The following is a 56041-nucleotide window of genomic DNA, read 5'->3' as shown; positions in this document are numbered from 1 at the left end:
TCGAACCGATTTCGGGAGCAGAACCATGAACCATTCCTATCGTTGGGTCATCGTCGCGGCCGGCGCGCTGATGACCTGCGTGGCGCTCGGCGCCATGTTTTCGCTGGCGATCTTTCTGGAGCCGATGTCGCTCGACACGAACTGGTCGCGCACCGGAATTTCCAGCGCCATGACTTTGAATTTCCTGGTGATGGGTCTGGGCGGTTTCGCCTGGGGCGCGATCTATGACCGGGTCGGCGCCAGGCCCGTGGTGCTTGCGGGCGCCGTGCTGCTTGGCCTGTCTCTGGTGGTGGCGAGCCGGGCCACGTCGCTCATCGTGTTCCAGCTGAGCTACGGCGTCATCGTCGGGCTGGCGGCCAGCGCCTTCTTCGCGCCGATGATCGCGCTCACCACCGCCTGGTTCGACACCAATCGCAGCCTCGCCGTCTCGCTGGTCTCGGCCGGGATGGGCGTCGCGCCGATGACGATCTCGCCCTTCGCCCGCTGGCTGATAACGGCCTATGACTGGCGCACCGCGATGTTCGATATCGGCGTCATGGCCTGGTTGCTGCTGTTGCCCACCGTCTTCCTGGTGCGCCAGCCGCCAGCGGCGGTCGCGGCCAGCGACGGCGCGCCGGCACCCGCCGCTGACGATCCCGGCATGAGCGTCGGCCAGGCGCTGCGCTCGCCGCAATTCATCGTGCTCGGCCTCACCTTCTTCGCCTGCTGCGCGGCGCATTCGGGCCCGATCTTCCACATGGTGAGCTATGCCATGTCCTGCGGCGTGGCGCCGATGGCAGCCGTGTCGATCTACAGCGTCGAGGGGCTGGCCGGCCTCGGTGGGCGCGTGCTCTACGGCGTGCTCGGCGACCGGCTGGGCGTCAAGCCTGTGCTGGTCACCGGGCTTGCTATCCAAGGCCTGGTGATCGCCGCTTATCTCACCGTCGGCCAGCTCGAGCAGTTCTACCTTCTGGCCGTCATTTTCGGCGCCACCTATGGCGGCGTGATGCCGCTTTACGCTGTGCTGGCGCGCGAATATTTCGGCCTGCGCATCATCGGCACCATCCTCGGCGCGGCCACGATGCTCTCCAGCCTCGGCATGTCGCTCGGGCCGCTCGCCGGCGGCATGATCTATGACGCCACCGCCAGCTACCATTGGCTGTTCATCGGCTCGGCGCTGATCGGGTTGGGCGCGGCCGGGATCGCGATCGCCTTCCCGCCGCAACCCAGCCGGCAGAAGCTGCAGATGGCTTGAGAACTGCCGATCTGATCTCCCCCCTTGCGGGGGGAGATTGGCCAATCGCCTCAGCCGGTTCCCGTGCCCGTGCGCACTGCCTCGCGGTCGCTCTCGTCGCGTTTCACCCGCTCGTCGGAGATCAGCACCACCGGGCATGGGCCGCGGCGCAGGACGGCCGTCGTCGTCTCGCCGAAAATCAGTTCCTCGCCCTGGCGCCGCGCCACGCCCATGACGATCAACGCCACGCTGCGGCCGGCCTGGCGGGCGATGGCATCGGCGGCGGCGGCCCTCGAGCGGATGGCCGTCTCGATCTCGACGCCATAGCGGTCGGCAAGGGCCACGATGTCCTTCAGCACCGCCTCTCGGCGGCGATGCGAGACCGTGTCGCGCGGCTCGTCGCGGCCGACCCTGGCGACATAGAGCATCTTGACCGGCGCGCCGGTGACGGCGGCGATGGCCAAAGCCAGCTCGGCGCCTCGGCGCGCAACCGCCGTGCCGTTGACCGGCACCAGGATCTTGCCGGATTCCGGGCCGAGCCGAGGCATCTGGCGGCCAGCGGTCGCCGGCTTCAACACCAGGCAGAGCGGCCCGTCAAAAGCGCCGGCGACTTCATTCAACCGTTGCGAGAAGCCGCCCTTGGGGGTGACCGCACGGCCGAGGCCGACGAGCAGCATGCCGTAGCCCTTGCGCGCCTCCTTGGCGACCGCCTCGGCCGAAAGCACCTCGTGCTGGCGTCGAGTGACCGGCGCTTCGCGTGCCGGCGTCTCGTCGCCCTTTTTCGCCGCCTCGCGGCTGTCCTCCGCACCCTTCTCAATCTCCTCCAGATGCAGCCCCTCGGTCGGCTCGGCGTCGATCTCGCCGCTGGAATGCAGCGCCGTCGTCGGCTTGCCGGCGCCGATGACGCCGGCGAGATAGGCGGCGAAGCGGCCGACGACGCCCTCGTCGACCACCACCAGAAGCCGCTCCAGACTGGCGACGAATCCGCGCTGGTCGACCTCCTCGCGCTCCAGCCGCTTCTTTTCCTTCTCGCCGATCGGCAGGCGGCGCAACGCCCAGCGCAAGGTCGGCGGCATGATCAAGGTGGTGATGACGGCCATGGTGACGATCATGGTGAAGAGGTTGTGCGAAAGCACGCCCATCGACAGGCCGATCGAGGCGACGATGACCTCCGTGGAACCTCGCGCATTCATGCCGCAGCCGACAGCGATGCCTTCGGCGCGGCTCATGCCGGCGACCTCCGCGCCAATGAAGGCGCCGCCGAATTTACCGATCGAGGCGATCACCACCAGCGCCACGGTGAGTAGCGCGAGCTGCGGATCGACAAGCACGGTGAGATCGGCCGACAGGCCGGCGACGCCGAAGAAGACCGGCATGAACAGCGCGGTGATGATGCCGCGCAACTGTCCTTCGATGTGGCGCGACAAGATGGGCGACTCGCCCACCAAAATGCCGGCGACGAAGGCGCCAAGCACGGTGTGCACGCCGATCAGGTCGGTGATCAAAGCCATGGCGCCCATGATGGCGAGGATGACGGTGACGACCGCGTATTCCGAGCGGAAAGTGTCGTTGGTCCAGCGGATGGCGTCGAAGACGATGCGGCGTCCTAGCGTGAAGGAAAACGCCATGAAGGCGGCGACGCCGGCGATGGTAAAGGCCAGGTTGCCGATCTCGATACGCCCCTTAGTGGCGATGCCGATGGTGATGGCAATGATCACCCAGCCGATCGTGTCCTCGATGATGGCCGAGGAGACGATGATCTGGCCGAGGTCGCGGCGCATGAAGTTCATGTCGCGCACCACCATGGCGACGATCTTGACCGAGGAGATGGAGAGCGCGGTGCCGAGGAACAGCCCGGCGACGATGCGCTCGCTGCCGGCGGCAAGCAGCGTGGCCGGCATGAACTGGGCGGCGATGAAGCCGAGCGCGAAGGGCATGGCGACGCCCGCGGCCGAGATGGAAAAGCAGGCGCGGCCGACGCGGCGCACCAGCCTGAGATCCGTTTCCATGCCGGTGAGCAGGAGCAGCATCAACACACCGAGTTGGGCGATGGCGTTGATCATCGACTTTTGCGATGGGTCGTCGGCGAAGATCAGCCGCTCGGCCGCCGGCCAGACCCAGCCGAGCAGCGAGGGCCCGAGCAGGATGCCGCCGATCAGCTGTCCCATCACCGCCGGCTGGCCCAGTATTTCCAGCACCTCGCCGATGCCGCGGCCGACGACAAGCAGCAGGATCACCTCGGCGACGAAAATGCCTTCCGAGGACATGCCTGTCTTCTCGGCGGCGAAGGCGACGGCGGGCATCAGGGCGAGCGCCGCAGCACCAAGCGCGATCGACCAACGCCGATTGAGTATTTTGGACAAGGTGTCTCCCCTCGATTTCGCGTCATAACGGTTTGGCCGGTGCTTCGGTTGCACGACGTCGAAGCTGCCAATCTCCCCCTCGTGCGGCAGATGTCCGGCAGGACAGACGGGGGCGCGAAGGAATGCGGCTTCGCAGCCAGAAGCGTTAACATCTGCCGATCAGGCATGGGACATGCAGCAAGAGAGACAGGGGCAGAAGTTGGTGCTCTACGGCGCCCCCTCTGCCCTGCCGGGCATCTCCCCCCAAGGGGGGAGATCGGCAGTTCCGGCGCCGTATCCTACAATTCTAATCAAATGCCACCGCCGATCTTTGCTTCCCGGTAAATCGACTCGGCGATGGTCGCGCCGTGGCGGGCAACAAGGAGAAGCTAATGAAAAGCGACTTTGCCGCCGCCCACCTGCACCTCGATCGGGCCTGCCATTACCTGCGCGGCGACGATGAAACGAGCCGCGCGGCGCTTGCGGCGCTCGACCTTGTGATCGATGCGGTGGCGGCAGCCCAGCATGCCAGGCCGATAGCCGATGTGCTGCCCTTTCCGCGGCGCGCGAATGGTGGTCTTCCCCCGCTTGCATCCTGACTTATCCGCCTGAAAAGGCGGGAACATTCTGGCCGGCCGCACGTTATGAGGATTGGGTGTGGCCGGCCGATCTCAAGTCGGGGCGGTCGGCCATGGCGGTGGGAGGCGCATGGCAGAGGGATGTCCCAGACAAGGGCCACAAAACCAACCGACGCGGCTTGGCCGACAGAGGCGGCTGCGCCGGTAAGATCAACAGAGAAGGCCGCGCCGCCGCGCGCTTCCGACACGCTGGCGCTGAAGCTCAGCTCCCCCGAATTCACCACGACGCTGTCGCATTTCCATCGCGCCGAGATCGCGCGCATGGCCGGCTGGCGCGACCGGCTCGACCGCACCAGCAACTGGGCGATCACCGTGGTGGCGGCGATGCTGTCGGTGTCGCTGTCGACCCCCTCCGCGCATCACGGCGTGCTGTTGTTCGCCATGCTCCTGATCACGCTGTTGTTGTGGATCGAGGCGCGGCGCTATCGCTTTTTCGACGTCTACCGCGCCCGCGTGCGGCAGTTCGAGCGCTATTATTTCGCGCAGATCTTTTCGCCGCAGCCGGATTACGCTTCCAACTGGCTCGCCATCCTCGGCGAAGGCCTGCGCTCGCCGCGTTTCCTGATCACGCAGCGCGCGGCGCTGATCAGGCGGCTGCGCCGCAACTACATCTTCATGTACACGATCCTGCTGCTTGCCTGGATCCTGAAGATCACCACGCCGAGCCTGTCGCGCGACGGTTCACCCATCGGCTTCGGTGCCTCGCTCGTCGACACGTTCCGGGTGGCGACACTGGGCCCCATCCCCGGCGTCGTCGTCGTGTGCGGGGTGGCCGGCTGCTACCTCGCGCTGCTGGCCGCGGCGTTCCTGGTCCGCGCCGATGACGGCGAGCTGTCCTTCGGCGACGTGCATGTGTGAAACAGCGGCGTGGCAAGCACTTTAGCCATGCTTGCTGGAGCGTGCCGCGCGATCACAATCCCGGCGGCCTGACAAAGCCGTCGGTCAGGCGCGACAGCGCCTTGGCGGCCGCCAGCAGCTTCATGTCCGAATGGCGGCGGCCGACGAGCTGAGCGCCGATCGGCAGGCCTTCTCGGTCGAGGCCGATCGGAATGACGACGGCCGGATGACCTGTCAGGTTGAAGCGACAGGCGTGGCTGAGCGCGCTCCAATAGGGCGTCTCGACACCATCGACCGGAATCGGCATTCCCATCTCCCGGTGGCGGAAGGCGGTGCACATCATCGCCGGACAGACGAGCACGTCCCAATCGCCAAAGAAGCGCTCCCATGCGTAGATGAATTCGTCCCTCTGATTGAGCGCCTCGAGATAGGCCGACAGCGTGGGGGAGTTTTCCGGCGGCGGCTGAAAGGCCTGCGAATACCAGGTGATGAAGTCCGAAAACAGCGCCCGCTCTGCGGCGAAATCATGTGACGGCAGGGCCTGTCCGACCCGTGCGCCGCCAGCGTCGATCGCGCTGGCAAGACCGGCAATCGCATCGGCGATGTCGCGAGCGGTCGGCACGCCGGGGAATTCCGGCGCGAAGGCGATGCGCAGCCGGTCGAGCGGCGGCTCCGGCTCCTCGTCCGTCGCCACCGGCGGCACTTCGGTGTCGAGGCCGTCGGCGCCGGCGATGACGCGGTGGGCAAGGATGAGGTCGTCGACGTCACGTGCAAGAGGCCCTATGTCGAACAGCAATCGGAAGCTGCGCGGTATGTCGGGCGGATCGGCATAGCTGCCGGTGATCGGCACGGTTGCCTGCGTCGGCTTGAAGCCATAGACGCCGCACAGATGCGCCGGCACGCGGATCGAGCCGCCGGCGTCGCTGCCGATCTCCAGCGGAGCAAGCCCCGCGGCTACCGCCGCCGCCGCGCCGCCACTGGAGCCACCCGGCGTGCGCGTGACATCCCAGGGATTGCCGGTGCGGCCGAAGATCGGGTTGACGGTCTGCAGGTCGCGCAGCCTCGGCGGCACATTGGTCTTGCCGATGATGATGGCGCCGGCCTTGCGAAGGCGCGCGGCAATGGTGCTGTCAACCGTCGGTACATGGTCGGCCCAGGCCCTCAGGCCGATCGTGGTGCGCATGCCGGCAGTGGCGTGGCCGTCCTTCAGCGTAACCGGAACGCCGTGCAGCGGGCCCACGGTCTTGCCGCGCGCAATGGCTTCGTCGGCTACCCTGGCGCCGTCGCGCGCGGCCTTCTCGTCGAGGGTGACGATGGCATTGAGGAGCGGATTGATGGCGGCGATCCGCTCCAGCTGCGCCTCCATCGCCTCGCTTGCGCTCACACGCCGCTCGCGGATCGCCGCCGCCAGTTGGGTGGCGGTCAGGAAGGTGGTGCCGGTGGCAAGAGCGGCGGTCATGTGCGTGGTCTCCCTGTGTTGGGGGGAGTTAAGGCAGTAGGGAGCAATAGCCTGTGGTTTCCCCTACTGCCCTAGCCCTTGATCCCTCACTATCTCACTGCCCGCCCATCTCCTTCTTGAACTGCTCGAAGTCGACCTGCATGCCGTTGAAGATGGTGCTCCAGTGGCGGGTCAGAGCCGCCATGGCGACCGCTTCCTGGATCTCTTCGTCGGTGGCGCCGGCGCGCTTGGCGTCCTGCGTGTCCGACCAGATACAGTAGCTGCAGGGGATCTGCGCGGCGACCGCCAGCGAGATCAGCGACTTGACCTTCGGCGGCAGCGCCGTCTTGTCGCTGAGCTCGATGGCCTTGACCTCGGCCCAGGCGCCGGGCAGACCGGCCTTCGGGAACTGTTTCACGAAGCTCGGCACGCCGCCCATCGTCGACTGGATGTCCTTCAGCGTCGCATCGTAATCGTCGGCCTGGGCAAGCAACGGCGTCGCGAGCATGGCAAGCGAGCCTAGAACGACGGCGCGGCTCAATCTGACTGCGAGAAAGGCAAACATCGGAATTCCTCCTTGCTGTGGTTGACGCGCCGGCAACCGGCCGCGTGACCTAGACAGGATGATGGGGCGCATCGAAAAGTTCGCCGGGCCGGCGAACTTCACGAAGATGTCATTCCTCGAGGCGCGGCGGCCGTTCGCAGGTGTGGACGCGCATCACGCGCACCTGGCGCTCGCCGTGGACCAAAACGACGGCGAAGCTTGGCGGGCAATGGAACGGGTTCTCCGGCGGGTTGACGAAATCGCCCTCGAGCACGGTGACGTTGGCGCTGACCAGCGCCCGCACCGGCTCATGGCGAACCCCGGCGCCGACATCCTCGTCGATGGCCTCGCCGAACAGGTGACGCCCAATGCCGCGCGGCCCTCCGGCGAAGGCGATGTCGAGCTCCTCGGCATAATGGGAAAGCACACGCTCCTTGCCGCCGTGCTGCAGCGAGCGGTATTCCTCGGTGTAGAAAGCCAGCCGCTCCGCCACCAGCTTCTGATGCTCCCTGTCGGGCAGGCCGGCCGATGCAAGCAGCAACTCCGAAAGCCTGATCTTGGCGTCAGCCAGCCGGCTGCGCACGGTGCCCACCGGCACGCCCAGAATGGCCGATATCTCCTCGTAGCCCGGCGAGCTGCCGAAATAGCGCAGCATCACGGTAGCACGTTGCATTTCCGGCAGATGCGCCAGCGCAGCCCACACCCAGTCGCGCAGGTCGCGGCTTTCGATGCGGCTCTCGATGCGTTCCTCGTCGGCGAGCTCGCGGAATGCGCGCTCGGTTTCGGCAGGTCCGGCACAGGGCCGGCGCCGGCGCAGCGCCATCAGGCAATGGTTCCTGAGGATCGAATGCAGCCAGCCGCCGACGGCGGCGGGATCGCGAAGGCCGTCCAGCCGGACGAGCGCGGTGAGGAACGTGTCGTGGACCGCGTCCTCGGCATCGCCGGTGTAGCCCAGCATCGACAGGGCCATGGCATGGAGTTGCGGACGGTAGCGCTCGAACAATAGACCGAAACCGTGCGCCTCACCGAAGCGCGCAGCCATCACCAGCGCCGCATCGGGCTGGCCTCGACCGCGATCAAAACCGGCTTGCCCCATGGCCTGATCCCCTGCCCTGATCATATCACAAGAGACAGGATGCGATGAGGGGCCGGAAAGTTCGGATGCATGCGTCCATCGACTCGAACTCGTCTAACTCAGCGAAAGCGCCGACCGGAACTCCTGCGTGCTGTTGCGGCTGGGATAGGGCTCGTCCGGCACGGGAATGCCTAGATGGGCGCAAAGCGGCGCCCAGCCGTCGCCGAGCTTGTGGACCAGCAGACGTTCGGTAGGCACGGCGTTCAGCACCGCCTCGACATTGTCCCGGTAGATCGCGATCGCATGGGCGCGATCCTGCGGGCGGCCATCAAAAACCTGTTTCGACACGAGCGAGATGCCGAGCGAGTCCCGGTCCATGCTGCCGGCGATGGCGGGCAGGAGCGTCTTTTCGAAACTCTCCCACCAGCTTTCGGGCGAGCGCCAGGTGAGGATGACGCGCGCCTGGGGATAGATTTCGATCAGATCGCGCCAGTAATGCGCCGAGGGCCAGTCGACGCAGGATTTATAACCGGCAAAGAGCCTGTCCCAGTCGGGCGCGGCGCCCTTGGCCAGCGCCCGCCAGAGCAGCTTCTGCTCCTCATGCGCCATCACCTCCGACATATGATGGCAAGGGCCGAAGCCGAGCATGGTCAGCGCCTCGCGCATCGAATCAGTCCCGGTCCGGCCGAAGCCGGCTCCAATCACCTTGAGCGACATTTCCCCTCCTCCGCTTCTCCCCGTCTTCAAGCGGTTGCGATCAATCTCCCTGGACCACGAGCCGCAGGCGGTTGCCTTCCGGATCGGCGGTCGAGATAACGGGACCGTCCCTTTTCGCCGGTATGTCGGCCGCTTCGAGCCTGCGCTCCACGGCGGCGAGCTCCTGCGCCGAGCCAAGCTCGATGGTGAAATGGTCGAGGCCGGCGGCACCCGGCGGCGGCTCGCGCAGCTCGTCGCGCGCCCAGATGTTGAAGGCCACCATATGGGCGCGGCGCTCCGTGCCGCAGTCGAACATGCCGAAGGTCCGGGACTGGATATGCGGCCGGAAGCCGAGCACGCCGAGATAGAATTTCATCAGCATCTCGGGCGCGCGGGCGCGCAAATGGATGTGGCCGATAAAGGCATCCTGCGCCATCTTCGGCTCGATATGGCCGGAGTTGCCGAGGTCGCGCAGCAGGCCCGACACGTCCAGCGGCTCGAGCCCCGAATGCGCGCTGCCGTCGGTGGCAATCAGCGTCACGCGGCCGTTGGGCGACACTTCGCGGCGCAGCAAGCGCTCCGGCGTGTCGAAGCAGATCTCGATACCGTTGCCGGAGGGGTCGGAGACATAGAGCGATTGCGAAACCAGGTGATCCTGGGCGCTGGACCGTAAGCCAGATGCCTTGAGGCGGGCCGCTGTATGCGCGAGATCGCGGCGGCTGGTGATATGGATGGCGACATGGAAGAGATCGCGCGACTTCTGCGGCAGCGGTGTCTCCGCGCCGGCATGCAGCACGATCAGCGTCCGGCCGCCGGCGCCAAGCTCCGCCATGGTGGCGTCCTCGCCAAGCAGCGCCAACCCAAGCGCGTCGCGCCAGACGTTCAAGGCCGCCGGCATGTCGGTCACCCTGAGATGGACCGGCCCGAGACGGGTCACCGGAGACAGCAATCCTTCGTCCATCGTCGTCTGTCCGATTGCGGCCAATGACATATTAGCTGTGAATGAATTGCCTGTCGCGCTCCAAGTTCGGGTTGACCCGTTCCCGGCGGGCGGCGACTATTGCGACGGCCGGTTCTTCTGGAATTGGTTCAGCAGGAGGAGATCGCATGGACGAGACCGAACAGTGGCGCAACATGGCGAGTGCGCCGCGGGACGGCAGCCGCATCCTGGTGACGGTGCGCTCCTCCGAGCAGGGACCAGCCGAGGTCGACATGGCCTATTGGTCACGCGCCGACCAGTTCGGCGAGGAAGGCTGGCGGGCGTCGGACTCCTCGCCCGGCCGCATCGTCGAATATGCAGAACCGGAACTCAGATGCTGGATGCCGCTGCCTACCGCAGGGCGCGGGTCGATGCCGAGCCCCTGGGAGGGAGATGACGTGCCGCTGGTGGACGGCGACGGGATTTAGGGCGCCCCTTGCCTTCTCCCCTTGTGGGAGAAGGTGGAGCCTAATCCTCAGAACAAAAACGCCGCCGTGGCCGGATCAGGCCCCGTCCGGCCATCACGCGAATCCAGGCCATGGATGGTCTGCATGTCGTCCGCGTCCAATTCGAAACCGAAGACGTCGAAATTGCCGGCGATGCGCTCCTGGTGGATCGACTTCGGGATGACGATCAGCCCTTCCTGCAAATGCCAGCGGATGATCACCTGCGCCACCGACTTGCCATGCTTCTTCGCCAGCTTCTCCAGCGTCGGGTCGGAAAGCAGTCGGCCGCTGCCCAGCGGGCTCCAGCTCTCGATACGGATGTTGTGCCTGGCGTGAAAATCGCGCTTGTCGCGCTGCTGGAAGCGCGGATGCAATTCGATCTGGTTGACGACCGGCGTCACGCCGGTCTCGCCGATGATGCGCTCCAGATGATCCCGGTTGAAGTTCGACACGCCGACCGACTTGATGCGCCCGGCCTTCTGCAACTCGACCAGCGTCTTCCAGGCCTCGACATATTTGTCCTGGCTGGGCACCGGCCAGTGGATGAGGAAAAGGTCGATCCTGTCGATGCCGAGCTTCTGCATCGTGTCGTCGAAGGCGCGCAACGCTGCGTCACGCTGGTGCGCGCCGTTGCGCAGCTTGGAGGTGACGAACAGCTCGCCGCGCGGCACGCCGGCGGCGCGGATCGCCTCGCCGACGCCTTCCTCGTTGCGATAACCCTCGGCGGTATCGATCAGCCTGTAGCCGGCCTCGACGCCCCAGCGAACGACCTTGGCCGTGATGTCGGGATCGACCTGCCACACGCCGAGCCCAATCTGCGGGATGGCGGCGCCGTCGTTCAATGTGAGCTGTTCGGACATGGGGGATCCTTTTAGGAGGGAGGGTGGTGCCGACTATGTAGGCCGTGGATTGGGGAATGCCAGTCAGTGATAGAGAAGACGGCGCGGCGCCGAAGCTGCCAATCTCCCCCCTCGTGGGGGAGATGTCCGGCAGGACAGAGGGGGGCGCCGTAGAGTAGAAACGCAGGTGAACCTGCCTCGGTCTAATGCACCCATGCCGCATACACCACTCCCACCTCGACATCGAGCCAACGCGAAATCGATGCGCAAAGTCATGACCGACGCTGAACTGAAGCTTTGGAACGAGCTTCGTGCTCACCGGCTGATGGGTTTGGGCTTTCGCAGGCAGTTGCCGGTCGCGGGCTATATCGTCGACTTCGCTTGCCCGAAGAAGAAGCTGATCGTGGAAGTGATGGATCACAGCATGGAGATGCCGACATCACCTTCGCCGACGAGACCAGAACCAAGCGCTTGGAGCTGGATGGCTGGACCGTCCTGCGCTTCTGGAATGACGACGTTATGCGCGACATCGACGATGTGTGTCAGCACATCGTAATAGCAGCCGGCCTTGCCTGAGAGGTCGGCGGGACAGCGCCCCCCTCTGTCCTGCCGGACATCTCCCCCACGAGGGGGGAGATTGGTTATTTCGCCGCCGGCTCCGCCCACAGCAGAGAAGGGGAAGGTTAGCCCCTCGCCCCGAACCGCAAGCCATCCATCAGAAGCTTCACCAGCCGCCCCGACCGTTCGCGCCAGTCTGGCGTGTTCGGCGCGGAGTAGATGCCGCCCAGCGCGTGCATCACATCGGAGGCGTCGACATCGGCGCGGATTTTCCCCGAGGCGGCGGCGGCCTCGATCAGGCCTCGCATGGCGCCGGAGACGCGGCCGGACGTGTCGGAGAACAGCGTCGAGTTGGTGGTGAGCAATAGGCGCAGGCTGGTGGCGAGGCCACGCTTGGTCGCGATGTAGTCGACGAAGCGCTGCATCCAGAACTCCAGCGCGACATCGGCCGGATGCTCGCGCGCCAGTTCGTCAGCCGCCTGGCAGAGCCCTTCCACCTCGCGGCGATAGACCACCTCGACCAGATGCTCGCGCGTCGGGAAATGGCGGTAGAGCGTGCCGATGCCGACCCCTGCCCGCTTGGCGATCTCCTCCAGCGAGGCATCGACGCCGTCGCTCGCGAAAGTCTGCGCCGCCACCTCGACCAGTCTGTCGCGGTTGCGTTGCGCATCGGCGCGCAACGGCTTTGGCGCCGGCGCGTCGCGCGTCGCTTCAGCGGTCATTTCCCGGTCGGGCACTTTTTTCTCCACCAATGCAATATGGGGGGTTGAACCATGGCTGGCCAGACCCCAGTTAAATAAACGGAGGCACCTCCGTTTTAGTGGAGTGCTTTTATCATATAACCAGGGGAAGCGGTATGTCACGTAGAGAAGGACGGGAAACGCACCCTGGTTGGTGGAGACGGGCGGAGACGGTGGAGTGCTTGATCTCCCCCCTCGTGGGGGAGATGGCCGGCAGGCCAGAGGGGGGCGCTGTCCCGCCGATATATCAATCGATAACAAGCGCTCCCTTCCGGCAGATTTCTCTCCGCGAGCATAAATCGCAAAACGCCTCGTTCCTTCGCGCCCCCCTCTGCCCTGCCGGGCATCTCCCCCACTGGGGGGAGATTGGCAGCTTCTACGCCTTGCCCCTCACCTCCCAAGCCCCATTTCCATCCGCTCAAGCGTCCAGCAATTGGAGCCCGACGCCCCATGAATGACCAAGTCACCATCAGTCCCACCACGCTTTCCCTCCACCTCACCATCAACGGCCGCGACAATTCCCTCGACGTCGAGCCGCGCGTGACGCTGCTCGACGCGCTGCGCGACCGGCTGCATCTCAGCGGCACCAAGAAGGGCTGCGACCACGGCCAGTGCGGCGCCTGCACCGTCCATGTCGACGGCGAGCGCGTGCTCGCCTGCCTGACACTGGCGGCTCAGGTCGAGGGCCGCTCGATCACCACCATCGAAGGGCTCGCCGACGAGGACGGCACGCTGCACGCCGTGCAGGCCGCCTTCCTCGAGCAGGACGCCTTCCAGTGCGGCTACTGCACGCCGGGGCAGATCATGTCGGCGGTGGCCTGCATCCGCGAGGGCCATGCCGGCTCCGACGAAGAGATCCGCGAATACATGGCCGGCAATCTTTGCCGCTGCGGCGCCTATCCGAACATCGTCGCCGCCGTCCGCCAGGCCGCACAGGAGCTGCGCTCATGAGAGATTTTTCCTACCTCCGCGCCGACAGCGTGGAAGCCGCGCGCAACGCCGCCGCCCTTCCCGGCGCCATGCTGCTCGCCGGCGGCACGACGCTCATCGACCTCGCCAAATGCGGCGTCGCCGAACCTTCGACCGTCATCGACATCAGTCACATCGAGGGGCTCAACGCCATCGACGCCACCGCCGACCGCGCGGTGATCGGCGCTCTGGCGAAGATGAGCCATGTCGCCGACAATGCCGAGGTGAAGAACCACTTTCCGGCTGTATCGGAGGCGCTGTGGCAAGCGGCCTCGGCGCAGCTGCGCAACATGGCGACCATCGGCGGCAACCTGATGCAGCGCACGCGCTGCCCCTATTTCCGCGATCCGCAAAACTTCCCGGCCTGCAACAAGCGTGCGCCGGGCAGCGGCTGCTCGGCGATCGGCGGCGTGACGCGCGGCCATGCCGTGCTCGGCGTGAGCGAAGCCTGCATCGCCACCTATCCGGGCGATCTGGCGGTGGCGCTCGTCGCCTTCGACGCCGAAGTCGATCTTGGTGAGCGCAAGCTCAAGGTCGAGGACTTCTTCCTCGCCCCCGGCGCAACCGCCGAACAGGAGCACGACATCCGCCCCGGCGAGGTCATCACGGCCATCGAAATCCCCGGCTCGGCCGCGGCCAGGCGCTCGACCTACATCAAGGTGCGCGACCGCCAGTCCTATGAATTCGCCGCAGCCAGCGCAGCAGTGGGGCTGGAGCTCGAAGGCGACGGCCGCACCATCCGCGACATCCGCGTCGCGCTCGGCGGCGTCGCCACGAAGCCCTGGCGGGCGCGCGCCGTCGAAGAGGCGCTGAAAGGCAAGCCGCTCGACGAAGCCACGATCCGCAAGGCGAGCGAACTCGCCATCGAAGGCGCCGTCGACCATGGCGCCAACCACTACAAGATTGCGCTGGCGCCGCGCGTGATCGCGCGCGCCATCCTCAAATTGGGAGGGACGGCATGACCGTTCATGACATGAAACACGCCGCGTCCGACAGCGCGCGCCTCGAAGTGGTCGGCGGGCGGCTGTCGCGCGTCGACGGCCCGGCCAAGATCACGGGTGCCGCGCACTACGCCGTCGAGCAGCAGCTCGAGGGGCTGACGCATGCGGTGCTCGTCGGCGCGACCATCGCGGCCGGCAAGGTGACCGCCATCGACAGCAGAGCGGCCGAGACCGCGCCCGGCGTGCTCGCCGTGCTGACGCCCGACACCATCATGGAATTGAAGGGCGCATCGGACTGGCTCGGCAACCCGCCGCCGCAGCCGACCTACGCGCCGCTCGTGCGCGAGGTCACCTTTTCCGGCCAGCATGTCGCGGCCGTGGTGGCCGAGACGTTCGAGCAGGCGGTGGCGGCGGCCGCGTTGGTCAAGGTGTGGTATGACGAGAGCCCGGCCATCGTCGACCTGAGCGACGGCAAGGCGGGCGACGGCATCCCGATCGACGCCATGACCAAGGAATGGGGCGACGCCGAAGCCGCCTTCGCCGAGGCGCCTGTGCGCATCTGCGCTGCCTACAACATGCCGCGCGAATTCCAGGCGGCGATGGAGCCGCATGGGCTGATCGCGCGCTGGGAGGGCGAGGAGCTGACCATCTGGGAACCGAGCCAGTGGCTCGACGGCATGGCGCGCACCTACGCCGAATGGTTCGGCGTGCCGTTCGAGAATGTTCGGCTGGTCTCGCCCTATATCGGCGGCGGCTTCGGCTCCAAGGCGCTGGCGCTGGCGCACAGCGCGGTCGCGGCGGCTGCCGCCAGGATGCTCGACCGGCCAGTGAAGCTGGTGCTCAACCGGCCGCAGAATTTCACGTCCTATGGCGGCCGCGCCGCGACGCGGCAGACCGTTGCCATCGGCGCCGACAGGGACGGCAGGATCCAGTCGATCGTGCACCGCGGCGTCAACGAGACGGCCGTCGACGGCATGTGGGTCGAGCCGCTCGGCTCCGTCACCTCGATCATGTATGCCACGCCCAACTTCTCCTCGAAGCAGAATGTGGTGCGGGTCAACACGGTGGTGCCGGGAGCAAAACGCGCGCCCGGCGAGAACCCGAGCGCCTTCGGCATCGAAAGCGCCATCGACGAGCTTGCCTATGAGCTCGGTATCGATCCGCTGGAGATGCGGCTGATCAATTATGCCGAGCAGGACCCGCATGCAAAGAAGGCGTGGTCGACACGCCAGTTGCGCGAGGCCTTTGCCGCCGGCGCGGAAGCCTTCGGCTGGGCGAAGCGCTCACCTGAGCCGCGCTCGATGCGCGACGGCCACCAGCTCATCGGCTGGGGCATGGCGGCCGGCACCTATCCGGTGCGGCGCGCGCATGGCGAGGCGGTGGTGAAGCTCATGGCCGACGGTTCGGTCGAGGTCGAAAGCTCCTCCATCGACATGGGCCAGGGCACTTACACGATCCTGGCGCAGACCGCCGCCGAGACGCTTGGCGTGCCGGTGAGCCAAGTGTCGGTGAAGCTCGGCGATTCGCATTTCGCCCGCGCCGGCGTCACCGGCGGCTCGCGGCTCGCCGGCGTCATGACCGGCGCCGTCTACAAGGCGGCGGGCCAGGCGCTGGACGAGCTGATAGGGCTGGCGCTCTCCGACCCGCGCTCGCCTTTCCAGAGGCTGCAGGCAAATACGCTCGTCGTCCAGGACGGCCGCATCGCCTCGCCGCGCGGCGAAGGGCCGGAGCTGTCGATCGCCGAGTTCATGGTGGCGATCGGCCGCGACCAGATCGAAGCCAAGGGCGACACGCTGCCGGCCAACACGACGCCGCAAGAGCGCTACAAGAACTATACCACGATAGCCATGTCGATCCCGCACACCGAAGGCGACTATTCGCGCCATTCCTGGTGCGCGCATTTCGTCGAGGTGCGCGTCGACGAGGATTTCGGCACAGTGCGCGTGTCGCGCGTGGTGTCTGCGCTGGACTCGGGCCGGCTCTACAACCCCAAGCTGGCGGAAAGCCAGTGGAAGGGCGGCATCATCATGGGCATCGGCCAGGCGCTGCTCGAAGAAGGCATCGTCGACCGCCGCCACGGCCGCATCGTCAACGGCAATTTCGCCGACTACATGCTGCCGACCAACGCTGACATTCCCGACATCCAGACCATCTCGGTCGGCATCCCCGACCCGCACTCCTCCGCCCTTGGGGGCAAGGGCGTGGGCGAACTGGCAATCGTCGGCATCGCGCCGGCGATTGCCAACGCAGTGTTCCATGCGACGGGGAAAAGGGTGCGGGATCTGCCGATCACGCTGGAGAAGTTGATCTGAGGTCGGCGCCGGGCACCCCTCTGCCCTGCCGGGCATCCCCCGGCGAGATCGGCGGCTTCGGCGCCGCCGATTCCACCTCACTTCGTATTGATCGCCGAAGCGGGCCGGTAGGTGTCCATGATCGCGCCGAGGCGCTCACCGGCCGAGCGCGCATCGTCATCTTCTCGGTGCCGGCGGTCGTGCATGCGTTTACGGCACAAGCAAAACCCGGCGCGGTGGCCGGGGTTCGATGTTGGCGGGAGGATGCAGATCAGAACTTGTAGCTGAGGCCGACCCGCAGATCGTGCGTCTTGAGATCGACGTTCGTGGCCGTGGCAAGACCATCTGCTATCGAGAGATCCTTGTTGCCGAAGTCGGAGTAGCGATATTCAACCCGAGCGATCCATTTATCGGTGAAGGCGTGCTCAACGCCAGCTCCAACCGTCCAGCCAACATGGGTTTCGTCGTGGAGTAGTATGTTGCCGCTGGGGGTGCCGGTGATCCCAGTCACTTCATACTTGGCCGCGGCCACGCCTACGGTGAGGTAAGGCAAGGTCCGATCGAAAGCATAGCCAGCCCGCAGTCGCGCCGAACCCGACCACTTGATTTCGCTCTTGAGCAACGTGCCGCTCCCGGCCAAGGTCGTCAGTCCATCTACATCATTGTACGCAATGTCGGCCTCGGCACCGAGCACGAAGCGGTTCGCCATTTCGTGATTGAAGCCGACATGGATGCCGCCAATGAAACCGTCCGGGTCGAGGGAACTGATAAGGTCGGTGCCCCCACCGCCGGAGCCGGCGATTAAAAGATCGGAGTTTCCGGCGGCGTAACCGAAGTGAACACCGGCATAGAGGCCAGACCAGTCGTAGTCGGCGGCAACGGGCAAGGTTTCATTGATATCCGCAGCGGACGCCATGCCGACAGACGTGAGAACAAAGGCCGTAGCGAGAAGAATCGTTTTCATTGCTTGCTGTCCCAATGTTGCTTCCCCAGCCGCGAAATGCTCGGCGGCGATCCGGGTGTCATCGAGGTTTTGCATTGTTCGCCAGCGGCGTCTTGGGCTGAGCCGCACCCGAATTGTCCTGGAGAGCGCCGCAACGCTTTCCCGGACAGTGTGGCCATACAGCCTCAGTCGATTGCCGCTCTGGACGCGGCGTTTGGGTGTGAGTCTACTTGGCACCGCCCGGCGTCGACGAGGAATTCGGCACGGCCAGCTCAGCGGCGAGCGGCAGCCTGATAAGTCACGAAAGGCATGCCTATGTCCGAAATCAGTTTGACGAGATCGGCTTGGCGCCTCGTGCCGGTCTTGGCGAATATCCGGTTGAGATGGGTCTTCAAAGTGTTTTCACTGATGCCGAGCGACGAGGCGCTCCTGGACGCGGGCAATCCGCTGCCGATCCGCAGGAGGACCCGGGCCTCCGCGGGAGTAAGATCGAACAGCGTCGTGAGAACGGCTTCCGGCAGCGGAGAAGAGGACGTCGTGGTCGATACGAAGACGGCAGCACAGGCGGGCCGGAAAGCCGCGCGCGCGGTTCCTTCGGTCAGCGGCAACACATAGGCTACGGCGGGCGGTTGACCCGGCGCTGAAACGGGCAGCCCTATGCCGCGAGAGCCAAGCGAAGCATCTGTGCCGGCAGCGCTGGCTAATGCTTCCGCCAAAGCGCGGGCGACCACCGGATTCTGCGGTTGGAGCAGGCCCTTCCTGGAAAGAATGGGACCCTGCCCGGAAAACATCCGGTCGGCAGCCCCATTCGCATGGAGGATTGCTCCGTCGGCGCCGGCAAAAACGATAGGCACGGCGAGATGGTCGAGCGCTTCGCGATAGAAATTGGCGGTAATGCGGGTCTGATCGAGCAGATCTCCAATCAGGGAAGCGCGGCGCAGATGCGGCGAGAGCAATGCCAGGAACCGCTGCTCTTCAACGGTTATGATACCCCTATTGGCTCGCGTGGTGCAGCCCATGAGCCCAATCCGGTCCGGCGTGTGAACGAATTTGGTGATGCAACCCTCGCGCAATCCCTGCGGTTTGGCCCAATTCTGAAAAAATGGCGTTTGCTGGAGTTCGGCCTCACTCATAAGCGACAGCGTCGCAATAGGCGTGTCGATATCGCCAACGACCGCCGCCTTCAGTCCGGGAATTCCATCAAAGTCATAATCTTCCTGGAGCACGCGCATTTGCACCAGATCCCAGGGGGATTGAGCCGCGAAACGACCATGGTTGTCGGCAGTGCTGGCGAGTGCGACCGTGGTATAGGCGGCGTCGACGGCTTCGGTGATCCGGGTCATTACCCCGGTCCAGCCTTCCGGGTTCAAAACGCAATCATAAATTTCACCGATAATCGAATAAAGTACTTCGCTGCTAAGCCTTTCCACCGTTTCTCCTAATCCAGGCATGCCCCGCCCCTCACAGGATGGATGGCGGGCAAAAATGAAACCAGCACTTTGACAGCGGCCCAGTGCAAGGACACCGATCCCGCCTGGAGGATTTTGCTGGCGTCATACTTTCGGGTGACGCTAAGCGTGGTTGGGCTCGATTAAGGGGTTCAATCAGCTGAACGCCGACCGCTCAATGTTGCTGGTAATTCCTGGAATGGAAAGTGTCGCGTTCGATTTTTTTGAGACTGCGGGTTTTAGCGGGGCGCTTCCTTGTCACGAAAGACGTGTTTTCATCGGCTCGCCGGTTGAGGTCTTGATGCTGTTACGATGCAGGCAGGGGAACGTGCTTGAAGTATGAGGGATGCTTGCACAGGATTATCTACAATTCCAGCGACCTGATCGGCGGCGAACAAATCCAGAAAGAGCAGTGGATCTCAACGCTTTCATCCGGTTACGCCCGTCTGCGTGCCGATCCGGCCGTCGGCAGATCATTCGAAGGCGAGCTCAGGATTGTTCGAACTTGCGACGTTTCGGTGGGCACGATCCACGGCACTGTCAAATCGATATCGAGAACCACTGAAGACATTGCGGCCCAGAGCACGAACAATGTCGTGTTGCTTCTCAATGCCGGACACTCCCCGCTCAGCGTCGACCAGTCGGGAAGGAGCGCCGATCTGAGTCCAGGCGCGTCCGTTCTTGTCGAGCAGAGCGCTCCGTCAATCATCCGAGTGAGCGACGGACAATGCGGCCTGATCGCCGTGCAGACCGATCGCGAACGCGTGCATCAGCGATGTGCAGGGTTTGAGGATCGCCTGATGACGGCCGTGTCTAGCTCCATGATGATAAACGCCCTTGTTCGTGCCTATGTCGGCGTTCTGGCCCATGAGAAAGAAGCCGAGTCTCAACTGACCATGCAGTTCGTGGCCGATCATATTGCCGATCTGATCGCCGCCGCCGCTACCCCTGCCGCACCTGTGACGGCGGACGACAATGCGGACGCGCGAGGTCTACGTGCGGTACGGACGCAAGCGATTCTGACTAAAATTCGCAGCGGCTTCACCGATCCAGAAATCTCCGCGCAAGGCGTCGCAAAAGAGCTCGGCCTGTCGGCGCGCTATGTCCAGGATCTGCTGCAGGAGACAGGCATCAGCTTCTCCGAACGCGTTCTTGAACTGCGCTTGCAGTACGCGCACAGGATGCTCTCGCAAAGGCACAACGACGCCTTGCGCGTCAGCGAAATCGCGCTGATGAATGGCTTCAGCGACGTGTCCTACTTCAATCGCTGCTTCCGCCGCCGCTTCGGCTACACGCCAACGAGCGCCAGATAGAACCGGGCATCTCCCGGAACCGGTCAGGCGACGCGATTTCCGATTTTCCTATCCCGCTCTATCTGTTTGTTTTAGCCGCATTTCTGCGACGCCAAGCGACGCCGCTGGCTGCAAAATGCTTGGTGGCGCCAAACGATCACAGCGCGCAGAAAAGAACCGGCACCTCTTTCCAGTCCAATTCCGGTGCGGCCCTGCCCAAGACAACGCCGGGCTCCAATGACATGTCAGCCTCAGGGTGAAATGACTTGTCTGTCAGGGGATTGAATGCCGCAGCACGAATTTGCAAGCCACAAGGCGAAGGCGTTGAAGTATCTGGCGCTGACGTCGACCGCGATGGTCTGTCTTGGCCAGCCAATCACTGCCTCGGCTGACGCGATATGGACCGGCGCTGCCTCCACGGACTGGTTCGCCGCCGGAAACTGGAAAAACAGCGCTGTTCCCACGTCGGGTGACGACGTCGTGCTCAATCCGAAGTTTCCGAATCCGACCGTGATAGACGGGGCAAATGCGGCCGCGCATTATCTGTTTCTCGGCACCATTGCGAGCTACACAGGCTCGCTGACGATCAAAAGCGGCGGCACGCTCGCCAGCACTGCCGGTTTTGTAGGCTACCTTACGGACGCGAACGGGGTCGTGACTGTTACGGGAGCAGGTTCGGCCTGGAACAACAGTTCGGACCTCTTCCTTGCCGCCAGTCCGAGCAGCACCGGCACCTTGACGATCTCCAATGGCGGCGCGGTCAGCGACACGGTGGGTCATGTCGGCTCCGGCGGCACCGGCACCGCGACCGTCGACGGGATCGGCTCGACCTGGACCAACAGCGGCGACCTGTACATCGCCGAACATGGCACGGGCATGCTGAACATCACCAAGGGCGGCGCGGTCAGCAATGCCGTAGGCACCATCGGCTGGCATGCGGGCTCCAACGGCGCGGTGACGGTCGACGGTCCGGGTTCGACCTGGACAAACAGCGGAGACCTTTCGGTCGGAGACGGGGGCACCGGCACGCTGACCGTTTCAAACGGCGGCGTTGTCAGCAGCCAAACCGGCTATTTGGGCAATGCCGCGGGCTCCACGGGCACCGCCACCGTCGATGGACCGGGCTCGAACTGGACCAATTTCTCGGACCTGCGCGTCGGCAATTCCGGCACGGGCAAGTTGACGATCTCGAATGGCGGCAGCGTCGTCAACCTAGTGAGCACTGTAGGTTCCGCCGCGGGCGCCATCGGCGCCGTAACAATCGACGGCGCGGATTCGACCTGGACAAGCGGTTCCCTCTATGTTGGCGAAGATGGCACCGGCACGCTGGCGATTTCAAACGGCGGTACGGTCGCCAGCAATTCCGGCTATCTGGGCTTTGATGCCGGGTCGATGGGTTCGGCCACGGTCAGCGGCGCGGGCTCAACCTGGACCAGCGGCGGCGATCTCAATGTCGGCGTTGGCGGCACAGGCACGCTGACGATCGCGAATGGCGGCGCGGTGTCGGCCGGCGGCGCGGTCAACATCGCCGTCCTGGCGGGCTCCGTCGGCTCGCTGAACATCGGTGCGGCGAGCGGATCGCCAGCGGCCGCCGCGGGCACGCTCAATGCGGCGACTATCCAGTTCGGCCCGGGCACGGGCACGATCAACTTCAACCACACCGACCCCAGCTACACCTTCGGCTCGGTGATCGCCGGCATCGGCACGATCAACCAGATCGCCGGGAACACCAACCTGACCGCCGATTCCAGCGCCTTCACCGGTGCGACCTTCGTCACCGGCGGCCGGCTCGCCGTGAACGGTTCGCTGGCCAACTCGCTGCTGACGATCACCGGCGGCGTTCTGGGCGGCAACGGCACGGTGGGCGGCATCGCGGCGCAATCGGGCGGCATCATCGCGCCGGGCAATTCGATCGGCACCCTCAATGTCGCGGGCGATATCGACCAGGCAGCTGGTTCGGTCTACCAGGCCGAATTGACCTCGACCGGCCAGTCCGATCTCATCCAGGCGACGGGGACCGCCACGATCGCCGCCGACGCGATCCTCGACGTGGTCAAGACGGATGCGGCGCCTTACGTGGTTGGCACGCATTATACGGTGCTGCAGGCCGACGGCGGCGTCGCCGGAAACTACACGCTCACAGGCGATATCGGCACGGCTTTCCTGGGCCTTGCCGACAGCTATGATGCCAATCATGTCTATCTCGATGTGGTCCAAAGAACTTTCGCTCAAGTTGGCCTGACACCCAACCAGATCGCCACCGGCGGCGGTGCCGAAAGCCTTGGGGCGGGCAATCCGCTCTACGACGCGATCGTCGTGCTGCCGACGCAGGCGGTTGCTCAGGACGCCTTCGACCAGCTCTCGGGCGAGATCCATGCCTCGGCCAAGGGGATGTTGCTGGAGGACAGCCGCTTCATCCGCGACGCCGCTACCAACCGGATCAGCGCCGCCTTCGGCGAGGCTGGCGCAGCCGCGTTGCCGGTCATGGCATATGGCGAGGGCGGGCCGGAGATGGTGGCCGCCGACACCGACCGCTTCGCCGTCTGGGGCCAGGCTTTCGGCTCCTGGGGAAATACCGGCAGCGACGGCAATGCCGCTGCCTTCGACCGCTCGACCGGCGGGCTGCTGGCGGGTGGCGACGGCCTTGTCGGCGACTGGCGCGTCGGCCTCCTCGGCGGCTACAGTCATACCTCCTTCGACGCCAACGCCCGCAATTCCAGCGGCCACGCCGACAACTATCATCTCGGTCTCTATGGCGGCACCAACTGGGGCGCCATCGCCTTCCGCACCGGCGCCGCCTACAGCTGGAACAGCATCTCGACAAAACGCTCCGTTGCCTTCAACGGCTTTGCCGACCAACTGTCGGCCGACTACGACGCCGGCACGGCGCAAGTCTTTGGCGAACTAGCCTACAAGGCCGATGCCGGGCGCTTCAAGTTCGAGCCGTTCGCCAATCTCGCCTATGTCAGCGTGCATACCGACGGCTTCAACGAGAAGGGTGGTGCCGCAGCGCTGACCAGCGCAAGTTCGACCACCAATGCGACCTTCACCACGCTCGGGCTGCGCGCCTCGACCGACGTCGCGCTTGGCGGCATGAACGCGACCGCGCGCGGCACGTTCGGTTGGCGCCATGCCTTCGGCGATGTCACGCCAACCTCGACCTTCGCCTTTGCCGGCGGCAACGCCTTCACCATCGCAGGCGTGCCCATCGCCAGGGACAGCGTGGTGATCGAGGCCGGATTCGACGTGCCGATGTCGGCCAATGCCACGCTCGGCCTGTCCTACAGCGGCCAGTTCGGTTCCCATACCGCCGACAACGGCGCCAAGGCCAACCTCAGTGTCAAGTTCTGAGAAGGATCGGGGGAGGATAGCATAGGGACGCTCGGTCGACGGCGCGCCCCTCTGCTGGCCGTATGCGCAAGGGTTCAGGCGGCGAGGCGAATGAAGCTCCCAGATCTCCCTGTCAGCGAAATCGGATTCAGGGAGATCGAGAGATTCATCGCTTCCGCCGATCTCCGGCGGTGCCTTCCCTACCAATCCAATCCGAACACCAGCTTGCCGAAATGCAAGCCGCCGGCGGCCATGTGGGTATACGCTTCGGTCGCTTCGTCCTGTGAAAACACCTTGTCGACCACCGGCTGGATCCCGGCAGCGCCGATGGCGCGCGCGGCGTCGCGCAGGTCCGAGACCGATCCGGTGTTGTTGCCAATCACCTTCAGCGCCTTGATGATGATCGGCAGCAGGTTGATGGTCGCCTCGGCGCCGGTGACGAAGCCGATGGTGAACAGCGTGCCGCCGGGCGCGGTGGCGTTGACGGCGTGTGCGAAGGTGGCGGTGCCGCCGGTTTCGACGACGAGGTCGGCGCCGAGGCCATCGGTCAGCTCCAGCACCTTGCCGTCCCAGTCCGGTGTCGCGCGGTAATTGATCAGGTGATCGGCGCCGAGCGCCTTGGCCCGATCGAGCTTCTCGTCCGAGGACGACGTGATGATGACGGTGGCCCCGGCCGCCTTGGCGAGTTGCAGCGTGAAGATCGAGACACCGCCGGTGCCAAGCAGCACGACGACCGAGCCCGGCCCGACATCGGCGGCGCGGATGGCGTTCCACGCGGTGGTGCCGGCGATCGGCAAGGTCGAGGCCGCCTCGAAGGAGAGGTGCGCCGGAACCGGCACGACCGCGTTGGCCGGCAGCGCGACATATTCGGCCAGCGACCCGGGCAACGAAATGCCGCGCATCTGCGTCATCTCGCGGGGACGCGGCCGGCCGCCGATCCAGCGCGGCTTGGCGTGGGCGACCACGCGGTCGCCTACGCCAAATCCCGTCACGCCCTCGCCCAGCGCGACGATCTCGCCGGCGCCGTCGGCGACGGGAACAAGCGGAAAGACCGGGCCGGGATAATTGCCGCTTGCAACAGCGACATCGACGAAGTTCAGGCTCGCCGCACGCTGGCGGATCAGCACCTCGCCGCGTTGCGGTTCGGGCGTGGCGATGCTGGCGGCGCGGAAGGCGTCGAGCCTGGGTTGGCTGAGTTCGATGGCTTTCATGGGTTCACTCCGTGGGCGGGTCGATTGACGATTGAGCGAACCTATCTGCCGCGCTATTTCTCGATAATCCTTTGTCCTTGCATTTGAGTATTGCGCAACATGCAGCAATCCCATGAGACCTCCGCCCTTGCCGAAATGGCGGCCTTCGCGGCCATCGCCGAGGCGCGCTCCTTCACCAGGGCGGCAGCGCGGGTCGGTCGCGACGCGACCATCCTGTCGCGCCGCCTGCAGTCGCTTGAGGAGCGACTGGGGGTGCGGCTGCTCCACCGCACAACGCGCAGCGTGTCGCTGACCGAGGCCGGAGCGGAATTCCTTCCACGCGTGCGCGCCATCCTGGCCTCGGTCGACGAGGCCGAGGCGGCCGCATCGGCGCATGCCGCCGGCGGGCCGCGCGGCCTGCTCAAGCTGGCGCTGCCCGGGACCTTCGGGCGTATGTGGATCGGGCCGCTCTTGCCGCAATTCCTGGCGGAGTTCCCCGAGGTCCACATCGAGGCAGAGTTCTCCAACCGCTTCGCCGATCTCGTCGCCGAGAATTTCGACGTCGCCGTGCGGCTGGGCAGCCTGGAGGACTCGCGCCTGGTGGCGCGCAAGGTGGCGACGCGGCGCCGGCTGCTCTGCGCCGCGCCCTCCTATCTCGCCAGAAGGGGCAGGCCGGAAACGCCGCAGGCGCTGCTGGAGCACAGCTGCCTGGGCTTCTCCGGCTTCCAGACCTTTCCGGCCTGGGAGATGACCGACCGCGAGGGCCGGCGCGTGCGCGTCGAGGTTTCGGGGCCGTTGGTCAGCGACGACGCCGAGGTGCTGGTCGAGGCCGCGGTGCAGGGCGTCGGCCTGATGATGAGCACCGACTGGCTGGTCGGGCGCGAGCTCGCCGACGGCCGGCTGGTGCCGATCCTGGAAGACTGGACACTTGCCGACGAGGGCGCGGTCTATGTCGTCATCCCCTCGGCCAAGGGTCAGGCCGCCAAGACCCGCGCCTTCGCCGACTGGATCGGCAAGCGCTTTGCGCCGGAGCCGCCGTGGCGAAAGTAAGGGCGAGGTAGCGGGCAGTCGCGCCGGTGATCGCGAACGCGGTGCCCGCAGGACGAGGTTCTTCGCCCCAGAAGGGGAGATCGGCAGTTCCGGCGGCCGCGCCCTACCCTTTTGCCGCCAGCAAATTCGCGTCCCGCGCCAGCCGCCAGCGGCCGTCATTCTCCTTGCGCAGCAGCGTCAGCGCATAGCCGGACCGCCGCACCGGCTCGCCGCCGGGCGGTGTCGCCGTCATATCGATGCGGTTGCGGATGTAGGCCCAGTCGCCGAGCAGTTTGAGCTCGACGATCTCGCTGTCACCGTCGATCTTGGTCTCGCCCATGCTCCTGGAGGTGGCGGCGAAGGCTTCCTTGCCGAAGGGCTCCTTGCCGGGAACCATGAAGACGACATCGTCCGTCATCAGGCCAAGCACGGTCTCCAGATCGCCCTTCCGGCTCGCCGCCATCCAGGTCTCGACCACGTGGCGGACCGCGGTTGCGTCATCGGTCATCGGTTTATCTCCTTGCAATCGTCGGCGATCGGATTGTCGTCAATACCTGGTGCACCTGCCGTCGCCGGCAACGCCGCGAACGGAACCCGAGCGCTATCGCCCGCGTTTTGTGGCGGAGGATTCCGCGAAATGGAGAAGGACAATGGCAAGCGCAGCCGACCGCGATCCGCGGCACCACACCCAGAAAATGCAGAAGGCATTCAAGGAGATTCAGGACCACTTGCGGGAAGATATCGCAAAGGTCGATGAACCCCAGTTCAAGGCGATGTTCGAGACGTCGGCGGAGGTTCTGGGCGGACTGATCAAGGCGTTCCAGGATTACGAGCAGAAGAATGAAGCGGCTTGGCGGTAACCTGGCCTCGTGGTGAAAGAACAGAGGCAGGACCATGTCCGCGTCCGCGACTGTTAACGTCCGCTATATGGTCAGCGACGTCGATGACGCCGTGGCTTGGTACACGCAGCATCTGGGGTTTGAGCAGCTTTCAAACCATGCGCCGGCGTTCGCGGACGTCAGACGCGGAGCGCTTCGACTGCTTTTGAGCGGTCCGACCAGCTCAGCGGGCAGACCGATGCCCGACGGTGAACAGCCAGGACCCGGAGGTTGGAACCGCATTCACCTGATCGTCGAGGATCTCGCGGCGGAGGTTGAGCGATTGCAGGCGGCAGGCCTCCGCTTCCGCAACGACATCGTGAAAGGGCCAGGCGGATTGCAGATCTTGCTGGTCGATCCGTCCGGCAATCTTGTGGAACTGTTCCAACCGGCTCAGGGCCAGTAAGCGGAATTGGCTCCGGCACCGCCGGCGCTTCAGCGACTACTCTTAGCTGGCGCTGCTGATGGCGACCGTTCCGGGCCGCTGCATCTTACGGCCGGGGTAACGGCATGGATTCTAGGGTCTGCGCGCGTCGCTTCGCTCCTTGCTCCGCCCTAGAATGACGAAGGACAGGACGGCGTCCCTTCTCTGTCCTGCCGGACATCTCCCCCACAAGAGGCGAGATTAGCTGCTCGCCCGTTTTCGCCAATCTCTGTATGATCGGGCCACCACGAGGGGGACGATCATGAAGCGCGCACTATCAACAATCATCCTGGCATTGCTCACCACCCTCCCCGCCCACGCCGTCCCCTGTTCCTCCTGGTCGGCCAAGATGGAGGAGGACGAGGGCGGCAGCGTGCTGATGGCGTCGGTGTGCGGCGGGCCGAAGGGCGATGCGCATCTGATGCTGGCCTGCTTCGACAGGCCGGTGCTGAGCTATGATCTGGGCGCCGCCGGCGGACAGCTCGAGCCCGGCATCAGCGGCTCCTTCACCTTCAAAGCCGGAGGCAAGAGCGTTACCAACAAGCTCGAGCTCGAGGCGATGTACAACTACTTCACCGCCGAGCTCTCCGGCCCTTCCGACCCGCTGCTGGCGCTCTTGCGCGGCAAGGGTGAGGTGACGATTTCCGCCGACAAATATGGCGAGACGAGCTTTCCGCTGAAAGGCTCAGGTGCCGCGATCGGCAAGGTGCTGGCAGAATGCGGCAAGGGCTCTGGCGGCGAGGCCGATTGACTCTGCCGCCTAGGGGAAGAGACCGGCAGCGTCAATGCCTCACTTGCCCTGCCCCTTCATGAACTGCCCAAGCAAATCCACCGGCAGCGGGAACACCACCGTCGACGAGCGCTCGCCGGCGATGTCGTGCAGGGCCTCGAAATAGCGCAACTGCATGGCTTGCGGCTCGGCCGCAAGCATGCGGCCGGCCTCGACCAGCTTCGCCGCCGCCTGCTGCTCGCCGTCTGCGTTGATCACCTTGGCGCGGCGCAGCCGCTCGGCCTCGGCCTGCTTGGCGATGGCGCGGACCATGCTCTCGTTCAGGTCGACATGCTTGATCTCGACATTGGACACCTTGATGCCCCAGGCATCGGTGCGCTGGTCGAGAATCTCCTGGATGTCGCTGTTGAGCTTGTCGCGTTCGGCCAGCATCTCGTCGAGCTCGTGCTTGCCGAGCACCGAGCGCAGCGTGGTCTGCGCCAGCTGGTTGGTGGCGGCCATGAAATCCTCGACCTGGATGATTGCCCGCTCGGCGTCGACGATGCGGAAATAGAGCACGGCGTTGACCTTGACCGAGACATTGTCGCGCGAGATGACATCCTGCGGCGGCACGTCCTGCACCACCACGCGCAGGTCGACCCGCACCATCTGCTGGACGAAAGGGATGAGGATGATGAGGCCGGGGCCCTTGACCCCGGTGAAGCGGCCGAGCGTGAAGACCACGCCGCGTTCATATTCCCGCAGGATGCGGATGGCCGCCGCCAGGAAGATGATCACCAGCAGCGCAATGATGAGATAGGCCACGTAACCGACCATCATTTTACTCCGTTGTTGCTCGCATCGCGGCGCCGCACGGTCAGCACGAGGTCGCTGACGTCGGTCACCTCGACGCTGTCGCCGGGTGCGACGGGTTCGTCGGCCCTCGCCCGCCAACGCTCGCCCAAAGCCAGCACATGGCCCTCGCCGCCCTGCCAGTCGACGATCTCGACGGGCAGGCCGCGCATCGCCTCGCCGCCGACGCGCGGCGGGTTCCTGCGCGCCGCCCAGACATAGGTTCCGGTGAGCAGCGCCAGCCCGAGCGTCAGCACGGCGGCGGGGCCGATGACCGCCCACGACATGGCAAAGCCCGGCCCTTCGACCCTGAGCAGCATGGCCGAGCCAAGCAGGAAGGCGGCGACGCCGCCCAGCCCCAGCACCACGGTGGGGTTGAAGGCCTCGATGATCAGGAAGGCGATGCCGAGCAGCATGAGCGCCAGGCCGGTATAGTTGATCGGCAAGAGGTTGAGCGCATAGAGCCCGAGCACCAGGCAGATGGTGCCAATGACGCCAGGCGCCACGGCGCCCGGGCTGGTGAACTCGAAGACGAGGCCATAGACGCCGACCAGCATCAGGATGACGGCGGTGTTCGGGTCGGTGATGACGGAGAGCAGCCGTATGAACCAGCCAGGCTCCAGCGTCTCGACCGGCAGCCCTTTCGTCGCCAGCACTTTCTTGGCGCCGGCGACATCGACGGTGCGCCCGTCGGCAAGCTGCAGCAACTCGGTAGCGTCGCGGGCGACGAAGTCGATGACATGCTCCTGCAGGGCGGCGTTGGCCGACAAGCTCGCTGCCTCGCGCACCGCCTTCTCGCCCCAGTCGCCGTTGCGGCCGCGCATCTCGGCGAGCGAGCGGATGAGCGCGACCGCGTCATTGGTCACCTTGGTCATCATCGGGTCGGCGGCCGGCGGCCCAGTGCCCTTGTCGTCCTTTTCCTTCTCGCCGCCCGGAAGCGACGGCAGCCCGCCGAGCTCGACCGGCGTCGCCGCGCCCAGATTGGTGCCCGGCGCCATCGCCGCGACATGAGTGGCGTAAAGGATGTAGGTGCCGGCGCTCGCCGCATGGCCGCCGGCCGGCGCGACATAGCCGATAACGGGCACGGGCGAGGCCAGGATGTCGGCGATCATCTCGCGCATCGAGGTGACCAGGCCGCCCGGCGTGTCGAGGTGAAGGATGAGCACTTCGGCGTTGCGTTCAGCAGCAGTGTCGAGCGCCTCCTCGAGCTGCCGGGTGCTCGCCGGTCCGATGGCACCGTCAATGGCAATGCTCAGTGCGATCTTCCCGCTCCCGGTCGAGGAAAAGGAAGAAACGGCAGCCGCTGCCACCAGGGCAGCGGCGAAAAGGGCCACCCGCGCGAAGGTCACGCTCAAAGCTCCATGAGTTCAAATATGGGTTGTGTCGCGGCGAAGTCCAATGGGCGTCGAAGGGCACCTGCGCCAACCCGTGGGCGGCGCCGCGGTTGCGCTATGAATACCGTCTACGAGACGACCAGGGAGCGCGGCGCCAGCATCCTCATCCCGATCGCGCTGGCGCTGCCTCAATCCGGCGGCGGCGCTGGTTCAGGCCGGCGCGCTGAAAGCGCTGCGCAGGGAAATCGGCCCCTGGAGAGACAAATCGGAAAAAAGCGTCCCGGCCCGTGTCTGATCGCACGAGCCGGGGCGCGAGGCGTCAATAGTCGGAGCCGCCCTCGACGACGACCGGACGATGGTGGTGCCGGTGGCCGATCGAACCGGTGACGACGACGGTGTCGTCACGGCGGTGATGGCGGTGACGCCAACCGCGCTCGCCATTGTCATAGAAGGCGACCGTGCCGTGATGGCGGTGATGCAAGCGGTGGCCCTCGTCATTGATGACGATGGCGGGGCGGTGGTGATAGTAATGCCTGTGATGTGTCCTGATGACGACATCGGCCTCGGCCGCGGAAGCGACCGCAGGTGCGGCGACGCAGAGCGCCAGGGCAGCAAGAAGCACTGTTTTCATTGCTCTATTCCTCAATTCCTGGATCATCCCTTCGGCTGGGTAAACCGCTGCCCGCCGCTTTGGTTCCGGGAGGACGGACATGCGCCATCCGCTCCGGCGCGCGATCGAGATCGGGTGGGAGGATGGGCCGGCGCCGCAGTGGGTGGGGGTTCGTTGGGGTAGCTGAGGCACCGGCCGAAGGCGGAATGGGCACCGCCGCAAGGCAAAGATAATCTTCGTGGCCGGCGGCGAAATTACGCGATCACGGAAGCTTGGAATCTTTCCCTTGAGAGGTCCAAGGGAGATCATTCGCTCCTTCGTCCAGCCACCGCAATCACCGCTGCGACCACCACCAGCACCGACGCCGCGGTGAAAGTGAACCGCATTCCGCCGGCAACCGCCTCAGGCGGCGCCGTCGCGATGTTCCCCGTCCCCACGGCGAAGGCGAACACCGCGCCCATCACCGCCGTGCCGGTGACGAGGCCGAGATTGCGCGACAGGCTGAGCATGCCCGACACCACGCCGCGCTCGTTCCTGTCGACATCGGCCATGACGGCGGTGTTGTTGGCCGCCTGGAAGAGCTGGTAGCCGGGCGTGAGCAGGATGATGGCCGCCGCGTAGCCGGCGACACCGAAGAGGCCTGGCAGCGCGGCGAGCGCGACGCAACCAGCAACCATCAGCATCAGCCCGGCGGTGACCATCGCCGCCGCGCCGAGGCGGTCGACGGCGCGCCCGGCAATGACACCGCATAGTGCCGAGACGATCGGCCCGATCGACAGCACGGCCCCGGTTGCCGCGTCGCCGAGGCCCAGCCCGCGCGACAGGAAGAACGGGCCGACGACTAGCGTCGCCATCATCACCGTCGAAACCAGCGCGTTCATGGCGAGGCTCGGCGCCAGCACCGGGTCGCGCAACAGCGCGGGCTTGACCAGGGGTGACGCCACCTTGGCCTCAACGATAACGAACAGCACCGCGCCAGCCGCGGCCGCGCCGAGCAGCGCGATGTTCAGGCTGCCGAAATGGCCGTGCCCCGTGGTCATGGATAACGCATAGGCGGCAAGCGTGGCGGCAAGCAGCAGCGTGCCAACCGTGTCGAAGCGCCGCCTCGCCTCGCCACGAACACCTGTCGCTCGGCGGACGATACCTGCCGCTTCGCCGGCGGGCATCGCTCGGCGGACGATACCTGCCGCTTCGCCGGCGGGTATCGCCGCTGGAAGGAAGCGCCAGGCGGCGAGCAGCGCGACGGCGCCGAGCGCGGCGTTGACGAGGAAGATCGAGCGCCAGCCGAGGGCGGCAATCAGCACGCCGCCAAGCGAAGGCCCCAGTGCCGTGCCGATCGCCGACATGGTGCCGAGCAGACCCATGGCGCTGCCGGTGCGTTCCTTCGGCACCGTCTCTCCGACGAAGGCCATCGTCAGCGCCATCATCACCGCCGCGCCCAGGCCCTGCACGGCGCGGGCGCCGATCAGAAAGGCCAGCGACGGCGCGAGCGCGGCGGCAGACGAGGCGGCGCTGAACAGCGCCAGACCAACAATCAGCAGCGGCCGGCGGCCGACGAGATCGCCGAGACGCCCGACGCTGACGATCAGCGCCGTGATGGTGAGCAGATAGGCCAGCACCACCCATTGCACCGCCGCAAAGGACGCGGCGAAGGCCACGCTCAGCGTCGGCAGCGCGACATTGGCGATGCTGGTGGCGAGCGAGGAGACGAGCATGGCAAGCGACAGGCCGGCTAGCGCCCCCGCCGTCGAATGGCTTCCAGGCGCGGTGCGGGTTTCGGCAATGTCGGCCATGATTTCTTCTCCGTCGGTTGAACTTGCCCGGGAAGATATGCGTGCGATCGATATGGCGGAACACGCAGCGTTTGCACCTGAACAGTGCACCAAACGCCATGCCTGTTTGACCGATCCATGCTATGGTCGGACCATGTCGCGACCCGATCTCAACCTGCTCGTCACGCTCGATGTGCTGCTTGCCGAAGGCAGCGTCGCAAAGGCCGCGCGGCGCCTGAGGCTCAGCCCCTCGGCGATGAGCCGGGCGCTGGCGAGGCTGCGCGAGACAACCGGCGACCCGCTTCTGGTGCGCGCCGGACGCGGCCTGGTGCCGACGCCGCGCGCCATCGAGCTGGGCGCCGAGGTCGGCCGGCTGGTGACGGAGGCCGAAGCGGTGCTGCGGCCGGCCCAACGGCTCGACCTTGCGCGGCTCGACCGCAGCTTCACGCTCCGCAACAGCGACGGTTTCGTCGAGAATTTCGGTCCGGCGCTGCTCGCCCGCGTGGCTGAGGAGGCGCCGGGCGTGCAACTGCGCTTCGTGCCCAAGCCCGACAAGGACAGCGGCCCGATGCGCGGGGGCACGGTCGATCTGGAGACCGGCGTGGTCGGCGGCTCGACCGGACCCGAGATACGCACGCAGGCGCTGTTCCGCGACCGCTTCGTCGGCGTCGCGCGCGCCGGCCATCCTTTGAGCGAAGGCCGCATCACCGCCGCCCGCTTCGCCGCCGGCCGGCACATATTGATCTCGCGCCGCGGCCTCGACCGCGGCCCGGTGGACGACGCCTTGGAACGCGCCGGGCTGACGCGGAAAGTCACGACCGTGGTCGGCGGCTTCGCCGAGGCGCTGGCGCTGGCACGCGGCTCCGACCTCATCGCCACCGTGCCGGAGCGCTATACCGGCACCCTGCGCGAGGGCCTGTTCACCTTCACGCTGCCGGTGAAGCTCGCGGCGCTGACGATCTCGCTCTTGTGGCACCCGAGGCTCGATGCCGATCCGGCGCATCGCTGGTTGCGCGGGCTGGTGAAAGAGGTATGCCGCCTTTCCTCTCCCTCCTTTCACCAGGACGAGGAACCTTTGCCCTGATAAGCCGGCCCCACGGAAACCAACCGCGCGTTACAGGTCCCTATAATATTAGTCATAACTAATTTATACTATCGCACGCAGGACAAACCGTGTCTGTCATGGAACCCGCAGCGCAATCAGCGCGTTGCCGGGCGCCTGTGAAACAGCCGGAGGCTCGCTTGAGCGAATTCAGGAAGTTCGCCTGCCCCCGGTGCCTGGGTGCCGGCAAGGTGTTCGAGTGCGAGAAACAGGTGGCGTCGAACGGCGCATGCTGCCCCTCGGGCGCGTTGCGCGACAATTGCCATGGACAACGGGTTTCCTGCCAGGCCTGCAACGGAACCGGCCTGCGCGGCTACGGCATGCCCTCCACGATACAGGACTAAATTGTGCAGGACTGAAACTTCGGCCGGCTTTTCTTGTCACTACATCTGATCTGGCTTTTATTCGTAATTTCTAATATAATATATATGGGCGAGCGGAACGGCGGGCGCCCCGCATGAAAACCTATCGAGTCGAGGAAATAGACGGCGAAGCCGTCGTCGCGGTGCATTCGGCAGAAGCCAAGACGCCTTTCGAGGCGGCTGAGAAGGCGCTTGGCCGGAAAGTCACGTTGCGTGCCGGCGCCGACAGGTGGGTCCGCGTCGTCGACCTCACCGAGCGGCCGAGGCCGGTCAGGCTCAGGCCGATGATCTTCGAATTCAAGGCAATTGGACAGAGGACATAGGCGATCCGAGGCTTTGAACGCTTCGCACTTTTCCCGGAATTGCTTTTATGCGTTTCACGGAAACGGTTAAACGCCCTATCTCTTTGTCGTTACGCTCCGGACGGAAGGCTACGGCGAAGTCGCCGAGCCCACCCGCCACACTTTTCATGGCATCGCACTTAAAGCGCGGCGCGATCTTTCAGATTCGCTCCATGCGCTTTAGGTTTTTGATTTTACGCATGTCTTTACCCCGAAACCGGTTCCCACTTTCGGGAGACATGCTTTAGGTGCTGGCGCCGCCCATCAGCGCGGCGACCAGGGTCGCCAGGAAGACAAGCAGCCCCAATGCGACCCGATCCAGCCAAGACCGCCGTCTGGCAAGAACCTCGAACAACCGATTGGCCATCGCAACTTCCCCCATTCATCGACATTGTATCACGTCTTTCGTGAGCGGATCATGAAACGGCACACAAACGGGTCCGATGCCGTTTTCAAGGCGGAACCCGTCGTCGCCGGGCGCCAATGCTGCGCTGCCGAATTGCACCCAAAAAAAGTCGGGGTCGAAGCGACATGCCGGCCGGCGAAAAATCAGCCTATTCAAGCGGATAGGCATATATGTGCGGCGCTGCCTGGTGGACATCGGAAAAGCCCGGAATTCCGCCATTTCGTCGCTTTTCACCATGCCCCCGGCATGGCTGCGATGCGTGCTTCGGGTCCGAAAAATCGGCTAAGAAGGCGCTTCCGGGCCGCTCGCCGGTGGCGTTGACAGGGCACCGCGCCAATGGCACTCCGCAACCACTGGTCACGCCATGACCGTTGCTGTTGGGGACGGACGGGGTTTCAGCAGCTTGGCGGCGGCGCCGGACGGGCGGGCACCTTCGAAGTGCGCCGCCCGCTCCTGGCCGGTCCGCTTTCAGCTTTAAAAAGTGCTTGCTTTAAAACCGATCAAAGCCGGCGGCGCGTTCCTGAGAAACTCAAAACGTGAAGCCGGAGGATGGTGCGGCGGCAGTCACCGCCGAAAGCCTGTCACGTCTAGCAAGCGTCGGTTTGCGATGATGGGGTTAACCCGCGTGCTGCAGCCAATGGCGGTCGAACACGTCGAGGATGGCGCGGAACTCTCCCGGCGGAATCTGGATAGCGCCGTCGTCGCTATAGGCGTCGAGAAATCGATCGAGCTGGCGGTCGACCGCTTCCGGATGTTCCAGGCCGATGCCGAGGCTTACCAGGTCGGCGGCAATCGAACTACCGGCCGGCAGGTACCCGCCCCATGTCCCGGCACCGGTTGCCGCATCGCGCAGCCGCACCAGCAGGATCCGGGTCAGCGAGGGTTGCGCTTCGGGACCAATGACGGCCGAGCCGCACATATAGCCGCCGAGCACGCTGACCGGCTGTGTCTGCGGGAACAGGCACAGGAAGAACTGCGTGTCGCCGCCGACATCCTTGAGATGCAGATAGACACCGCGCTTTGCCGGCATCACCGGGCCGACGAGCTGCAAGTGCCCCGTCGGCAGCGTCTCGCCATAGGTAGCCGTCAGCCCATGCACGCCTGGCCCGGCCTCGATCGACAGGCGGCCCTTGATGAGCTGGCCGCGATAATAGGGCGACCAGGCGCGCGAATAGCATGCATAGGTTCCGGCAAGCCCGGAGCCGGCTCCGCGCTCGTCATGCGAGGAGGCATCGAACTGCATGCCGGCGCGTCGCTCCAGCTCGGCGCTGTCGACGCCGTGGCGGGCTGCGATGGCGGCGGTGAAAGCCCGCAGATCGCTCTCGGCGATCCAGGCGCCGGACTGCTCCAGTTCGAGCAGCCTCGCCCAGTCGTCATAGACGCTCATCTGTCGCGGCCGCGCGCGGCCCTGCAGCCATTTGTCGGCGCGGCCGAGATCGAACGCGGTGTTCGGGTTGACGGCGCGGAACGCCGCCGCCAGGTCCTTGCGGGTCACCGTTCCCAGCACGGCCGAGGTCAACCTTAGTTTTTGCGCGATTTGCTGCGCCATGCAAAAGGTCCTCGATGTTCTTCGCCGCCTAAAGCGCGTCGCGCCGAACCGGATTCAGGCGACGCGCTTTAAGACTTTGTTTTGCTGCATGTCGTTGTCCCAGAACCGCTGCGCACTTCTGGGCGACATGCATCAGGTATTTCGAAGTTCCGGCGGGAATCGCCGGGCTTCTCCGACGATCCTGGCTAGCATGCCGGCAAACAATCTCCATCCCTGGCTTCAACTATTTTCCATCTGCTAATATTCCTGGAATTCCAAAGAATTCCACCATGTTCCGCGCATGTGACCTTCGCGGCGAGACAAGCAGCGCTAGGGTCGCTTCGGGGTGAATTCAGGGGAGCTGTCATGAAAATCCTTCTAGCCGCGCTTGTTATGGCGGTTGCGCTGTCGCAAACCGCCGAAGCCAAAACGAAAGTCCCGCCGACCGAGGCAAAGACCGGCACCGAGAAGAGCCGGCCGCTGCTCGATCAGACGGCTACCGGCGGCATCGTGCCTTCGGGTCTGACGTCGAAGGACGTCGAACCGGGCCAAGCCTATCCGCAGCCTCTGGACCTTCACTTCTAGAGCAATTCCGGGAACCGTGCGCGGCGGTTTTGGTCCGCAACCGCGTAAGACAAAAGGTAGCCATTCCGGCGGACCCATAGCCGGTTCACGATCCGGGATCGGCGAGGAAAAAGCAACGGCCGGATGGCCCGGCCAACAGCCACCCGGCCAGCCTGAGGGCTGGGAGGCTCAGCGCCGCCGGCGGGGCGGCGCCTGCCCCCGCGCGGGCCGCAAGGGCTGCGGTCCGCGCGGGCGAAGCGCTCGGCCAGCGCCATGCCGGGTTATTCTTCTTCACATCCAAGTCGTTTTCACATCCAAGCCGTTCTTGACGAATGGCCAGCGAACCGGAAAGCTCGGCCACGGCGCCGCGATGGCGCTGTACAAGAGGGAAGGCCGTGCCATGCCGGGTGCCGACGAAAAGCTTGCCGCGCTCGGCATCGTGCTGCCGCCGCCGCTGAAACTGCCGCCGGGCATGGTGCTGCCCTTTCCCTGGGTGAATGTGCGCGGCGACCGCGCCTATATCTCCGGCCACGGGCCGCAGGAGCCGGACGGCTCGCTGGCCGGCCCGTTCGGCGCGGTCGGCGAGAGCGTGTCGCTGGACGAGGCGCGGGCATCGGCCCGCAAGGTCGGGCTGTCGATGCTCGCCAGCCTGAAACGCCAGCTCGGCAGCCTCGACCGGATCACCGGCTGGTGCCGCGTGCACGGCATGGTCAATTCGGCATTGCGCTTCACCGAGACGCCGGCGGTGATGAACGGCTTTTCGGAGCTCATCCTCGAGGTCTTCGGCCCTGAGATCGGCCGTCACGCCCGCACCGCAATCGGCGTCGCCGCCCTGCCCCTGAATTTCCCGGTCGAGATCGAGGCCGAAGTGATGATTGGGGGATGAGCCTCGCTTGGTTCCAGCGCAGCTTGACCAAGCCGTGGTCGGCGCGATAGGCGGGCCAAGGCCATCCAACCAATGAAAGACCCGCCATGACGGACCCTATCGTGAAAGACAGCAACGGCACGCCGCTGAAAGACGGCGACTCCGTGACCCTCATCAAGGACCTCAAGGTCAAGGGCACGTCGGAAACGATCAAGCGCGGCACGCTGGTGAAGAACATCCGGCTCAACGGCAATCCCGGCGAGATCGAATGCAACACCAAGCAGGTCAAGGGCCTCGTGCTGAAGACAGAGTTCCTGAAGAAGGCGTGACGGCGGAGAGATCGGGAGCGCCGCCTCCCCTTATGTTGCACCGCGTTAGATTTGTTGCATTGCGATATCGGCGCATAAGGCCGAGGCTTTGCGGCAGGCGGGATACGAACGAGCATCGTGAGGTTCGTATTCGTGTCAACACCTGCGCAGGATTTCCGGCCCGACATCGAAGGCTTGCGGGCGGTGGCTGTGGCGGGCGTGGTCGCCTTCCATTTCGGCCTCACCGCGCTGCCCGGCGGCTTTGCCGGGGTCGACATCTTCTTCGTCATCTCGGGCTATCTGATCACCCGCCATATTGTCGCCGAGATCTCCCAGACCGGCCGGCTCGACCTTTTGCGCTTCTACGCCCGGCGCGCGCGGCGCCTGCTGCCTGCGGCACTTTTCGTCATCGCCGCGACGCTTGCCGCCGGCGCGCTCATCCTGTCGCCGGAGGAGCAGGCGCTTTATTCCAAGGGCGCGATGTTCGCCTCGGCCTATATGATCAATCTGTGGCTGATCCGCTGGTCGTTCGACTATTTCGCCAATGACGCCACGAGCAACCCGTTCATCCATTACTGGTCGCTGTCGGTCGAGGAGCAATTCTATCTCGCCTGGCCGGCGCTTTTGCTGCTGGCCGCCTGGGTGAAGCCCGGCAAGCGCGCCATCATGATTACGATCGGCGCCGTCGGCCTCGTCTCCTTCATCGCCTGTGCCTGGCTGACGAGCGTGTCGCAGCCCTGGGCCTTCTATTTTTCGCCGCTGCGCGCATGGGAATTTGCTGCCGGCGGCCTCGTATCGATGGCGCCGGCACGGCTGTTGCAGGAGCGCCCGCTGCTGGGGCGGGCGTTAAGCCTGACCGGCCTGACGATGATCGGGGCCGCATATCTCACCTTCAGCGAGGACGCTCCCTTCCCCGGCTTTCTGGCGCTTCTGCCGGTTGCCGGCACGGTCCTTCTGCTCAAGGCGGGAGCGGCCGGCGCCAGGGGCGGCGTGAATGCCACCCTGGCGCTGCCGCCCTTACAATGGATCGGCAAGCTCTCCTATTCGCTCTATCTGTGGCATTGGCCGGTCATCGTCTATGCCGGCATGCTGGCGCCGGAGCTGACGCCGGCCGAGCGGCTCTACTGCCTTGCGGTGACGCTGGCGCTATCCATCCTCAGCTACCATCTCATCGAGAACCCGATCCGTCGCAACGGCTGGCTGATGGCCAGTGCGGCGCGGGCGCTGGTGCCGGCCCTCCTCCTGACCGGCACCGGCGTCGCAGCCGCCTACGGCAATGCCAGGCTTGCCGTGCACGACATCGATCCGGAACAGCGCATCATCGCCGCTAGCGCCGCCGAACCGTCGACGGCCCGGGCCAAAGCCGGCTGCGTGCAGGATTACCAGAGCGTGACGCCGAAGCCTTGCGTGTTCGGCGATGGCCAGCGCCTCATCGCCCTCTTCGGCGACTCCCATGCCGACCATTGGTCGACGCCACTGATCGAGGCCGGCCGGAAGAACGGCTACCGGGTGGTGACCTGGCTGAAGAATTCCTGCCGCGCCTCGCGCATCAGCGTCTGGTCGTCCGAGCTCAAGCGTCCCTACAGCGAGTGCGACCGCTGGCGCGAGCAGGCGATCGCCGAGATCATCGAGGCGAGACCGGCGCTGGTGGTCATCTCGGAGCTGGCGCTGACCAGCGGCCGCAAGATGGCCGGCCGCAGCGGCGACACGCGGAGCCAGGACGCCGATTGGCGGGCCGGCCTGCGTTCCACCCTCACCAGCATGAGCAAGGCCGGCCTCAAGGTCGCCTTCATCCGCGACGTGCCGTTCAACAACGCGAATGTCGACACCTGCGTGGCGCGGGCGCTGTGGCGGGACGAGACGCCCTCGCGCTGCGACCAGACGCGCGCCTACGCCGCCAACGACGCCATGGCGGCGGTGGAGCGCGACATCGTCGACAGCATTCCCAACGCCGCTTACGTCGATCTCACCGACCGCTTCTGCAGCGCCACCATTTGCCACGTCTTCATCGACGGCAAGCTCGCCTTCCGCGACCAGCACCATATGGCGACGCCCTTCGCGGAATCGCTGGAGCCGGAGGTGGAGAAAAGGGTGATTTCGAAGGTGGGGCGGTAGGCGAGACGGCGGAGCACGTAATCTCCCCCCTTGAGGGGGAGATGGCCGCTCCACCCTCCGCAGCTGCTGCGGAGGACGGGCAGGCCAGAGGGGGAAGGGATGCCCACCTACGCTTCGTCATTCTAGGGCGGAGCAAGGAGCGAAGCGACGCGCGCAGACCCTAGAATCCATGCCGTGACGGTTGAGAGCCACCCCGGTCCAGAACGTTTCACCAGCCAACTCCGCGAAAGAGCTCGAACCATTGCGGATTGGTCTTCTCGATCAATTCAACTTTCCATTGGGGCGCGGCCAGCGCTTCAATGACGTCTCACGCTGGATGGCGTCGGTGATGTCGAAATACTCCTCGTACCAGACGCTGCACACCGTAACGGCTGGTGAAGCTGGGGGCCCTGGCTGGTCTTGTGCTCGGGCATTCGCCGACCAAGGTCATTGGTGACACCAATGTAATCGTGCCGCCTTTCTGGCTCGCAGTCATGTAAACAAAGCCGGTCATGCGGCGATCCTAGCGGGTGCTGCGATCGACGACTATTCTGCACCGCTGCATTTTACGGCCAACGTCACGGCATGGATTCTAGGGTCTGCGCGTCGCTTCGCTCCTTGCTTCGCCCTAGAATGACGAAAATTCCCCCCTCACCCCACCACGACGACGAAATGCTTGGTCACCGGCTCGAGGATCTTCCACGTCCCTTTGAAATCGGCCTCGACCACGAAAGCATCGCCGGGGCCGACCTCGACCGGCTCGCCGCCGTCGGGCGTGATGATGATGCGGCCGGCGATCATGTGGACGAATTCATAGTCGGTGTAGGTGGCGTGGTAGGTGCCGGGCGAAGCGCGCCAGGTGCCGGACATCACCTTGCCGTCCTCGGTGGTGTGCTGCACGGCCGTCTGCATGGTCGGCGAGCCTTCGACCGCGACCCAGCCCGGCAGATCGCCGCCTTCCGCATGCTCGACGGCGCCGAATTTGAGAATGGTCTGCTTGGTCATGGGAGCTCCTACGGTTGAGATTTACGTCAGGTGTGGCATAGCCGATGGCGCCAAGGGTGCGCGAGCGATGCTGCGACGTCGCGCGACGCGCCATTCTCCCCCTGGTCCGTACACCTTGCGAGGGAAGCGAGCGTTTTCCTGCATATGCGAGCGGGCTCGTCCCGGAGATGGAGCCGCGCATTTTCCTCGGAACACCGGCCCCGTCGAAACCGTTTATCTCTCGAAGGGGCGTCCTGCAACTCAAGGAGGCAGCGATGAAAAAGCTTCTGCTTGCTTCGATGATCGCCATCGCCTCGGCGTTCGCGATCGCGCCGGCCAGCGCCGGTAGCGTGCAACTGGGTATCGGCATCGGGCCGGGCTATGATGACGGCTATTACGACGACTATGGCGGATACTACCCTCACCGCTATTATCGCCATGTCTACAATGACGATTACGACAATGGCGGCTATGTGGTGCGCTACCATCACCGCTATCATCGCCATCATTGCCGCACCGAACTGGTGACCCACTGGCGCCACCACCACCGCGTGGTGGAAGAAGTGCGCGTCTGCGGCAACGGCTACGGCGGTTACTAAATCACCCCTGGTTGGATAGCGCGGAACGGCTTTCGCCCGCTCCGCGCTATTAGCCGACGTGTGCCTGGACCGCTTCGAGCGCTCACGAAGCCTTCAAATGTTGCTGATTGTGCGTCGCGGCGCAATTTTTCGGCATGCCGCACGTTGTCATGGGTGAACCTTCAGGAGGTTGCCATGAAAAAGTTCCTGTTTGCCTCGGTGTTCGCCCTGGCCTCGACGGCGGCCGTCGTCACATCGGCGGATGCCGGCAACGTATTCCTGGGCGGCAGTTATTTCGGCTACGGCCCTTTCGGCGATTTTTACGACAGTTACAACTACGCTCCGGTCTACGGCTCCTATTGGGGCGGCCCCTATCTGGATGATGGGCCCGGCTACGGCCCGGCCTACAGCAACGACTATGAAGGCGGCTATGTTGCCCCGCCGAGCCGCTATCGTGTCGTAAAGCACGGCCGCCATTGCCGGATCGAAACCGTGAGAACCCGCAGCCATGACCACAGGTTCACGCGGGAGGCGCGCGTCTGCAGCTAGCCGTATCCGCCGGGAAGCAGGCGCGGCTTCAAATCCCGCCGATTTTCGCGCTGGCCCCACTGCCTTAGGCAGCTTTTCGGCTCGTCAAGCGTTGTCAGTGCGAACCTTCAGGAGGAGGTTTGCCATGAAAAAGCTTCTACTTGCCTCGGCAATCGCCGTCGCTTCGGCAGTGGCCACGGTCGCGCCGGCAGACGCGCACGGATTCTTCGGTCTCGGTATCGGGCCGTTTGGCGGCTATCCGTTCTACGGCGGCCCGTTCTATGGCGGCCCGTTCTACGATTACGGCGGCCGCTATTACGGCCCACGCTACTACGACGATTATCCCGGCTACGTGGTCCGCTATCCGCACTACCGGTACCATCGGTACTATAGGCACTACTACGTCTATCCCCACCGGTACCATCACAGGCATCATTACCGGCACCACAGGCATCACCACGGGTACTATTACAGGTATTAGCGGGTGATACGGCCGGCGGACTGATCTCCCTCCTCGTGGGGGAGATCGCGTCGGCGCCTTGCAAATTCCCGGCAAAATGCCATCTAACTCTCCGTCATCCACGGAGAAAATCCTTGACGCAGCGAAGCGGCAGCGCCGACCTGCCACTGCATGGCGGGCGGGTCCCGAAATGGCTGGGCGATCGGATGACCAAGCTCGGCGCGGTGCTGTGCGAAGCCATCATCCACCATTACGGCCGCGACGAGCTTTTGCGGCGCCTGGCACATCCCTTCTGGTTCCAGTCTTTCGGCGCCGTGATGGGCATGGACTGGCATTCTTCCGGTATCACCACCTCGGTCATCGGCGCGCTGAAGCGAGGCCTGAACCCGCTCAGCAACGAGCTCGGCATCCATGTCTGCGGCGGGCGCGGTGCGCATTCGCGCAAGACGCCCGGCGAGTTGCTGGCCATCGGCGACCGCGTCGGGCTTGACGGCGAGGCGCTTGCGACAGCCAGCCGCCTCGTCGCCAAGGTGGACAGTGCGGCCGTGCAGGACGGCTACGACCTCTATCTGCACGGCTTCATCGTCACCGATGACGGGCGCTGGGTGGTGGTGCAGCAAGGCATGAACGGCGACGCCCGCCAGGCGCGCCGCTACCACTGGCTGTCGGAGGGGCTGGAGAGCTTCGTCGACCAGCCGCACGCGGCGATCGAGGGCGAGCGCCAGGGCGAGATCGTCAACCTCACCGACCGTCGCGCCGAGAAAGCGCGTGGAAGCCAGATCGAGCTGCTCAAGACCATGAGCCCGGAAAAGATCCTGACCGAGTTGGCCGCGCTGGAGCCCCCGGGAAACAGGAAGCCCGAACCGGAACCCGCCGCGCAGCTGCTGTTGCCCAACCTCGTCATGCCCGCGCATCACGACGTGCGCGAGAGCGACATCGTCATGCGCCGCCTGCATGGCAACATCGCCTCGGCCATCGAAAGCGGCCCGAAGGATTTTCCCGAGCTGCTGCTCGTCCCCGGTGTCGGCCCGCGCACGGTGCGGGCGCTGGCCATGGTCTCGGAAGTTGTGCACGGCGCGCCCTTCCGCTTCTCCGACCCGGCGCGCTTCTCGCTCGCCCACGGCGGCAAGGACCGCCACCCCTTCCCCGTGCCGCTGAAAGTCTATGACGAGACGATCGGCGTGCTGAAATCGGCGGTGGGTAAGGCAAAGCTCGGAAGAACCGAGGAGTTGGAGGCGCTGAGGCGGCTGGACGGCGAGTCACGCCGGATGGAACGCTATGTGACGGGGCCGAGCTTGAAGGAGATCGTGGCGGGCGAGATGGACCAGTCGCATCTGCTGGGCGGACGGAGCGTGTTCGGGTGGGAGGGGAAGCCGGGAGACTAAGGCAGCAAACTCGGGGCAGATGCCCGAATTGCCGGGCGTAAAAAGAACTCCGTCAGACAGTAGCCAAGACCTTGCGAACGGATTGATGAAGAACGAAACGCTTCTCCAAAAGCGGTTCTGTGGCTCCTCGTACAGCCCAGACTTGCCGATTTTTGGGTACCCCAGCTTCCTCAATATCGAAATGATTCCCGATCATTCCAATCCGGAAAAGCAACTTTAGAAGATTATCGGTACCAGAGCGCTCTAGTATTGCCTTGGCCGCCTTGTTCGTCGCCGACGTCTTGCGCAAACGGCCGTCAAAATCGGCTCGTGTAAAGGCATAGTGATTACCCCTGAACAAAGATATAATAAGTTCAGTAGCAGGCTCGTCGTAAGTAGCGGCAATCTCGTCAACAAACTCTTCTAACATGTACGCGCCATACGTTTCCTCGGTGTCCAAAAAATCATTCTCAGTGAATCGATCTCTTTCTCCAGCAGTCCCAACAGCTGATATTATCCCAAGAAGAACCCCTCTCGGTCGATGAAGGCCGATATCCAGCAAATATCGCTTTATCCCTTTACCCCTGACCGACATCGGAAAGTAGGTTTTCCAGACATCTTCTGAATATCTCCCAACTTTCATTATTTCTGAGTTCTGTATTTTATTTGAGAAAATTGTCAAGACTGGGTGAGTCTCCACATCCTCATGATACCAATTTAGTACAACTCCGAAAGCATTTACTATTTTGTTTATTTCTTGCGTTGACCCGCCAATTGAGTTTAAGAGTTCTGTACGAACGCTGGCGTACACAACAACATCAAGGCCACACGCCGTACAAATTGTGTTTGTCGTGTATGACGCAAAAAGCAAATCCCTTACCATACGACGATCCCGTTCGCCGTCACCGTCCTCACTCATAAAGAACTCCAGCTCATCAAAATAAAGGCGTACCGGATAATCTACCTTTAACTTAATTGATGGAAGAGCATCCTGAACCAGTCTAACCAGATCTAGCAGCGATATTTTATCACCCTGCTCGCGTCTGGCTTCAATCTCGGCACCGAGCTCGGTCTTCAACATACCGATGTCAAACGATATTTTTACCTGACCCTTCGCACTGTTTAAATACATTTTTTCGTATAACGTGTTGAATTTTCTTTTATCAGCCTCAAGTATTATTGCAATGTCTTTGTAAATATCGTGGCCCGACAAAATGCTTTCTGGGGACATCAATCTGACTACATTCTTAAGTATATACCATTCCCAAATAGTTTTATAATCAGCCTCTACCTTGAATTTCCTTTGATCCTCCACAATGACCATGTCGATCATTTTATCAAGACGATCACGATCCTCTTTTCTGATCTGAGATTTGAAAAGAATAACTTTACTTTGATGATTTGGAGCACTTCGCTTTAGATGCCACAGTAAAGTAGTCTTTCCCGCCCCCTTAGGGCCGGCAATTATATACCGAGCACCCGTATAAAGCTCCTGGAGTTTAACTTTTGGCGGATTAACAAAAGAGTTATCTAGAATATTTGCCTCAAGCCTTTCTTGCTTCATATATTCATGAAGGCCATCCCTCTCCCCAAAATATATATCGTCAATAAGAAGCGGTAGAGCGCTGTGGGTCATCGTATCGAATCCTCGGTGCCTAACCGCCACCATACGGCGAGCCGCGCTAATTTGTCATTCCCTGCTGAGTCATATTCTCAGATGCCGCTGAGGCCCACTACCCCGCCCTCCGACCCATCATCCCATAATGCACCGCCAACAGATCCAACCCCACCTTCAGCAGCTTCACCACCACGTCGCGCCCTTCGCCGCTGCGTTCGGCGATGGCCTTCACCGACTGGCCTTCGAGGCCGATTTTTCGCACCACCTCCGCCACCTCCCAGTGGGCGAGCGCGGCCGCGGCGTGGGCATGCGCCCGGCCGGCTGAGAGCACCCGGTCGGGAACGCCACCGCCCAGGCGTCCGCTATCGACGCGCTCGCTCCAGGATTGCGGCTGCAGGCCCTCGCGCTGGCTGCGCTCGAAATCGTCGCGAAAGCGCTGGCCGGCCTCGCGCTGCTGGCGGCTGAGCGAGGTGATGCCCACCAGCGGGTCGACATTGCGCAGGCGCACGACGCCGCCGGTGGAGGTGTAGCCGCCGTTCGACACCTCGTAGACGCGGCGCGCTTCCGCCGTACCGGAGGTTAGGCGCTGGCGGCCGAAGCCGTCAGGCTTCAGCGCAAAGTCGTGGCCGATCTCGCGGCGGATGCGCACCTGCTCGGCCTCGCCCTTGGGGAGTTTCGGCGGCTGGGGTTTCTTGACGGCTTTGCGGGGCATGGTGCGGTCCTTGTCTTGACGAGAATGGAAATTGGAAGGCCGGCGGGACAGCACCCCCCTCTGTCCTACCGGACATCTCCCCCGCAAGGGGGAGATCAGCAGCTCCGACGCAGCGCCCATCGTTGTTTCCCCAATCACATCACCCGCCGCGATGGCCGTGAAACCTTGCATGGTGATGGGCGCAGTAGGAGCGCGTGGCCGATGTCGGCAAGCCGCAGCAGAGCATGTCCGGTCCCGGGCGCGCGCCGGCGGGATCGTGTTCCGGCGTTTCGCGCAGCGCCAGGTCGAGCGGCGCGCGGCAGCGGCCGAACAGACAATCGAGGAAACGCATCGCCGCGACATGCGGCTGGCGGCCAGGGTTTACCGGAGGCGGCGGGGCCGGGAGCTTGTAGAGATGCGCTTCGGATTTCTCGCGCTCGCCGGGGGCGAGCCAGGCCGGCGGCAAGGTGCGCGCGGGTTTGCGGGTTTTGCGTTTCTTGGGCGCGCGGGCGGTGACGGCATCCGGATTCACCCGGGGGTCATAGGCTGAGAGGTCGGCGGGACAGCGCCCCCCTCTGCCCTGCCGGGCATCTCCCCCACTTGGGGGGAGATTGGCGGTTGCGGCGTCGGCGGCCTCTAGCAGCTCGGCATGCCTTGAGAGCGCGGCCGGCTCGGAGAGCGTCACGCCTCCGGCGGCCACCCTGGCGCACCGGCCGGGGCGATCCGGCCGCGCGGCATGCTTCCTTGGCCGGCCGCCGGCGCGGCCGCCCTTGGGGTTGGCGAAGCCGATGGCGCTCAAGCCCGCGTTGCGGTGGACGATGCCGATGATGGCGTTGCGCGAGACCGGGCTGCCGCGCAGCGCGCTGAAGCGGCCGGCGATGCGCGAGGCCGAAAGCCCCTCCTTCAGCCAGGCGGCGATCTCGTCGATTTCCTTTTGCGTGTAGGCGGCGGCCATCTTCTCATTCCATTTGCTTGTCGAAGGCGCGGACGAGCGCCAGGGTTCGGCCGCGAGGCCGCAATCAGGTCAGCGATCGGTTGAAGTCAGGCGGCGCCGGTCAGCCGAAGCAGCGCTGCCTCGGCCGCGGCGCGCGTCAGGCCCGACACCGCAAGGCCCGTCGCCCGGTCGAACAGGATGACGGTGCCGTCCTCGGTGCGGATGCAAGATGCGCCGCCACAAGTGGCGGCCGGAGCCGGGGGAGGAACGGCTCCGGCCGCTCCGGCGAACCGGGGTGCGGGCGGTTCGTCCGGATCCGGGGCGCAAGCCCCAGAAAGCGCCCGGACCGGGGAGGAGGACAGTCCGGGCGATTGGAATTCAGGGATCGATTGGAATTCAGGGATCGAGGGACGCGCGTTCATGCCGCCTCCCCTTGCACGGTGGCCGCGGCATGGCTGGCCAGCCATTCGCAGCTGACGCCGGCGATGCCGTGCCTGCGGCTTGCCGCCACCACATGCGGCCAGTGTTGCGGCGCGATGCGGCCGCGCCGGCGCATCTGCCGCGCCGCCTCGTAGCCGCAGCCGATGTCGGCGGCGAAGGCACCGATGCCCTGCCAGGAATCAATAAGCTCCGGAATGCGGGCGGGCTGGGCGGATCCGCCGACGGGCGATGCGGAAGAGCTTGCGGAATGTACGATCATGCGCTAAGCGTACGATATGTACGAATGACGCGCAAGCAAAATCGTACACTTTGGACGATTATTCTCAGGCATTTTGTACGATGATGGATTCCCGGCACAGATTGCAGCAGGCGCGCGCCCAGGCCGGCTATGCCTCGCCCAGCGATGCGGCCCGCGCCTTGCGCGACATCAACAAGAACACGCTGATCAGCCATGAGAACGGCAACCGGCCTTTGTCCCGGAAAGCGGCCGAGAAATACGGCCGGCTGTTCGGCGTCGACCCCGGCTGGCTCCTGTTCAATGCCGATGGCGCGGAAGCGGCGCCCGTCAGTCTCATGCCCTCGCCCATCACCGTCGACGTGCCGATCGTGTCGTGGATCAGCGCCGGCGAGCTCGGCAGCCAGGACAGCGTGGTCAACCTCTCCGACTATCCGACCATCCCCACCGCCGACCTCGAGGAAGGCGAATGGATCGCGCTGCGCGTCGATGGTCCGTCGATGAACAAGATCTCGCCGCCGGATTCGATCATCTTCGTCAATTTGCGCGACAAGCGGCTGGTGACCAATGGCTGCTACGTGATCTCGGACGAGACGGGACGCGCCACCTACAAGCGCTGGCGGCCGAACGACAATCCGCCGTTCCAGCCGGCGTCCTACCTAGACATCCCGCCGCCGGAGCTGGAAGGCGCGATCACCGTCATCGGGCGGGTGAAGCGGTCGATGATCGATATGTGAGCCGTTGGGAACGATGCCGCCAAACTGAAGCGCTGCTTTGCTTCCCTCTCGCAAGGTCCTCGCCAGGCGCCATTTGGCCCACCCAAGGGCATAAATGCAACCACCGCAATTTCTGCTTGCATTAGGGAACAAAAACAGAACTATATAGGCATCCGCGAGAGCAGTCGCGGTCGCTCCGGGGGGAGGATCAATCATGTCACGCCGCACCGGCGCGCTGAAGCGCGCGTTTGTTGCCTGGGTTCCGCGCGGGCCGCTCCTGGCGCTGGCAGGGGTGGTTGTGCTTGGCGCTTTCGGCAGCAAAACATTCGCGGCTGGCAAAGACTACAACACTTGCTTCAGCGAGAGCAAAGTCTCCGCCGACCGGCAGGTTGCCGCCTGCACCGCAATCGCCGAGGACAGAGGCGAGGTGCCTGATCTTCGCGTAAGCGCCTATTTTGTGCGCGGCCTGGCCTATGCACAGAGGAACGATATTGCCCACCTCATCGCCGATATGAACGAGGTGATCGCGCTCGATCCGACTTACGTCAGCGCATTTACCAATCGCGCCATCGCCTGGGAGAGCAAAGGGGATTTCGACCGGGCCGTCGCGGACTACACAAAAGCGATCGCGCTTACGCCGGATGACGCAAGCCGATATGCCGATCGCGCGCTGGCGCTCAATAAGAAAGGCGAGCATGATCGGGCTATCGCCGATTGCGACAAGGCAATCGACATCGATCCCGCCAATGAAATGGCCTATGGCGTGCGCGGCGTTGTGTGGGAAGACAAGGGCGACGCAGCGCGAGCCCAGGCCGACTACGACAAAGCGGAGAGCGTCCGTATTGACCCTATCGCTCCTTACCTAGACCGCGCCCGCTCATCGATCGCCGAGCGTGATCGCAAGCGAGCCAAGGCCGATTGCAAGCGCATCGCCAATATCGATGCGGACAAGGGGCGCGATTGCACGCGACTGATTGTCGAGGCTTTCGGTGAGCCGGGCGACGGCGCGACCGACCCGAACCCAGCTTCTGCTCAAAATGCGATTGGAGTAGAGTGGCAGGAAAAGGGCGACCATACCCGCGCCATCGCCGCATTCGACGAGGCGATCCGGCTCAATCCAGCAAGTTCCGCTTTCCACTTCAACCGCGCCAAGAGCTGGGCCTCAAAGAAGAATTATGCCCGCGCTATCGCCGATCTGGATGAAGCCGTTCGCCGCGATCCGGCCAACGCCCAAGCTTACCGCGTGCGCGGCATGACCATGGCCCAGATCGGCAATTCACGAGAGGCGTTTGCCGACCTCGACAAAGCGATTGCCATCAGCTCCGACGATCCAAAATCGTATTTCGAGCGGGCAGTCGTCTGGGAGGCGAAGGATCCCGACAAGGCAATTGCGGACCTCGACAAAGCGATCGCGCTCGATCCGGCCAACGCCGACTACCGCAAAGAAAGGCTCAGCGTCCAAATCAGCAAGAGCAGGGCGAACGGGCAACCCGTGCTGCAGTCGCCGAGCACTGCGACCAATCAGGCTGATGTCCCAGTCCCCGCTGAGCAGCAGGCGGCCAAGCCTACACCGCCCCCCACATATGCGCCGCCGCAACTATATGCCAAGCAGGATAACTCCGCCGCCATTGCTTGGAACCTCAAATCGGGGTTGCAGGCGATGCAGATCGACCCCAAGGGCGCGATAGATACATTCAGCTTTGTCATCGGCCTCGATCCCTACAACGCAGATGCCTATTACAACCGCTCGATCGCCGAGGCACTCGTCGGCAATTTCGACCTCGCCATCGGCGATTGCCGGCGAGCGGTCGAACTCGATCGGAAACGCGCAGGCACGTGTTGGGAAAATCTGCCTGGCCAACAGCCGACCGCTACGCAGCCAAACGGGGATCCGGCGACCGCCAAGACACTGCTCGAGCGCGCCCAGATGCGGTTGTCGAAATACGGCGTCGACGGCGCGCTGCTCGATTTTGACAAGGCGATCAGCCTCGACCCCGACAATGCCGACGCCTATCTGGGCCGCAGCCGCGCCAGGACGCTCAAGGGCGACAGGGCCGGCGCGGCGGCGGATTGCCGGCGCGCCGTGGAGTTGGATTCCACGCGGTCGGCAAGCTGCGACGAGCAGGCTGCCGGCGATGAGGGCAAAACTGAACCGTCGCAGGACCCTGAGCAGCCGAAGGCGGCGGCCGCTGCTCCAAAGCCACAAATCGTCCGTCCGAATTTGGCGGCTACGGACGACACGCTGGCAGCAAAGTCGCTGGAGACAAAAGACCCGCGCGCCCTGCAAGCTATCCTGGGGGGCGATGCCTGGCTGGACATGGGCAAATACGACAAGGCGATCGGCTCATATGACCTGGTGATCGTTCTCGACCCCGACAACCGCTTCGGCTACTTCGGCCGAGGCAGGGCCAGGGCAGCCACACGCGATTACGGCCAGGCGATCGCCGACTTCGACAGGGTCATCCAGCTTGCCCCCAATTTTGCCGCCGCGCATTTTCACCGGGGCATCGCCAAGGTGACATCCGGCGACGTCGATGGCGCGCTTGGTGATTGCGATCGGGCAGCGACGCTCGACCCGAAAGCGCGCGACGCCCACTATTGCAAAGGCATGGCCTGGCACGCCAAGGGCGACACCGGGCGCGCCATCGCCGCCTATTCGGTGGCGATCGGGATCGATCCGGGGCATGACGCCAGCTACTATGCGCGCGGCATGGCGCGGGCAGACCGGAAAGACTATGCCGGCGCCATCGCCGATTTCGACCAGGCGCTCAAGCTAGACCCCGACAATGGTGACTACGCCGTAGCCCGCAGGGCAGCGGTGGCGGCGACAGGCGAAAACGAAGCAGGGACGGCCGAAGCCGCTCCGGATCCAGCGGCCTTGGTGGCGGCGCTCGAGCGCGGCGACGCGGCCTACAAGAAGCGCAAATACGATCGTGCCGTCGCTGAATACAGCCGCGCCGTGGCGCTCGCGCCAAACGAACCATCGACCTATTCGGCGCGCGCCAGGGCGCGCCTGCAAAAGGGCGACTATGACGGGGCCCTGGCCGATCTCAACCGAGCGCTTGATATCGATCCATCCTACATCCCAGCCTATCACGGCCGCGCTCTTATACTCGTGAAGATGCACGAGCCGGAAAAGGCGATCGCCGATTTCAACCGTGCGATCGAGATGAAACCGGACTATGCCCCGTTTTATTTCGGCCGCGGCAGCACCTGGTACTCCATGGGTGATTTCGACCGCGCCGCCGCCGATCTCGACCGGGCGCTCGAGCTCGATCCTAAATCCGAAATGGCCCGTCAGGGTCGAAAACTGGCGATGGCCGCAAAGGAGAGGGCATCTCGCTCGAGCCAGCCCGCCAAGTCCACCAAGGAGGCGCTCGGCCTAGATTCCCTCTCACAAGGCATCAAACAGGCAAGCGCCCTGGTGTTCTTCAAACAGGGTCGTGCGCTGCAGGAGAAGGGCGACTATGACCGCGCCATCGCAGAATTCGACCAGGCGATCGACCTCGATCCGAACAATGCCGCAGCCTATTACGGCCGTGCTCAAAGCCTTACCTTGAAACGCAACTTTGAGCAGGCTCTGGCCGATTACGACAAAGCCGTCAGCCTTGCCCCTACCGAAGCGAAGATTCATGCGGATCGCGGTTTAGTACGGATGAGCCGGCATGACATCGATGGCGCATACGGCGACTTCCAAAAGGCGCTCGTTCTCGATCCCAAAAACGTGTCCGGCTACTATGGTCGCGGCGTGATCCGGAAAACCAGAGGGGACTATGACGGAGCGATTGCCGACCTCAGCAAAGGCATAGAGCTCAATCCGAACTTCGCCCGGCTATATGAGGCGCGAAGCAAAGCATGGGAGGCCAAGGGCAATCGCAAACGCGCCGAAGCCGACCGCAACAAAGCGCTGAGCCTCGGAGCGGAGTGAGCAGGTGTCGGAGCGCAGGCGGATGTCACCGTGGAAATGGTTGCAAGTGGTGGCGGTCATCCCCGTAAGTATCGTTGGGTCTGACGTGATGCCAGCGATGTTCGGCGGCGGCAGATATCACCACTATCAGTCGGTGGTGAAGCCGCCCCAACCGCTGACCGCCGCCGACATCGATGCCGAGATCCGGAAGCAGGGTCTCCAGATATTCGAGGCTATCGCCCGGGATTTTCCGGACGACTACGATGCGATGCTGCAGAAGATCATGGCCGCCGCCCGTTCGGGCAACGCGCAGGATGTGCGCAATGTGAGCAGACAGGCGGTCGCCGATCTCAGGCACAGATATGCGCCACTCCTACCCACGACCCCCGACAGCAACGCTTCGGAAGCACTTTCGGCGCAACTCGACATGCTCAATCATGTCATGGCGCGCGAAACACCGGCCACCTGCAACAATTACCTGCGCAACGGGCCGGACGCGATCAGTGCGCCCGGCCACGATTTCCTGGCTGACCTGGACAGGATCGGCGCCACGCTGTTCCGCGCCTTCGGCGCCGCCAAAAGAAGCGGCCTACCGGCGGCCGTGCCTAGCGATCAGGACTGGTCGCTGGTCGCCGACGTTTTCACAAAGATCGGCGGCACGTCGGCCGAGATGGAGGCTATCTCGAACGCCAACCAGGACTTCCCGGGCCTGTGCCCGGCCATGGCGAGATTCTATGAGGCCGCCCTGTTACTGCATGGCGAACCCGGGTGGCACATCAAAACCGCGCTGCTTCGCGCCATCGTTGAGAATTAGGCTCCGCACCGGATTTCCGGACGGGTTCCGGCGCGACACCGCGTTCCTTCGTCCTCTCAGACGCCCAGAAACTCGTTGCTGAAATATGCCTCGATATCCGGCTTCTCCTTCAGCGCCTTGCCATTGCCGTCGAGCAATATCCCCGAGGCAAACAGATACCCGCCCATCGCCTCCATCTTCGCCTTGTCCATCGTGCCGATGGCGCCATCGGCGCTCTTCAGGAAATGCCCGTCGTTCAGCGCCTTCAGCGAGGCATCGATCAGCGCCGGGTTGGTGAGCGTGTCCTTGTTGGCGGCGACCAGCAGGTCGCCCGCCTCCCGCGCCTGATCGACCGCGAAGGCATAGCCACGTCGCGTTGCCTTGACGAAAGCGGCGCCGGCTTTCGGATTGGCGGCAAGGAAGGCATTGCTGGAGACGATCAGCGTGGTGTGCTCGTCCGGCACGCCGTAATCGGCATAGCGGAAGCTGCGCTGCTTGAGGCCTTTCAGCTCGGCCTCGACGCCTTCCCAGGTCGAGACTTCCAGCGTGAAATCGACCGAGCCGTTGGCCAGTGCATCGTATGCGGACGTCCCTAGCGTCACGGTCGAAAAGTCGCCCTTGCCGCCGTCATGACGGATGATGGTCGAGAGCAGCGCGTTTTCCCAGGCGCTGCCGAAGCCGCCATAGGTCAGGCCGTCGAGATTTTTCGGGCTTTTGATCACCGCGCGGTCGGCGTTGAAGACGACGCGGCCGGTCTCCGACTGGACGACGGCGTAGACGGCCTTCAGGTCGGCGCCAGCACTCTTCTGGGTGAAGAGGCCGAGCGAGCCGGAAATGCCGAAATCGGCGACACGGTTGGCGACCAGCGTGCCCGAGCCGGTATCGCCATAGGGCAGGATTTCCACGTCAAGGCCGGCGTCGCGATAGAAGCCTTTGTCGCGGGCGACGAACAGGCCGATGTGGTTGGTGTTGACGGTCCAGTCGAGCGCGACCGTGATTTTTTGCAGGGCGGCGGCAAGGGCGTGCGTCACGGCCCCGGCAAGAGGCAGGCCGGCGGCCAGAAACAGCGCCTGGCGGCGGGTCAGGTCGGTCATTTCAATTCTCCATTGGATGGTCGGGAGTTCGGATCGAATTGGCCAAGCAGGGTGTCGAGGATGCCGGCCTCGATCGCGGCGGCCTCGCGGGCAAGCGCTGCGCTCTCGGTGCGCGGGCGCGGCAACGGCACGGCCACCTCGCGCACCACGCGCGCGGGCCGCGCCGAAAGCACATAGATACGGTCGGACAGAAGCACGGCTTCGCGCACGTCATGGGTGATGAGCAGCGCGGTCCAGCGATGGTTTCGCCACATCGTCTCCAGCCAACACTGCATGGCCGCGCGGGTGAGCGCGTCAAGTGCGCCGAACGGCTCGTCGAGCAAAAGCATGTCGCGCTGCTGCACCACGGTGCGCAGCAGCGCAGCGCGCTGGCGCATGCCGCCGGACAGCTCGGCCGGCCAGGCGCGCTCGAAACCGGCAAGGCCGAATTCGGCGAACAGCGGCGCCACGCGCTCACGCGCCACGCGACGCTTCGTGCCCTGCACTTCGAGTCCCAGCGTCGCATTGTCGATAACGCGCCGCCACGGCATCAGCGCGTCGCGCTGCGGCATGAAGGCGAAGCGGGCGCCATCGAGCGGCGCGCCGTCGAAGCGCATCTCGCCCTCGCCCCGGATCGCGCCGGTGAGCAGCTGGAACAGTGTCGACTTGCCGGCGCCGGAGGGACCGAGGATCGAGACGAACTCGCCCGGGCCGACATGGAGCGAGACGCCGGCCAGCACCTCGAGCGCGCCGAAGTTTTTTCGCACGTCGCGGAGCTCGAGCCGGGTCATGGCCGGCCTGCGGCGGAAGGATCGGATCTGCCGTCTGCACGTTCCCAAGGCATGGCGAGACGCTGGACGAGCACGGCAAGGCCGAACAGCGCCAGCGTCAGCGCCGAGCTGACCGCGACGGCGGCAAGCACCAGGTCGGGGCGGAAATTGTTCTTGGCGCTGAGCATGTAGATGCCGAGCCCCTTCGCGGCGCCCGCATATTCGGCGAAGATGGCGCCCACCACGGCATAAGTGATGGAGATGCGCAGTCCGGCGAAGAAATAGGGCAGCGCCGACGGCAGCCGCGCCAGCCAAAAGATGCGCCAGCGCCCTGCTCCCATGGCGGCGAGCATCTGGCTGATCTCCTTGGCTGTGGCGGCATAGCCCTCGACCAATGCCACCATCATCGGGAAGAAGGTGACCAGCGCCACGAGCAGGATTTTTGGCAGCAGCCCGAAGCCGAACCACAGCACCACCAGCGGCGCGATCGCCACCAGCGGCAAGGTCTGGCTGGCGATGAGCAGCGGAAACAGCGCGCGGCGCAACGCGGGAAGGAAATCGACCAGCGCCGAAAGGATGAAGGCGGCGACGAGCGAGCAGGCAAAGCCGGAGAGCGTGGCGCGGAGGGTGGGAAGCGTGTTGTCGGCCAGCGCCGCGCGGTTCTCCCAGGCCTGCGCCAGCACGCGCGAGGGTGCCGGCAGGACGGTGGGGGCGATGCCGCCAAGGCGGGCGTAGAGTTCCCAAGTTAGGAGGAGCAAGGCGAATGCGAGAGCGGCGGGGGCAGCTTTGGCGATGGCCGCGGTGGCGGCTGATCTCCCCCCTTGTGGGGGAGATGTCCGGCAGGACAGAGGGGGGCGCGAAGGAACGCCGTCCTCTGGCTCTTGCGCGACAGGGCGCAAGCAACTGACAGGCTGGCGGGACAGCGCCCCCCTCTGCCTTGCCAGGCATCTCCCCCACAAGGGGGTGTATGGACTGGGGACATCGCGAACAGGTGTGCGAAGACATCGCGAACAGTTTCCCAT

Annotated in this window: 54 protein-coding genes and 1 pseudogene; 28 read left to right on the top strand and 27 right to left on the bottom strand. The window is 64.6% G+C overall.

What is annotated here, in order from left to right; all coding sequences use genetic code 11:
* Positions 1-25 precede the first annotated feature (25 nt).
* Positions 26-1234 carry an MFS transporter gene (locus tag FJ956_RS25850; protein WP_140681598.1) on the top strand — a complete coding sequence of 403 codons (1209 nt, stop codon included), beginning with the start codon at positions 26-28 and terminating at the stop codon, positions 1232-1234.
* Between the two features lie 50 nt (positions 1235-1284).
* On the opposite strand, the gene FJ956_RS25845 is transcribed toward FJ956_RS25850, so the two are convergent.
* Positions 1285-3516 (bottom strand): cation:proton antiporter, encoded by a 2232-nt coding sequence (locus FJ956_RS25845; RefSeq protein WP_140681626.1) that lies wholly within the window; start codon positions 3514-3516, stop codon positions 1285-1287.
* A 431-nt stretch (positions 3517-3947) separates the two neighbouring features.
* Here FJ956_RS25845 and FJ956_RS25840 point away from each other — a divergent pair, with 431 nt between their 5' ends.
* The gene (locus FJ956_RS25840; RefSeq protein ID WP_140681596.1) at positions 3948-4154 is read left to right on the top strand and encodes a hypothetical protein; all 207 of its coding nucleotides are present in this window, start codon (positions 3948-3950) and stop codon (positions 4152-4154) included.
* 120 nt (positions 4155-4274) lie between these two features.
* Positions 4275-5051, top strand: coding sequence for a DUF2270 domain-containing protein (locus tag FJ956_RS25835; RefSeq protein WP_140681594.1), 777 nt, complete (start codon positions 4275-4277; stop codon positions 5049-5051).
* Between the two features lie 52 nt (positions 5052-5103).
* Here the strand turns inward: FJ956_RS25835 and FJ956_RS25830 are convergent, their stop codons facing one another.
* The 5 genes from FJ956_RS25830 to FJ956_RS25810 all read right to left on the bottom strand — a co-directional run bounded on the left by FJ956_RS25830 (position 5104) and on the right by FJ956_RS25810 (position 9744).
* Complete coding sequence (locus FJ956_RS25830) at positions 5104-6489, bottom strand: amidase family protein (RefSeq protein WP_140681592.1); 1386 nt, start codon at positions 6487-6489, stop codon at positions 5104-5106.
* A gap of 94 nt (positions 6490-6583) precedes the next feature.
* Positions 6584-6976: a carboxymuconolactone decarboxylase family protein gene (locus tag FJ956_RS25825; RefSeq protein WP_246672173.1), complete on the bottom strand. Its 393-nt coding sequence runs from the start codon at positions 6974-6976 to the stop codon at positions 6584-6586.
* A gap of 166 nt (positions 6977-7142) precedes the next feature.
* Positions 7143-8108, bottom strand: a complete 966-nt coding sequence (locus tag FJ956_RS25820; RefSeq protein WP_140681590.1) for a sigma-70 family RNA polymerase sigma factor — start codon at positions 8106-8108, stop codon at positions 7143-7145.
* A gap of 93 nt (positions 8109-8201) precedes the next feature.
* The gene (locus FJ956_RS25815) at positions 8202-8804 is read right to left on the bottom strand and encodes a sulfotransferase family protein (RefSeq protein WP_140681588.1); all 603 of its coding nucleotides are present in this window, start codon (positions 8802-8804) and stop codon (positions 8202-8204) included.
* 40 nt (positions 8805-8844) lie between these two features.
* Entirely contained in the window at positions 8845-9744 is a 900-nt protein-coding gene (locus tag FJ956_RS25810; RefSeq protein WP_140681586.1) for a VOC family protein, read from the bottom strand.
* Between the two features lie 146 nt (positions 9745-9890).
* Here FJ956_RS25810 and FJ956_RS25805 point away from each other — a divergent pair, with 146 nt between their 5' ends.
* Positions 9891-10190 carry a hypothetical protein gene (locus FJ956_RS25805; protein WP_140681584.1) on the top strand — a complete coding sequence of 100 codons (300 nt, stop codon included), beginning with the start codon at positions 9891-9893 and terminating at the stop codon, positions 10188-10190.
* A gap of 47 nt (positions 10191-10237) precedes the next feature.
* Here the strand turns inward: FJ956_RS25805 and FJ956_RS25800 are convergent, their stop codons facing one another.
* Positions 10238-11068: an aldo/keto reductase gene (locus FJ956_RS25800; protein WP_140681582.1), complete on the bottom strand. Its 831-nt coding sequence runs from the start codon at positions 11066-11068 to the stop codon at positions 10238-10240.
* 193 nt (positions 11069-11261) lie between these two features.
* Here FJ956_RS25800 and FJ956_RS25795 point away from each other — a divergent pair.
* A pseudogene (locus FJ956_RS25795) lies at positions 11262-11623 on the top strand (DUF559 domain-containing protein).
* Between the two features lie 107 nt (positions 11624-11730).
* On the opposite strand, the gene FJ956_RS25790 reads toward FJ956_RS25795, so the two are convergent.
* Positions 11731-12327, bottom strand: a complete 597-nt coding sequence (locus tag FJ956_RS25790; RefSeq protein WP_140681622.1) for a TetR/AcrR family transcriptional regulator — start codon at positions 12325-12327, stop codon at positions 11731-11733.
* Positions 12328-12795: 468 nt separating this feature from the next.
* Here FJ956_RS25790 and FJ956_RS25785 point away from each other — a divergent pair, with 468 nt between their 5' ends.
* From FJ956_RS25785 to FJ956_RS25775, 3 genes are read left to right on the top strand one after another with little or no spacing between them, the layout of a single operon-like run.
* Entirely contained in the window at positions 12796-13296 is a 501-nt protein-coding gene (locus tag FJ956_RS25785; protein ID WP_181170315.1) for a (2Fe-2S)-binding protein, read from the top strand.
* Positions 13293-14276 (top strand): xanthine dehydrogenase family protein subunit M, encoded by a 984-nt coding sequence (locus FJ956_RS25780; protein ID WP_140681580.1) that lies wholly within the window; start codon positions 13293-13295, stop codon positions 14274-14276. Before FJ956_RS25785 ends, FJ956_RS25780 begins: the two co-directional genes overlap by 4 nt.
* On the top strand, positions 14273-16567 hold the full coding sequence (locus tag FJ956_RS25775; RefSeq protein WP_140681578.1) for a xanthine dehydrogenase family protein molybdopterin-binding subunit: 2295 nt from the start codon (positions 14273-14275) through the stop codon (positions 16565-16567). Before FJ956_RS25780 ends, FJ956_RS25775 begins: the two co-directional genes overlap by 4 nt.
* Positions 16568-16817: 250 nt before the next feature.
* Here FJ956_RS25775 and FJ956_RS25770 read toward each other — a convergent pair whose 3' ends face one another.
* Both FJ956_RS25770 and FJ956_RS25765 read right to left on the bottom strand, forming a co-directional pair.
* Positions 16818-17585 carry an outer membrane protein gene (locus FJ956_RS25770; RefSeq protein WP_246672172.1) on the bottom strand — a complete coding sequence of 256 codons (768 nt, stop codon included), beginning with the start codon at positions 17583-17585 and terminating at the stop codon, positions 16818-16820.
* 176 nt (positions 17586-17761) lie between these two features.
* Positions 17762-18919 (bottom strand): LuxR C-terminal-related transcriptional regulator, encoded by a 1158-nt coding sequence (locus FJ956_RS25765; RefSeq protein ID WP_140681576.1) that lies wholly within the window; start codon positions 18917-18919, stop codon positions 17762-17764.
* Between the two features lie 368 nt (positions 18920-19287).
* Between FJ956_RS25765 and FJ956_RS30910 the strand changes: the two genes are divergently transcribed.
* Together FJ956_RS30910 and FJ956_RS25755 are read left to right on the top strand one after the other, a co-directional pair.
* A complete protein-coding gene (locus FJ956_RS30910) occupies positions 19288-20250 on the top strand; it encodes an AraC family transcriptional regulator (protein WP_246672171.1) in 963 nt (320 codons plus the stop codon).
* 264 nt (positions 20251-20514) lie between these two features.
* Entirely contained in the window at positions 20515-23580 is a 3066-nt protein-coding gene (locus tag FJ956_RS25755; protein WP_140681574.1) for an autotransporter domain-containing protein, read from the top strand.
* Positions 23581-23759: 179 nt separating this feature from the next.
* Here the strand turns inward: FJ956_RS25755 and FJ956_RS25750 are convergent, their stop codons facing one another.
* Positions 23760-24770, bottom strand: coding sequence for an NAD(P)-dependent alcohol dehydrogenase (locus FJ956_RS25750; protein WP_140681572.1), 1011 nt, complete (start codon positions 24768-24770; stop codon positions 23760-23762).
* Between the two features lie 99 nt (positions 24771-24869).
* On the opposite strand from FJ956_RS25750, the gene FJ956_RS25745 reads away from it, so the two are divergent.
* Positions 24870-25799, top strand: a complete 930-nt coding sequence (locus FJ956_RS25745) for a LysR family transcriptional regulator (RefSeq protein WP_140681570.1) — start codon at positions 24870-24872, stop codon at positions 25797-25799.
* A 103-nt stretch (positions 25800-25902) separates the two neighbouring features.
* On the opposite strand, the gene FJ956_RS25740 is transcribed toward FJ956_RS25745, so the two are convergent.
* Positions 25903-26286 (bottom strand): SgcJ/EcaC family oxidoreductase, encoded by a 384-nt coding sequence (locus FJ956_RS25740; RefSeq protein ID WP_140681568.1) that lies wholly within the window; start codon positions 26284-26286, stop codon positions 25903-25905.
* A gap of 142 nt (positions 26287-26428) precedes the next feature.
* On the opposite strand from FJ956_RS25740, the gene FJ956_RS25735 reads away from it, so the two are divergent.
* From FJ956_RS25735 to FJ956_RS25725, 3 genes are all read left to right on the top strand, one after another.
* Positions 26429-26638: a hypothetical protein gene (locus tag FJ956_RS25735; RefSeq protein ID WP_140681566.1), complete on the top strand. Its 210-nt coding sequence runs from the start codon at positions 26429-26431 to the stop codon at positions 26636-26638.
* A 34-nt stretch (positions 26639-26672) separates the two neighbouring features.
* Positions 26673-27062, top strand: a complete 390-nt coding sequence (locus FJ956_RS25730) for a VOC family protein (protein WP_140681564.1) — start codon at positions 26673-26675, stop codon at positions 27060-27062.
* Positions 27063-27342: 280 nt separating this feature from the next.
* Positions 27343-27831 (top strand): hypothetical protein, encoded by a 489-nt coding sequence (locus tag FJ956_RS25725; RefSeq protein ID WP_246672170.1) that lies wholly within the window; start codon positions 27343-27345, stop codon positions 27829-27831.
* 39 nt (positions 27832-27870) lie between these two features.
* Here the strand turns inward: FJ956_RS25725 and FJ956_RS25720 are convergent, their stop codons facing one another.
* The 4 genes from FJ956_RS25720 to FJ956_RS25705 form a co-directional block, all read right to left on the bottom strand.
* Positions 27871-28629: a slipin family protein gene (locus FJ956_RS25720; RefSeq protein WP_140631594.1), complete on the bottom strand. Its 759-nt coding sequence runs from the start codon at positions 28627-28629 to the stop codon at positions 27871-27873.
* A complete protein-coding gene (locus FJ956_RS25715) occupies positions 28626-29990 on the bottom strand; it encodes a nodulation protein NfeD (protein ID WP_140681559.1) in 1365 nt (454 codons plus the stop codon). The genes FJ956_RS25720 and FJ956_RS25715 overlap by 4 nt, the downstream gene beginning before the upstream one ends.
* A gap of 304 nt (positions 29991-30294) precedes the next feature.
* Positions 30295-30606 carry a hypothetical protein gene (locus tag FJ956_RS25710; protein ID WP_140681557.1) on the bottom strand — a complete coding sequence of 104 codons (312 nt, stop codon included), beginning with the start codon at positions 30604-30606 and terminating at the stop codon, positions 30295-30297.
* Positions 30607-30890: 284 nt separating this feature from the next.
* Entirely contained in the window at positions 30891-32378 is a 1488-nt protein-coding gene (locus FJ956_RS25705) for an MFS transporter (RefSeq protein ID WP_140681555.1), read from the bottom strand.
* A 133-nt stretch (positions 32379-32511) separates the two neighbouring features.
* Between FJ956_RS25705 and FJ956_RS25700 the strand changes: the two genes are divergently transcribed.
* The 3 genes from FJ956_RS25700 (at position 32512) to FJ956_RS25690 (ending at position 34144) form a co-directional block, all read left to right on the top strand.
* Positions 32512-33441, top strand: a complete 930-nt coding sequence (locus FJ956_RS25700; RefSeq protein ID WP_140681553.1) for a LysR family transcriptional regulator — start codon at positions 32512-32514, stop codon at positions 33439-33441.
* Between the two features lie 158 nt (positions 33442-33599).
* Positions 33600-33803, top strand: coding sequence for a hypothetical protein (locus tag FJ956_RS25695; protein WP_140681551.1), 204 nt, complete (start codon positions 33600-33602; stop codon positions 33801-33803).
* 113 nt (positions 33804-33916) lie between these two features.
* Positions 33917-34144, top strand: a complete 228-nt coding sequence (locus tag FJ956_RS25690) for a hypothetical protein (protein ID WP_140681549.1) — start codon at positions 33917-33919, stop codon at positions 34142-34144.
* 262 nt (positions 34145-34406) lie between these two features.
* Here FJ956_RS25690 and FJ956_RS31070 read toward each other — a convergent pair whose 3' ends face one another.
* Both FJ956_RS31070 and FJ956_RS25685 read right to left on the bottom strand, forming a co-directional pair.
* A complete protein-coding gene (locus tag FJ956_RS31070) occupies positions 34407-34529 on the bottom strand; it encodes a hypothetical protein (protein WP_263497842.1) in 123 nt (40 codons plus the stop codon).
* Positions 34530-35184: 655 nt separating this feature from the next.
* Positions 35185-36117, bottom strand: coding sequence for a hypothetical protein (locus FJ956_RS25685; protein ID WP_140681547.1), 933 nt, complete (start codon positions 36115-36117; stop codon positions 35185-35187).
* A 345-nt stretch (positions 36118-36462) separates the two neighbouring features.
* Here FJ956_RS25685 and FJ956_RS25680 point away from each other — a divergent pair, with 345 nt between their 5' ends.
* The 4 genes from FJ956_RS25680 (at position 36463) to FJ956_RS25665 (ending at position 39948) form a co-directional block, all read left to right on the top strand.
* Complete coding sequence (locus tag FJ956_RS25680) at positions 36463-36681, top strand: hypothetical protein (RefSeq protein WP_140681545.1); 219 nt, start codon at positions 36463-36465, stop codon at positions 36679-36681.
* A 379-nt stretch (positions 36682-37060) separates the two neighbouring features.
* A complete protein-coding gene (locus FJ956_RS25675) occupies positions 37061-37546 on the top strand; it encodes a RidA family protein (RefSeq protein ID WP_140681543.1) in 486 nt (161 codons plus the stop codon).
* An 86-nt stretch (positions 37547-37632) separates the two neighbouring features.
* Entirely contained in the window at positions 37633-37854 is a 222-nt protein-coding gene (locus FJ956_RS25670) for an alkylphosphonate utilization protein (RefSeq protein ID WP_040980560.1), read from the top strand.
* A 132-nt stretch (positions 37855-37986) separates the two neighbouring features.
* The gene (locus FJ956_RS25665) at positions 37987-39948 is read left to right on the top strand and encodes an acyltransferase family protein (protein WP_140681541.1); all 1962 of its coding nucleotides are present in this window, start codon (positions 37987-37989) and stop codon (positions 39946-39948) included.
* Between the two features lie 630 nt (positions 39949-40578).
* Here the strand turns inward: FJ956_RS25665 and FJ956_RS25655 are convergent.
* A complete protein-coding gene (locus tag FJ956_RS25655) occupies positions 40579-40932 on the bottom strand; it encodes a cupin domain-containing protein (RefSeq protein WP_140681539.1) in 354 nt (117 codons plus the stop codon).
* A 254-nt stretch (positions 40933-41186) separates the two neighbouring features.
* Between FJ956_RS25655 and FJ956_RS25650 the strand changes: the two genes are divergently transcribed.
* The 4 genes from FJ956_RS25650 (at position 41187) to FJ956_RS25635 (ending at position 43862) form a co-directional block, all read left to right on the top strand.
* Positions 41187-41510 carry a hypothetical protein gene (locus FJ956_RS25650; RefSeq protein WP_140681537.1) on the top strand — a complete coding sequence of 108 codons (324 nt, stop codon included), beginning with the start codon at positions 41187-41189 and terminating at the stop codon, positions 41508-41510.
* A gap of 174 nt (positions 41511-41684) precedes the next feature.
* Positions 41685-42038, top strand: a complete 354-nt coding sequence (locus FJ956_RS25645) for a hypothetical protein (protein WP_140681535.1) — start codon at positions 41685-41687, stop codon at positions 42036-42038.
* 124 nt (positions 42039-42162) lie between these two features.
* The gene (locus FJ956_RS25640; protein ID WP_140681533.1) at positions 42163-42498 is read left to right on the top strand and encodes a hypothetical protein; all 336 of its coding nucleotides are present in this window, start codon (positions 42163-42165) and stop codon (positions 42496-42498) included.
* Between the two features lie 113 nt (positions 42499-42611).
* Complete coding sequence (locus tag FJ956_RS25635) at positions 42612-43862, top strand: DUF763 domain-containing protein (protein ID WP_140681531.1); 1251 nt, start codon at positions 42612-42614, stop codon at positions 43860-43862.
* 52 nt (positions 43863-43914) lie between these two features.
* Here the strand turns inward: FJ956_RS25635 and FJ956_RS25630 are convergent, their stop codons facing one another.
* From FJ956_RS25630 to FJ956_RS25610, 5 genes are all read right to left on the bottom strand, one after another.
* On the bottom strand, positions 43915-45477 hold the full coding sequence (locus tag FJ956_RS25630; protein WP_181181048.1) for an ATP-binding cassette domain-containing protein: 1563 nt from the start codon (positions 45475-45477) through the stop codon (positions 43915-43917).
* A 97-nt stretch (positions 45478-45574) separates the two neighbouring features.
* Positions 45575-46171: a DUF6456 domain-containing protein gene (locus FJ956_RS25625; RefSeq protein WP_140681527.1), complete on the bottom strand. Its 597-nt coding sequence runs from the start codon at positions 46169-46171 to the stop codon at positions 45575-45577.
* Positions 46172-46310: 139 nt separating this feature from the next.
* On the bottom strand, positions 46311-47105 hold the full coding sequence (locus FJ956_RS25620) for a GcrA cell cycle regulator (protein ID WP_140681525.1): 795 nt from the start codon (positions 47103-47105) through the stop codon (positions 46311-46313).
* Positions 47106-47191: 86 nt separating this feature from the next.
* Positions 47192-47506 (bottom strand): hypothetical protein, encoded by a 315-nt coding sequence (locus FJ956_RS25615; protein ID WP_140681523.1) that lies wholly within the window; start codon positions 47504-47506, stop codon positions 47192-47194.
* Positions 47503-47784 (bottom strand): hypothetical protein, encoded by a 282-nt coding sequence (locus tag FJ956_RS25610; RefSeq protein ID WP_140681521.1) that lies wholly within the window; start codon positions 47782-47784, stop codon positions 47503-47505. Before FJ956_RS25610 ends, FJ956_RS25615 begins: the two co-directional genes overlap by 4 nt.
* An 80-nt stretch (positions 47785-47864) precedes the next feature.
* Here FJ956_RS25610 and FJ956_RS25605 point away from each other — a divergent pair, with 80 nt between their 5' ends.
* The 3 genes from FJ956_RS25605 (at position 47865) to FJ956_RS25595 (ending at position 53197) form a co-directional block, all read left to right on the top strand.
* Entirely contained in the window at positions 47865-48497 is a 633-nt protein-coding gene (locus FJ956_RS25605; protein WP_140681519.1) for a S24 family peptidase, read from the top strand.
* Positions 48498-48690: 193 nt separating this feature from the next.
* A complete protein-coding gene (locus FJ956_RS25600) occupies positions 48691-52404 on the top strand; it encodes a tetratricopeptide repeat protein (protein ID WP_140681517.1) in 3714 nt (1237 codons plus the stop codon).
* A 4-nt stretch (positions 52405-52408) separates the two neighbouring features.
* Positions 52409-53197, top strand: coding sequence for a hypothetical protein (locus FJ956_RS25595; RefSeq protein ID WP_246672169.1), 789 nt, complete (start codon positions 52409-52411; stop codon positions 53195-53197).
* A 56-nt stretch (positions 53198-53253) separates the two neighbouring features.
* Here FJ956_RS25595 and FJ956_RS25590 read toward each other — a convergent pair whose 3' ends face one another.
* Genes FJ956_RS25590 through FJ956_RS25580 form a run of 3 tightly spaced genes read right to left on the bottom strand, consistent with a single transcriptional unit; the run spans position 53254 to position 55813 of the window.
* On the bottom strand, positions 53254-54270 hold the full coding sequence (locus FJ956_RS25590) for an ABC transporter substrate-binding protein (RefSeq protein ID WP_140681515.1): 1017 nt from the start codon (positions 54268-54270) through the stop codon (positions 53254-53256).
* Positions 54267-55040, bottom strand: coding sequence for an ABC transporter ATP-binding protein (locus FJ956_RS25585; RefSeq protein ID WP_140681513.1), 774 nt, complete (start codon positions 55038-55040; stop codon positions 54267-54269). The genes FJ956_RS25590 and FJ956_RS25585 overlap by 4 nt, the downstream gene beginning before the upstream one ends.
* The gene (locus FJ956_RS25580) at positions 55037-55813 is read right to left on the bottom strand and encodes an ABC transporter permease (RefSeq protein WP_140681608.1); all 777 of its coding nucleotides are present in this window, start codon (positions 55811-55813) and stop codon (positions 55037-55039) included. The genes FJ956_RS25585 and FJ956_RS25580 overlap by 4 nt, the downstream gene beginning before the upstream one ends.
* Between the last annotated feature and the right edge of the window lie 228 nt (positions 55814-56041).

Origin of the sequence: Mesorhizobium sp. B2-4-3, assembly GCF_006442815.1 — a bacterium.
Lineage (GTDB): Bacteria > Pseudomonadota > Alphaproteobacteria > Rhizobiales > Rhizobiaceae > Mesorhizobium.
The sequence above is the reverse complement of the archived record's forward strand: the minus strand, read 5'-3'. Positions and strand labels throughout refer to the sequence as shown.

Bases quoted from the DNA above. Each gene is read 5' to 3' on its own strand.
- FJ956_RS25850 (WP_140681598.1), top strand. From the start codon at position 26: ATGAACCATTCCTATCGTTGGGTCATCGTCGCGGCCGGCGCGCTGATG.
- FJ956_RS25845 (WP_140681626.1), bottom strand. From the start codon at position 3,516: ATGCCCGCCGTCGCCTTCGCCGCCGAGAAGACAGGCATGTCCTCGGAA.
- FJ956_RS25840 (WP_140681596.1), top strand. From the start codon at position 3,948: ATGAAAAGCGACTTTGCCGCCGCCCACCTGCACCTCGATCGGGCCTGC.
- FJ956_RS25835 (WP_140681594.1), top strand. From the start codon at position 4,275: ATGTCCCAGACAAGGGCCACAAAACCAACCGACGCGGCTTGGCCGACA.
- FJ956_RS25830 (WP_140681592.1), bottom strand. From the start codon at position 6,489: ATGACCGCCGCTCTTGCCACCGGCACCACCTTCCTGACCGCCACCCAA.
- FJ956_RS25825 (WP_246672173.1), bottom strand. From the start codon at position 6,976: ATGCTCGCGACGCCGTTGCTTGCCCAGGCCGACGATTACGATGCGACG.
- FJ956_RS25820 (WP_140681590.1), bottom strand. From the start codon at position 8,108: ATGGGGCAAGCCGGTTTTGATCGCGGTCGAGGCCAGCCCGATGCGGCG.
- FJ956_RS25815 (WP_140681588.1), bottom strand. From the start codon at position 8,804: ATGTCGCTCAAGGTGATTGGAGCCGGCTTCGGCCGGACCGGGACTGAT.
- FJ956_RS25810 (WP_140681586.1), bottom strand. From the start codon at position 9,744: ATGGACGAAGGATTGCTGTCTCCGGTGACCCGTCTCGGGCCGGTCCAT.
- FJ956_RS25805 (WP_140681584.1), top strand. From the start codon at position 9,891: ATGGACGAGACCGAACAGTGGCGCAACATGGCGAGTGCGCCGCGGGAC.
- FJ956_RS25800 (WP_140681582.1), bottom strand. From the start codon at position 11,068: ATGTCCGAACAGCTCACATTGAACGACGGCGCCGCCATCCCGCAGATT.
- FJ956_RS25790 (WP_140681622.1), bottom strand. From the start codon at position 12,327: ATGACCGCTGAAGCGACGCGCGACGCGCCGGCGCCAAAGCCGTTGCGC.
- FJ956_RS25785 (WP_181170315.1), top strand. From the start codon at position 12,796: ATGAATGACCAAGTCACCATCAGTCCCACCACGCTTTCCCTCCACCTC.
- FJ956_RS25780 (WP_140681580.1), top strand. From the start codon at position 13,293: ATGAGAGATTTTTCCTACCTCCGCGCCGACAGCGTGGAAGCCGCGCGC.
- FJ956_RS25775 (WP_140681578.1), top strand. From the start codon at position 14,273: ATGACCGTTCATGACATGAAACACGCCGCGTCCGACAGCGCGCGCCTC.
- FJ956_RS25770 (WP_246672172.1), bottom strand. From the start codon at position 17,585: ATGCAAAACCTCGATGACACCCGGATCGCCGCCGAGCATTTCGCGGCT.
- FJ956_RS25755 (WP_140681574.1), top strand. From the start codon at position 20,515: ATGCCGCAGCACGAATTTGCAAGCCACAAGGCGAAGGCGTTGAAGTAT.
- FJ956_RS25750 (WP_140681572.1), bottom strand. From the start codon at position 24,770: ATGAAAGCCATCGAACTCAGCCAACCCAGGCTCGACGCCTTCCGCGCC.
- FJ956_RS25745 (WP_140681570.1), top strand. From the start codon at position 24,870: ATGCAGCAATCCCATGAGACCTCCGCCCTTGCCGAAATGGCGGCCTTC.
- FJ956_RS25740 (WP_140681568.1), bottom strand. From the start codon at position 26,286: ATGACCGATGACGCAACCGCGGTCCGCCACGTGGTCGAGACCTGGATG.
- FJ956_RS25735 (WP_140681566.1), top strand. From the start codon at position 26,429: ATGGCAAGCGCAGCCGACCGCGATCCGCGGCACCACACCCAGAAAATG.
- FJ956_RS25730 (WP_140681564.1), top strand. From the start codon at position 26,673: ATGTCCGCGTCCGCGACTGTTAACGTCCGCTATATGGTCAGCGACGTC.
- FJ956_RS25725 (WP_246672170.1), top strand. From the start codon at position 27,343: ATGAAGCGCGCACTATCAACAATCATCCTGGCATTGCTCACCACCCTC.
- FJ956_RS25720 (WP_140631594.1), bottom strand. From the start codon at position 28,629: ATGATGGTCGGTTACGTGGCCTATCTCATCATTGCGCTGCTGGTGATC.
- FJ956_RS25710 (WP_140681557.1), bottom strand. From the start codon at position 30,606: ATGAAAACAGTGCTTCTTGCTGCCCTGGCGCTCTGCGTCGCCGCACCT.
- FJ956_RS25705 (WP_140681555.1), bottom strand. From the start codon at position 32,378: ATGGCCGACATTGCCGAAACCCGCACCGCGCCTGGAAGCCATTCGACG.
- FJ956_RS25700 (WP_140681553.1), top strand. From the start codon at position 32,512: ATGTCGCGACCCGATCTCAACCTGCTCGTCACGCTCGATGTGCTGCTT.
- FJ956_RS25690 (WP_140681549.1), top strand. From the start codon at position 33,917: ATGAAAACCTATCGAGTCGAGGAAATAGACGGCGAAGCCGTCGTCGCG.
- FJ956_RS31070 (WP_263497842.1), bottom strand. From the start codon at position 34,529: ATGGCCAATCGGTTGTTCGAGGTTCTTGCCAGACGGCGGTCTTGGCTG.
- FJ956_RS25685 (WP_140681547.1), bottom strand. From the start codon at position 36,117: ATGGCGCAGCAAATCGCGCAAAAACTAAGGTTGACCTCGGCCGTGCTG.
- FJ956_RS25680 (WP_140681545.1), top strand. From the start codon at position 36,463: ATGAAAATCCTTCTAGCCGCGCTTGTTATGGCGGTTGCGCTGTCGCAA.
- FJ956_RS25675 (WP_140681543.1), top strand. From the start codon at position 37,061: ATGCCGGGTGCCGACGAAAAGCTTGCCGCGCTCGGCATCGTGCTGCCG.
- FJ956_RS25670 (WP_040980560.1), top strand. From the start codon at position 37,633: ATGACGGACCCTATCGTGAAAGACAGCAACGGCACGCCGCTGAAAGAC.
- FJ956_RS25655 (WP_140681539.1), bottom strand. From the start codon at position 40,932: ATGACCAAGCAGACCATTCTCAAATTCGGCGCCGTCGAGCATGCGGAA.
- FJ956_RS25650 (WP_140681537.1), top strand. From the start codon at position 41,187: ATGAAAAAGCTTCTGCTTGCTTCGATGATCGCCATCGCCTCGGCGTTC.
- FJ956_RS25645 (WP_140681535.1), top strand. From the start codon at position 41,685: ATGAAAAAGTTCCTGTTTGCCTCGGTGTTCGCCCTGGCCTCGACGGCG.
- FJ956_RS25640 (WP_140681533.1), top strand. From the start codon at position 42,163: ATGAAAAAGCTTCTACTTGCCTCGGCAATCGCCGTCGCTTCGGCAGTG.
- FJ956_RS25630 (WP_181181048.1), bottom strand. From the start codon at position 45,477: ATGACCCACAGCGCTCTACCGCTTCTTATTGACGATATATATTTTGGG.
- FJ956_RS25625 (WP_140681527.1), bottom strand. From the start codon at position 46,171: ATGCCCCGCAAAGCCGTCAAGAAACCCCAGCCGCCGAAACTCCCCAAG.
- FJ956_RS25620 (WP_140681525.1), bottom strand. From the start codon at position 47,105: ATGGCCGCCGCCTACACGCAAAAGGAAATCGACGAGATCGCCGCCTGG.
- FJ956_RS25615 (WP_140681523.1), bottom strand. From the start codon at position 47,506: ATGAACGCGCGTCCCTCGATCCCTGAATTCCAATCGATCCCTGAATTC.
- FJ956_RS25610 (WP_140681521.1), bottom strand. From the start codon at position 47,784: ATGATCGTACATTCCGCAAGCTCTTCCGCATCGCCCGTCGGCGGATCC.
- FJ956_RS25605 (WP_140681519.1), top strand. From the start codon at position 47,865: ATGATGGATTCCCGGCACAGATTGCAGCAGGCGCGCGCCCAGGCCGGC.
- FJ956_RS25600 (WP_140681517.1), top strand. From the start codon at position 48,691: ATGTCACGCCGCACCGGCGCGCTGAAGCGCGCGTTTGTTGCCTGGGTT.
- FJ956_RS25590 (WP_140681515.1), bottom strand. From the start codon at position 54,270: ATGACCGACCTGACCCGCCGCCAGGCGCTGTTTCTGGCCGCCGGCCTG.
- FJ956_RS25585 (WP_140681513.1), bottom strand. From the start codon at position 55,040: ATGACCCGGCTCGAGCTCCGCGACGTGCGAAAAAACTTCGGCGCGCTC.